59 protein-coding genes and 1 other RNA gene are annotated in these 54,315 nt (G+C 44.2%); 25 read left to right on the top strand and 35 right to left on the bottom strand.

What is annotated here, in order from left to right; translation table 11 throughout:
* The first annotated feature begins 184 nt into the window (after positions 1 to 184).
* From DK187_RS18690 to DK187_RS21270, 3 genes are all read left to right on the top strand, one after another.
* A complete protein-coding gene (locus DK187_RS18690) occupies positions 185 to 1,156 on the top strand; it encodes a YiiX/YebB-like N1pC/P60 family cysteine hydrolase (RefSeq protein ID WP_111608838.1) in 972 nt (323 codons plus the stop codon).
* 373 nt (positions 1,157 to 1,529) lie between these two features.
* Complete coding sequence (locus tag DK187_RS18685; RefSeq protein WP_188322891.1) at positions 1,530 to 2,204, top strand: hypothetical protein; 675 nt, start codon at positions 1,530 to 1,532, stop codon at positions 2,202 to 2,204.
* 130 nt (positions 2,205 to 2,334) lie between these two features.
* Entirely contained in the window at positions 2,335 to 2,544 is a 210-nt protein-coding gene (locus tag DK187_RS21270) for a hypothetical protein (protein ID WP_223232191.1), read from the top strand.
* Positions 2,545 to 2,800: 256 nt separating this feature from the next.
* Here the strand turns inward: DK187_RS21270 and DK187_RS21510 are convergent, their stop codons facing one another.
* The 3 genes from DK187_RS21510 to DK187_RS21155 form a co-directional block, all read right to left on the bottom strand.
* Complete coding sequence (locus DK187_RS21510; RefSeq protein WP_261599308.1) at positions 2,801 to 2,929, bottom strand: hypothetical protein; 129 nt, start codon at positions 2,927 to 2,929, stop codon at positions 2,801 to 2,803.
* Entirely contained in the window at positions 2,910 to 3,428 is a 519-nt protein-coding gene (locus tag DK187_RS18675; protein WP_111608837.1) for a hypothetical protein, read from the bottom strand. Before DK187_RS18675 ends, DK187_RS21510 begins: the two co-directional genes overlap by 20 nt.
* Before the next feature lie 116 nt (positions 3,429 to 3,544).
* Positions 3,545 to 3,793: a hypothetical protein gene (locus tag DK187_RS21155; RefSeq protein ID WP_162623559.1), complete on the bottom strand. Its 249-nt coding sequence runs from the start codon at positions 3,791 to 3,793 to the stop codon at positions 3,545 to 3,547.
* Between the two features lie 136 nt (positions 3,794 to 3,929).
* Here DK187_RS21155 and DK187_RS18665 point away from each other — a divergent pair, with 136 nt between their 5' ends.
* The 4 genes from DK187_RS18665 (at position 3,930) to DK187_RS18645 (ending at position 6,168) form a co-directional block, all read left to right on the top strand.
* Positions 3,930 to 4,688, top strand: coding sequence for a hypothetical protein (locus DK187_RS18665; protein WP_111608836.1), 759 nt, complete (start codon positions 3,930 to 3,932; stop codon positions 4,686 to 4,688).
* Positions 4,689 to 5,079: 391 nt separating this feature from the next.
* The gene (locus tag DK187_RS18655; protein ID WP_162623558.1) at positions 5,080 to 5,385 is read left to right on the top strand and encodes a type II toxin-antitoxin system TacA family antitoxin; all 306 of its coding nucleotides are present in this window, start codon (positions 5,080 to 5,082) and stop codon (positions 5,383 to 5,385) included.
* Positions 5,354 to 5,857 (top strand): GNAT family N-acetyltransferase, encoded by a 504-nt coding sequence (locus DK187_RS18650; protein WP_111608834.1) that lies wholly within the window; start codon positions 5,354 to 5,356, stop codon positions 5,855 to 5,857. The genes DK187_RS18655 and DK187_RS18650 overlap by 32 nt, the downstream gene beginning before the upstream one ends.
* Before the next feature lie 17 nt (positions 5,858 to 5,874).
* On the top strand, positions 5,875 to 6,168 hold the full coding sequence (locus DK187_RS18645) for a HigA family addiction module antitoxin (RefSeq protein ID WP_111608833.1): 294 nt from the start codon (positions 5,875 to 5,877) through the stop codon (positions 6,166 to 6,168).
* Between the two features lie 225 nt (positions 6,169 to 6,393).
* Here the strand turns inward: DK187_RS18645 and DK187_RS18640 are convergent, their stop codons facing one another.
* Both DK187_RS18640 and DK187_RS18635 read right to left on the bottom strand, forming a co-directional pair.
* Positions 6,394 to 6,792, bottom strand: coding sequence for a type II toxin-antitoxin system YafO family toxin (locus DK187_RS18640; protein ID WP_111608832.1), 399 nt, complete (start codon positions 6,790 to 6,792; stop codon positions 6,394 to 6,396).
* Positions 6,793 to 6,795: 3 nt separating this feature from the next.
* Positions 6,796 to 6,987, bottom strand: coding sequence for a hypothetical protein (locus tag DK187_RS18635; RefSeq protein WP_111608831.1), 192 nt, complete (start codon positions 6,985 to 6,987; stop codon positions 6,796 to 6,798).
* Between the two features lie 307 nt (positions 6,988 to 7,294).
* Between DK187_RS18635 and DK187_RS18630 the strand changes: the two genes are divergently transcribed.
* Entirely contained in the window at positions 7,295 to 8,191 is an 897-nt protein-coding gene (locus DK187_RS18630; RefSeq protein WP_111608830.1) for a DMT family transporter, read from the top strand.
* A 92-nt stretch (positions 8,192 to 8,283) separates the two neighbouring features.
* On the opposite strand, the gene DK187_RS18625 is transcribed toward DK187_RS18630, so the two are convergent.
* The gene (locus DK187_RS18625; protein WP_111608829.1) at positions 8,284 to 9,135 is read right to left on the bottom strand and encodes an endonuclease I family protein; all 852 of its coding nucleotides are present in this window, start codon (positions 9,133 to 9,135) and stop codon (positions 8,284 to 8,286) included.
* 293 nt (positions 9,136 to 9,428) lie between these two features.
* Here DK187_RS18625 and DK187_RS18620 point away from each other — a divergent pair, with 293 nt between their 5' ends.
* Positions 9,429 to 10,064, top strand: coding sequence for an SDR family oxidoreductase (locus DK187_RS18620; RefSeq protein ID WP_111608828.1), 636 nt, complete (start codon positions 9,429 to 9,431; stop codon positions 10,062 to 10,064).
* A gap of 98 nt (positions 10,065 to 10,162) precedes the next feature.
* On the opposite strand, the gene csrA is transcribed toward DK187_RS18620, so the two are convergent.
* Positions 10,163 to 10,375, bottom strand: a complete 213-nt coding sequence (gene csrA / locus DK187_RS18615) for a carbon storage regulator CsrA (protein ID WP_111608827.1) — start codon at positions 10,373 to 10,375, stop codon at positions 10,163 to 10,165.
* A gap of 136 nt (positions 10,376 to 10,511) precedes the next feature.
* On the bottom strand, positions 10,512 to 11,159 hold the full coding sequence (locus DK187_RS18610; RefSeq protein ID WP_111608826.1) for a LexA family protein: 648 nt from the start codon (positions 11,157 to 11,159) through the stop codon (positions 10,512 to 10,514).
* Positions 11,160 to 11,244: 85 nt separating this feature from the next.
* Here DK187_RS18610 and DK187_RS18605 point away from each other — a divergent pair, with 85 nt between their 5' ends.
* Positions 11,245 to 11,445: a helix-turn-helix domain-containing protein gene (locus tag DK187_RS18605; protein ID WP_111608825.1), complete on the top strand. Its 201-nt coding sequence runs from the start codon at positions 11,245 to 11,247 to the stop codon at positions 11,443 to 11,445.
* Between the two features lie 197 nt (positions 11,446 to 11,642).
* Here DK187_RS18605 and DK187_RS18600 read toward each other — a convergent pair whose 3' ends face one another.
* Entirely contained in the window at positions 11,643 to 11,858 is a 216-nt protein-coding gene (locus DK187_RS18600) for a DUF1127 domain-containing protein (RefSeq protein WP_111608824.1), read from the bottom strand.
* 469 nt (positions 11,859 to 12,327) lie between these two features.
* Here DK187_RS18600 and DK187_RS18595 point away from each other — a divergent pair, with 469 nt between their 5' ends.
* Positions 12,328 to 12,882: a YaeQ family protein gene (locus DK187_RS18595; protein WP_111608823.1), complete on the top strand. Its 555-nt coding sequence runs from the start codon at positions 12,328 to 12,330 to the stop codon at positions 12,880 to 12,882.
* Between the two features lie 41 nt (positions 12,883 to 12,923).
* Here the strand turns inward: DK187_RS18595 and DK187_RS18590 are convergent, their stop codons facing one another.
* Entirely contained in the window at positions 12,924 to 13,667 is a 744-nt protein-coding gene (locus DK187_RS18590; protein WP_111608822.1) for a dienelactone hydrolase family protein, read from the bottom strand.
* Positions 13,668 to 13,769: 102 nt separating this feature from the next.
* Between DK187_RS18590 and DK187_RS18585 the strand changes: the two genes are divergently transcribed.
* The 3 genes from DK187_RS18585 to DK187_RS18575 all read left to right on the top strand — a co-directional run bounded on the left by DK187_RS18585 (position 13,770) and on the right by DK187_RS18575 (position 17,402).
* A complete protein-coding gene (locus tag DK187_RS18585) occupies positions 13,770 to 14,879 on the top strand; it encodes a tRNA-queuosine alpha-mannosyltransferase domain-containing protein (RefSeq protein ID WP_111608821.1) in 1,110 nt (369 codons plus the stop codon).
* A 286-nt stretch (positions 14,880 to 15,165) separates the two neighbouring features.
* Positions 15,166 to 16,485: a YjiH family protein gene (locus tag DK187_RS18580; RefSeq protein WP_223232190.1), complete on the top strand. Its 1,320-nt coding sequence runs from the start codon at positions 15,166 to 15,168 to the stop codon at positions 16,483 to 16,485.
* A 152-nt stretch (positions 16,486 to 16,637) separates the two neighbouring features.
* Entirely contained in the window at positions 16,638 to 17,402 is a 765-nt protein-coding gene (locus DK187_RS18575; protein WP_204355658.1) for a hypothetical protein, read from the top strand.
* Between the two features lie 4 nt (positions 17,403 to 17,406).
* Here the strand turns inward: DK187_RS18575 and DK187_RS18570 are convergent, their stop codons facing one another.
* From DK187_RS18570 to DK187_RS18550, 5 genes are all read right to left on the bottom strand, one after another.
* On the bottom strand, positions 17,407 to 18,075 hold the full coding sequence (locus DK187_RS18570; RefSeq protein ID WP_111608819.1) for an NADPH-dependent FMN reductase: 669 nt from the start codon (positions 18,073 to 18,075) through the stop codon (positions 17,407 to 17,409).
* A gap of 76 nt (positions 18,076 to 18,151) precedes the next feature.
* Positions 18,152 to 18,580: an arsenate reductase family protein gene (locus DK187_RS18565; RefSeq protein WP_111608818.1), complete on the bottom strand. Its 429-nt coding sequence runs from the start codon at positions 18,578 to 18,580 to the stop codon at positions 18,152 to 18,154.
* A gap of 8 nt (positions 18,581 to 18,588) precedes the next feature.
* On the bottom strand, positions 18,589 to 19,302 hold the full coding sequence (gene arsH / locus DK187_RS18560) for an arsenical resistance protein ArsH (protein WP_111608817.1): 714 nt from the start codon (positions 19,300 to 19,302) through the stop codon (positions 18,589 to 18,591).
* Between the two features lie 158 nt (positions 19,303 to 19,460).
* Entirely contained in the window at positions 19,461 to 19,994 is a 534-nt protein-coding gene (locus DK187_RS18555) for a glutathione peroxidase (protein WP_111608816.1), read from the bottom strand.
* 96 nt (positions 19,995 to 20,090) lie between these two features.
* On the bottom strand, positions 20,091 to 21,422 hold the full coding sequence (locus DK187_RS18550; protein ID WP_111608815.1) for an alpha/beta fold hydrolase: 1,332 nt from the start codon (positions 21,420 to 21,422) through the stop codon (positions 20,091 to 20,093).
* A 278-nt stretch (positions 21,423 to 21,700) separates the two neighbouring features.
* Here DK187_RS18550 and DK187_RS18545 point away from each other — a divergent pair, with 278 nt between their 5' ends.
* The gene (locus DK187_RS18545; RefSeq protein WP_111608814.1) at positions 21,701 to 22,258 is read left to right on the top strand and encodes a CBS domain-containing protein; all 558 of its coding nucleotides are present in this window, start codon (positions 21,701 to 21,703) and stop codon (positions 22,256 to 22,258) included.
* A 96-nt stretch (positions 22,259 to 22,354) separates the two neighbouring features.
* Here DK187_RS18545 and DK187_RS18540 read toward each other — a convergent pair whose 3' ends face one another.
* The 7 genes from DK187_RS18540 to DK187_RS18510 all read right to left on the bottom strand — a co-directional run bounded on the left by DK187_RS18540 (position 22,355) and on the right by DK187_RS18510 (position 31,966).
* Positions 22,355 to 23,716, bottom strand: a complete 1,362-nt coding sequence (locus DK187_RS18540; RefSeq protein WP_111608813.1) for an NAD-dependent succinate-semialdehyde dehydrogenase — start codon at positions 23,714 to 23,716, stop codon at positions 22,355 to 22,357.
* Between the two features lie 12 nt (positions 23,717 to 23,728).
* Positions 23,729 to 25,009, bottom strand: coding sequence for an ectoine hydrolase (gene doeA, locus DK187_RS18535; RefSeq protein WP_111608812.1), 1,281 nt, complete (start codon positions 25,007 to 25,009; stop codon positions 23,729 to 23,731).
* Positions 25,006 to 26,265, bottom strand: coding sequence for an aspartate aminotransferase family protein (locus DK187_RS18530; protein WP_111608811.1), 1,260 nt, complete (start codon positions 26,263 to 26,265; stop codon positions 25,006 to 25,008). The genes doeA and DK187_RS18530 overlap by 4 nt, the downstream gene beginning before the upstream one ends.
* A gap of 57 nt (positions 26,266 to 26,322) precedes the next feature.
* Positions 26,323 to 27,507 carry a N(2)-acetyl-L-2,4-diaminobutanoate deacetylase DoeB2 gene (gene doeB2, locus DK187_RS18525; RefSeq protein ID WP_111608810.1) on the bottom strand — a complete coding sequence of 395 codons (1,185 nt, stop codon included), beginning with the start codon at positions 27,505 to 27,507 and terminating at the stop codon, positions 26,323 to 26,325.
* Positions 27,508 to 28,069: 562 nt separating this feature from the next.
* On the bottom strand, positions 28,070 to 29,515 hold the full coding sequence (locus DK187_RS18520) for an aldehyde dehydrogenase (protein WP_111608809.1): 1,446 nt from the start codon (positions 29,513 to 29,515) through the stop codon (positions 28,070 to 28,072).
* 15 nt (positions 29,516 to 29,530) lie between these two features.
* On the bottom strand, positions 29,531 to 30,316 hold the full coding sequence (locus DK187_RS18515) for a coniferyl-alcohol dehydrogenase (protein WP_111608808.1): 786 nt from the start codon (positions 30,314 to 30,316) through the stop codon (positions 29,531 to 29,533).
* 195 nt (positions 30,317 to 30,511) lie between these two features.
* A complete protein-coding gene (locus DK187_RS18510; RefSeq protein WP_204355659.1) occupies positions 30,512 to 31,966 on the bottom strand; it encodes an aldehyde dehydrogenase in 1,455 nt (484 codons plus the stop codon).
* A gap of 152 nt (positions 31,967 to 32,118) precedes the next feature.
* Here DK187_RS18510 and DK187_RS18505 point away from each other — a divergent pair, with 152 nt between their 5' ends.
* Entirely contained in the window at positions 32,119 to 33,006 is an 888-nt protein-coding gene (locus tag DK187_RS18505) for a helix-turn-helix domain-containing protein (RefSeq protein ID WP_111608807.1), read from the top strand.
* A gap of 116 nt (positions 33,007 to 33,122) precedes the next feature.
* Here the strand turns inward: DK187_RS18505 and DK187_RS18500 are convergent, their stop codons facing one another.
* The 9 genes from DK187_RS18500 to DK187_RS18460 form a co-directional block, all read right to left on the bottom strand.
* The gene (locus DK187_RS18500; RefSeq protein ID WP_111608806.1) at positions 33,123 to 33,500 is read right to left on the bottom strand and encodes a hypothetical protein; all 378 of its coding nucleotides are present in this window, start codon (positions 33,498 to 33,500) and stop codon (positions 33,123 to 33,125) included.
* A 46-nt stretch (positions 33,501 to 33,546) separates the two neighbouring features.
* Entirely contained in the window at positions 33,547 to 34,086 is a 540-nt protein-coding gene (locus DK187_RS18495) for a nucleotidyltransferase family protein (protein WP_188322890.1), read from the bottom strand.
* 8 nt (positions 34,087 to 34,094) lie between these two features.
* Entirely contained in the window at positions 34,095 to 34,448 is a 354-nt protein-coding gene (locus DK187_RS18490) for a hypothetical protein (RefSeq protein WP_111608805.1), read from the bottom strand.
* A 14-nt stretch (positions 34,449 to 34,462) separates the two neighbouring features.
* Positions 34,463 to 35,101, bottom strand: a complete 639-nt coding sequence (locus DK187_RS18485) for a glutathione S-transferase family protein (protein ID WP_111608804.1) — start codon at positions 35,099 to 35,101, stop codon at positions 34,463 to 34,465.
* 119 nt (positions 35,102 to 35,220) lie between these two features.
* Positions 35,221 to 35,673: a GNAT family N-acetyltransferase gene (locus tag DK187_RS18480; RefSeq protein ID WP_162623557.1), complete on the bottom strand. Its 453-nt coding sequence runs from the start codon at positions 35,671 to 35,673 to the stop codon at positions 35,221 to 35,223.
* Between the two features lie 36 nt (positions 35,674 to 35,709).
* Positions 35,710 to 36,168 (bottom strand): DUF2867 domain-containing protein, encoded by a 459-nt coding sequence (locus tag DK187_RS18475; protein ID WP_111608802.1) that lies wholly within the window; start codon positions 36,166 to 36,168, stop codon positions 35,710 to 35,712.
* 69 nt (positions 36,169 to 36,237) lie between these two features.
* Entirely contained in the window at positions 36,238 to 36,876 is a 639-nt protein-coding gene (locus DK187_RS18470) for an ATP-binding cassette domain-containing protein (RefSeq protein WP_111608801.1), read from the bottom strand.
* The gene (locus DK187_RS18465; RefSeq protein ID WP_111608800.1) at positions 36,864 to 38,609 is read right to left on the bottom strand and encodes an ABC transporter permease; all 1,746 of its coding nucleotides are present in this window, start codon (positions 38,607 to 38,609) and stop codon (positions 36,864 to 36,866) included. The genes DK187_RS18470 and DK187_RS18465 overlap by 13 nt, the downstream gene beginning before the upstream one ends.
* A gap of 20 nt (positions 38,610 to 38,629) precedes the next feature.
* Positions 38,630 to 39,841: an ABC transporter substrate-binding protein gene (locus tag DK187_RS18460; protein ID WP_111608799.1), complete on the bottom strand. Its 1,212-nt coding sequence runs from the start codon at positions 39,839 to 39,841 to the stop codon at positions 38,630 to 38,632.
* A 176-nt stretch (positions 39,842 to 40,017) separates the two neighbouring features.
* Between DK187_RS18460 and DK187_RS18455 the strand changes: the two genes are divergently transcribed.
* From DK187_RS18455 to DK187_RS18445, 3 genes are read left to right on the top strand one after another with little or no spacing between them, the layout of a single operon-like run.
* On the top strand, positions 40,018 to 41,160 hold the full coding sequence (locus DK187_RS18455; RefSeq protein ID WP_111608798.1) for a succinylglutamate desuccinylase/aspartoacylase family protein: 1,143 nt from the start codon (positions 40,018 to 40,020) through the stop codon (positions 41,158 to 41,160).
* A gap of 57 nt (positions 41,161 to 41,217) precedes the next feature.
* On the top strand, positions 41,218 to 43,524 hold the full coding sequence (locus tag DK187_RS18450; RefSeq protein ID WP_223232189.1) for an ATP-dependent helicase: 2,307 nt from the start codon (positions 41,218 to 41,220) through the stop codon (positions 43,522 to 43,524).
* Between the two features lie 10 nt (positions 43,525 to 43,534).
* On the top strand, positions 43,535 to 44,491 hold the full coding sequence (locus tag DK187_RS18445; protein WP_111608797.1) for an isopenicillin N synthase family dioxygenase: 957 nt from the start codon (positions 43,535 to 43,537) through the stop codon (positions 44,489 to 44,491).
* A gap of 74 nt (positions 44,492 to 44,565) precedes the next feature.
* On the opposite strand, the gene DK187_RS18440 is transcribed toward DK187_RS18445, so the two are convergent.
* From DK187_RS18440 to DK187_RS18425, 4 genes are all read right to left on the bottom strand, one after another.
* The gene (locus DK187_RS18440; protein ID WP_111608796.1) at positions 44,566 to 45,351 is read right to left on the bottom strand and encodes a class II glutamine amidotransferase; all 786 of its coding nucleotides are present in this window, start codon (positions 45,349 to 45,351) and stop codon (positions 44,566 to 44,568) included.
* 82 nt (positions 45,352 to 45,433) lie between these two features.
* On the bottom strand, positions 45,434 to 47,101 hold the full coding sequence (locus DK187_RS18435) for a methyl-accepting chemotaxis protein (protein ID WP_111608795.1): 1,668 nt from the start codon (positions 47,099 to 47,101) through the stop codon (positions 45,434 to 45,436).
* Between the two features lie 289 nt (positions 47,102 to 47,390).
* Entirely contained in the window at positions 47,391 to 47,798 is a 408-nt protein-coding gene (gene hisI, locus DK187_RS18430; RefSeq protein ID WP_111608794.1) for a phosphoribosyl-AMP cyclohydrolase, read from the bottom strand.
* Positions 47,799 to 47,856: 58 nt separating this feature from the next.
* Positions 47,857 to 48,735, bottom strand: a complete 879-nt coding sequence (locus DK187_RS18425) for a 6-carboxytetrahydropterin synthase (protein WP_111608793.1) — start codon at positions 48,733 to 48,735, stop codon at positions 47,857 to 47,859.
* A gap of 221 nt (positions 48,736 to 48,956) precedes the next feature.
* On the opposite strand from DK187_RS18425, the gene ffs reads away from it, so the two are divergent.
* The 6 genes from ffs (at position 48,957) to DK187_RS18395 (ending at position 54,235) form a co-directional block, all read left to right on the top strand.
* An RNA gene (ffs, locus tag DK187_RS18420) (signal recognition particle sRNA small type) lies at positions 48,957 to 49,053 on the top strand.
* A 135-nt stretch (positions 49,054 to 49,188) separates the two neighbouring features.
* A complete protein-coding gene (locus DK187_RS18415; RefSeq protein WP_111608792.1) occupies positions 49,189 to 49,812 on the top strand; it encodes a TnsA endonuclease N-terminal domain-containing protein in 624 nt (207 codons plus the stop codon).
* A 3-nt stretch (positions 49,813 to 49,815) separates the two neighbouring features.
* Positions 49,816 to 51,630 (top strand): Mu transposase C-terminal domain-containing protein, encoded by a 1,815-nt coding sequence (locus tag DK187_RS18410; RefSeq protein ID WP_111608791.1) that lies wholly within the window; start codon positions 49,816 to 49,818, stop codon positions 51,628 to 51,630.
* Positions 51,631 to 51,635: 5 nt separating this feature from the next.
* Positions 51,636 to 52,640 carry a TniB family NTP-binding protein gene (locus DK187_RS18405; protein WP_162623556.1) on the top strand — a complete coding sequence of 335 codons (1,005 nt, stop codon included), beginning with the start codon at positions 51,636 to 51,638 and terminating at the stop codon, positions 52,638 to 52,640.
* A 121-nt stretch (positions 52,641 to 52,761) separates the two neighbouring features.
* The gene (locus tag DK187_RS18400; protein ID WP_111608789.1) at positions 52,762 to 53,058 is read left to right on the top strand and encodes a helix-turn-helix domain-containing protein; all 297 of its coding nucleotides are present in this window, start codon (positions 52,762 to 52,764) and stop codon (positions 53,056 to 53,058) included.
* Between the two features lie 70 nt (positions 53,059 to 53,128).
* A complete protein-coding gene (locus tag DK187_RS18395) occupies positions 53,129 to 54,235 on the top strand; it encodes a P-loop NTPase family protein (protein ID WP_111608788.1) in 1,107 nt (368 codons plus the stop codon).
* Positions 54,236 to 54,315 lie beyond the last annotated feature (80 nt).

The following is a 54,315-nucleotide window of genomic DNA, read 5'->3' as shown; positions in this document are numbered from 1 at the left end:
GAAATGTCTATTTTACAACACGAATCGAGCAATGGCGTGGGTTTAAGGTATTTTTCTACAGCCTGAAAGCCCCGATGTGGGCTTTAGTTGTTTTTTAGACTGGTAGGAAACGAGAAAGTCTTTTAGTATCAATGAACATTTAAACGCATGCATGCTATTAAAATATTAGGTAGGTGTTAGCCAAGTGTATATATTTGAAATGGAGAAGTTACAGGCTGGCGACATAATTTTGACCGCTCAGACAGGATTTATAAGCAAAACTGTCCGGTTATCAACTCTAAGTAAATTTTCACATGCAATCCTGTATGTGGGCGGAGGAAGCTTTATTCATTCAGATATTCAGGGAGTTCATTCAAATAATATTCAAAGGTTACTTTTTGAAGAAAAAAATCATGTTGAGGTGCGCCGAATTGTTGATGCAAGTTATGTGGCTAATGCAATAATGTTTGCACGCTCTCAAATAGGAATATCATATTCGGTACAAGAAGCAGTAAGAACAAAATACCCTCTGTATAAGGGGAAAAAACTGAACAGACAATTTTGTTCTCGCTTAGTAGCGCAGTCTTTTGAGTATGCAGGAATCAAGCTAGTAAGTAATCCCGATTATTGTACGCCCAAGGAACTACAAAAATCACCTCTTGTAAATATGGTTGCTGGGTGCCTTAGGGTAGCAGAAGATCATGAAATAGAGTTTTCAAATAGTTATAGCCCTCTCCAAAGACAAACGGAGGTAACGAATGCGATTCTAGAAGCAGTAAGGGAATTGACGGGGCAGGATATTCAAAGCTTCGATGATCTAGACCAATTTGTAATAAAAAATCCAGTTTATGATCAGAGGATAACAGATATTGTTAAATCTTCCGGCTATTTGATTATGTTTGACTATGAGTTAACTCAGAACCCTTGGAGATACGATGGTGAAATATTCTTGGCTTTAAATTTTGAGAGTTCATACAAAAGAGAAAGAGCTCAATTAGAATTGGAGAGTGCCGTTAATCAAGTTAAGCGGTACAGCCATAACTACCAAATGTGTCAGAATATTCGTGGACGCTTCTCACTGAGGTATTTTGAAATGAAAATGGAGCTTTATAAAAAACTTATTATCCAAATGAATAAACGAATTGACGCTATGAGGTATGTGATTGCAAATACCTAAAAAAGCTGGGATTCAATGAGCTTAACAGGGCAACCACCTCTAAACCCCACTCATATCAGGGGTTCTGGTAATTGTCTTGCTCATTCCGATGGTTTCCAACCTCGAACTCGTCCGCATGATCAAAGCCATCCGATAACACCAAATCGCCCAACTTAGCCCTTTAATCTAAGTAAGCAGACTAGGTAAACGACAACATCACCCGCGTCAAAGATTTCGCCCAACGCAACTTTGTAGACTTCTAAGCGACAAGCAACTAAAGCCTACGAAAGTGGGCTTTAGTTGTTGTTTTTCATGGGGTAAAGGGATAGTTTTACGATTGATGAATTTAAGAGTTGAACACATTTTATACAAAATTTTCTATTTTGGAGATGTAATGGTTTCTTTAAAGGGAATCTTCCCTATGGATCTTCGATATCCGGGTACTGAGATTAAAGTTGAGTTAATTGTTTTACGTGCATATCTTTCTCAAATGGAAAAAGGCGTGAATTCAGTCTGTGAAAACTACATAATGGAAGAAGAAAAAACATTTAAAGATGCTGAGTACTATGAATATCAGCATGTTTATACTATAGCTGAAGATGAACTCCCACGAATTATTAGAATGCCATTCGTAGTTTCGATATATGCTCTTTTCGAAAATTCGGTTGAACGATTGTTGGATTATGCAAAGATAAAAGAAAATAAAGAGCTATCTCTTAAAGATATAAATGGAAGAAGCCCTTTATCTAAACAAAACAAATATATGAAGCATGTTTTAGGATATGACTATCAGTTTTCCAGTACGATCATGAATAAAATAAATAATATATCTAAAGTACGGAATTATGTAGCTCATGCTAATGGTAATATTAGTAATATTAGTAAAGAAAAAATTAAAGACTTAGAAAAGATTGCTGATGAAGTTGTCGGTCTTACAGTTGATCCAAAATTTATTGATATTTCTTATGATTACTTGATTCATTCTATGGAAACTATTGAATCATCTTTGAAGGATTTAATGAACTACATGGAATCTAAGTATGGTATTGGCCAAACAGTAAGAAATTAAAATTTAGCGTTACAGCAAACGTCAGATAACCCCCTGAACCTCGTTATAATCTCCAAACCAAACACCCCCAAGCCCATCCCTCGATGGGCTTTTTCGTTTCTGTCCTTCCATTTTTGTCTAAGGAGTATTCATGCGTCAGATGATGTCGCTCGGTGGTTTTGTGTTTTCGCTGAGCGAAGGCACGCCATATGAGGGTTTGCAGCGTACTAGCGACGGCGGTTGGGTCGCGGTGGCGCGTTACGGTCAAAAGCTCATAAGCCAAGACGACCTCATCAAAAGCCAACGCCAAGGCTCCAGCGTCACCCTCGACTCTCTTACTTTGTCGGTATGGGCAACCTAAACTCGTCGCAGAAGGCATCCTCACCCTAAACGACACCTTCCCACCCGAAATGAAAGGCAACTGGTCCATCGACAAAGCCGCCGCACGAGGTGATAGTAAAGCAGGGTATCGGTGTACTGTGGTGGCGAGTGAGGTTGCTTGATTTAAAAATGGTTTTCGGTGAAAAATGAAAGTGGCTGGGATCGTGCTTTAAGGGCAGGAAAGGGAAATTATAGGCATTAAAAAAGCCACCAAATGGCAGCTTTAATGAAATCGATTATTTTGCGGAAAGAGGCGTTTTGGGTTTTAATGTGCCTTCTTTTACTGCTTTGGCGTATGCCTCTCCTAAGCGCTTAAGGTTTTTTGCCTTTAATGCAGAAACCTGTTCAATGCGTTTTGATGACATAGCATATCTCCTCGTTGAGATTAATTTCTAACCAGTAGCCGTACTTTAACGTATTGCAATATCTTTTTGCAAGCTTATTGTAGAAGCGTACTAGGTGTGAGTGCGCCGCCGATGCAGTATAAAACTCGCCACCATATTGATTCTTATGAATATTTATTAATGAGCATAGCGCATGTCCTAAAATATTCAAATTTTGTGGAGATAATGGAGGCCCTACAGGTGCCTTGAATTGGGTCTCAACACCACCCTCAATGTTCGGCTCATAGTCAAACTTAACTTCAAATGAAGAGTGAGTCAGCTGATGGCCTATAAAGGCTTGAATGTCTTCTAAAAGGTCCATTTCATTATAAAAGTGGATTGATGGCGAAAAATACACAATATAATTAAGGCCATTGATGTTTATGTCGTAGGTGTCAACTTTGTACGTTCCGAGGTCCAGTTCTTTAAATACCAGGGGGAGTTTAGAGGTTACTTCTATACCTTTTAAAGTATCTGTCACGCTACCAATCGCGCAAATAGTTTAGGTGCTCAATACTTAATAAAGCCATATTAGAATTTTAAGGAAAATAAACAATAGTACTTAATTTCTATTGATCCTAAATAACTATGCCAAACCTACGACAGCGCAACCACCGCCCAAGACGACCTCATCAAAAGCCAACGCCAAGGCACCAGCGTCACCCTCGACTTACCAGGCAACCCCAAACTCGTCGCAGAAGGCATCCTCACCCTAAACGACACCTTCCCACCCGAAATGAAAGGCAACTGGTCCATCGACAAAGTCACCGCACGAGGCGACAGCAAAGCAGGGTATCGCTGTACCGTGGTGGCGAGTGAAGTGGTTTGAGGTTTTTTTGTTGGCATAAGGTGTGAAAGTGCTTAGTATCAAGGAATAAGGGTTTATAGCCTAGAAATAACAGGCTGTGATTTCCTAAAAGAAAGATCACATATGCGACTATTGAAATGTTAAATGCCGATATTGTCTAAATAGAGTATCTATATGAAAGAAAAATTTAAAGTCCCAGATAGTGTAATAATATTGGCCTGTACTCTATTCGGTTATATGGCGGTATATCTTTATGAACTAGGATATTGTAAAGCTTTTGGGATTCCAACGGAGCTAATTAATCCATCTATTTCAAATTACCTTAAGGTTGGTGGGATAAGTATTGCGGTACTGGTTTTTCTGTTTCAAGTTCTTAATTTATTTCATCTAATCATTAATGAAAGCTTACCAAACTCACCTTATAAAACTTTGCTATCTAAATATGGTCTTTTCGTTATTTTGGGGTTGCTAGTTGCAGTTCAATCGTATTTCTATTGGCATACAGTAATATTCTTTCTAGGATTCCCGTTATTAATGCTTTTGGTTGATGTTATTATTCCACTATTTGACCGAGAAGGTACTTATTCAAATCGCCTCGAATTATGGTTAAGTTTTAACGCAAAAGTACCTAATAAAGATTTAATAAACGAACATATAAATGAAAATAATTCAAAAATTATCTTATCTGTAGTTCTTTCAATTTATATATTAGGTGTTCTCACTAATTTTGGTTATGGTGAGGCTTTAAGAAAAGAAAAATTCTCTATTGTTGGAGAGTACGCATTATTAAAAGTTTATGGTGCTCAAGGTATCGTAATGAAGTTTAATAGTGAAACTAACGAGCTCTTGCCTGAATATAAAATAGTTGAAATGAAAAATATAGAATTTAAAGTAGTTGAGCTTGGAAAACTTAGGCAGAAAGATGAAAAATAGCGCTTAATTTTCATCGACTCCAACAAGCCTGCCAAGACGACCTCATCAAAAGCCAACGCCAAGGCACCAGCGTCATACTCGACGCTCTTATTGACTAGACACGGGCAACCAAGCTCGTCGCAGAAGGTATCCTCACCCTAAACGACACCTTCCCACCCGAAATGAAAGGCAACTGGTCCATCGACAAAGTCACCGCCCGAGGCGACAGCAAAGCAGGGTACAGGTGTTCTGTAGTGGCGAGTGAGGTGGTTTAAGTATTTATGGTGCCATTATGGCAACACATTGACATTGAATTATGGGTGGTGTCATAATGGCACCAAGCAGCATTTTTCTGCTTTACAGGGAAAATACAAAAATTTGACTGAATTATATGTTGGTCAAGGAGAAAGTTATGACGGTATCTCATGCTCAAGAAAATGTGCGGCTCGTTGCTAGAGCGCCAAAAGAGGTGCAAGAAATCATTATTAACGCGGCGGAATTATCTGGTGCTTCAATGTCGCAGTTTATGATTGATGCTGCCTTAGATAAAGCAAAAGAAGTGGTAGAGCGCAATAGGCTGCTAAAATTGTCGATGGAAGGGGCTGATCGATTTTTTGAAGCATTAGACAACCCACCGGAGATCCAACATCTTGACGATGCATATAAGGCGTTAAAGGATTACGAAAATGGCTCTGTCAGTTTTAAAAGAAAGCCATAATCGAAAACGCTTTGATTGTGGCAATGAGCGAATTAACAAATTTCTAAAAGAGTCTGCGAACAGTGCGGCAAAGCGAAACCTATCTAGGACGTTTGTTCTAGAAGGGAGTGATGAAACAGACATTGCAGGTTTTTACTCGCTCAGCAATATTGAGGTCAAAGTTCCTGTTCCTCATAAATTATATAAGAAATACCCCAACCCATTACCCGGCGTGACATTAGCCAGAATGGGCGTGGATAAAGGTTACCAAGGACAGGGCATCGCCAAAATCATGGTAATCGATGCTATGCGGCGAACCTTGCTAATAAACGAGAACATGGGAGTTGTTGGATTATTTGTCGATGCCAAAGACGATGATCTCGTTAAATTTTACAAGGATCGCGGCTTCATCTTCCTTCAACGGGAAGAACACACCTCCAAACTTTGGATGCCGATCGACTCCATTGTAAAATTCTTCAAAGATCGAATATAGCCGTATCGATTATCATAATGAATATGCACAACCCTCCGCACCCAGGCGAATTTATTTACGACGTTTATCTTGAGCCAGCGGGCTTGAGTTGCCGCTTTTTGGCTAAGCAATTGGATGTCGCCTCGTCCACGTTAAGTCGTGTCCTGAAAGGGCAGAGCGCGGTGTCGCCTGAAATGGCATTGCGTTTGTCTAAAGCGCTTGGTAGAACACCAGAAAGCTGGCTGGCCATGCAAGATGCCTACGATCTTTGGCAAGCCAAACAACATCTAAATTTAGCGAATGTTCATCCTGTTAACTTTGCAGTGGCTTAGGCCAAGCCGTCCGCATGTACCAAATCACCCAACGTAGCTTCACAGACTTCTAATTGATAGATCGTGTTTACTGGTAAAATTAACATCTCCTCATTTTTGAGGAGATGTTAATTGCCACCCTTTATTTGATTATTTAACGCCCTCAATTTTGAGCTGGTTGAATATGAAGACGGAAAAGGGGGAGTCACGCCCTTTTGATCGCATTATCGGCGGTATGTGCAGGGATTAGATTTCTCTTCTAAAGGCTTCGGCTTCGCGGCCAATCTGTTCCATCAAAGGCATGTCTTCTTGTTTCTCGTGGGCTGGCGGATCAAGAATAGCAATCAGTAGATAGTGATTTTCATCATAGTAGCCAGGGCAATAGATAAGACACTTATCGCTTGTACGTGCCTGCTGATTACGGATTTTTGGCCATTTAGTGAAGTGAATCGGTAGGTGGGCTAGGTGTATGTGCCATACATGCTCTTCTTTGCAAATGGTGGGGCGGTTATTGTCACCGTCTCTACCAAAATGAAGGGGAGGAATGCCTGTTTCTTTATACAGGGCAAAGTCTTTGGCTAAGTCGCTTATATCTGGGTGATCGTTAAGGAAAGAGCTAACACTGACTTGTATTTGAGAGGACATTTATTAGATAACGCGAACCCATCCAGACGTAGTTTTGTCTTTCATGGCAGCTTCAAGACCTTCGCGTGATGCTTTTTCAAGCCCAGCAATATCGTAATGCTTCATTTCTTTAGCATCTTTGTTATCTTGCTTAATCTTGTTGTGACGAGATAAAGACATCGGAGTGGATGACTTATACTCAGCTAGGGTATTCATAGTTTCACCTAAAAATGTAAAATGATATTACACCCGTATTTATAGCTAAGTTTGACGAGATCGTCAAACTTATGATGTGATCAAATGTTAACCAAATAATGATTTTCTGAGTGAATGCGTGTTTGTAAGGCTTTTCTTAACTCATCCTGAAGCTGCTCTAAACGCTCTGCAATAACGTGCTGATTGGCTTCTGGAATCGCTGATGCGGTTGGTAAAGTGAGCCAAAAACGGAAAGCTTAGTTTGCTGGCTGTTTCCAAATGTCGATGCCAGATATACTGCTTTTTTAAGTCACCAGATGGATGAAGTATGAAAGGGCGATGGCAGCACAGTAATAAACTAATAGTAAAAGGGTATGTGTTTGCTTTAACGTCGGTACTGGTTTGGACGGGTTTTATTTTGATATCGCGCGCTGGTGCGCTGGCTGCTTTGTCTTTGCCCGATATGATGATGGTGCGTTTTGGTACGGCATTTCTGGTGTTTTTTCCGTTCATTTGGATTCACCGTAAGGCGATTTTTCAAGTGCGAATGATGTTGCTAGGGTCTATTGGTGGCTTGGCTTATTCGCTTTCTGTTTTTAACGGTTTTCAATCAGCGCCTGCGACTCATGCGGCTTTGTTATTGCCTGGTTTAATGCCAATTATGATTGCCGTGCTTGCCTATTTTTGGGCTGGAGAGAGGCATTCTCGATTTGCTTGGATGGGGATTGGCATTAGTAGCCTGGGCATTTTTGCGTTATTACTAGAAACGCTATTATCTGGCGTGTCATATTGGGTTGGTGATGTTAGCTTTGTCGTTGCCTGCCTATTTTGGGGGATTTTTACTGTATTATTAAGGCGTTGGAAGTTTCCACCGTGGCACGCCACTTTGGGGGTGATCACTGCAACCACTTTACTGTTTACTCCTTATTATCTCACTCAGTTATCCCATGCTTTTAACGATGTGTCTCATAGCATGATTGCCTTGCAGGCTTTTTATCAGGCTATTATGGCGATTGCTGTGCAATTTGTTTGTTATGGAAAAGCGGTACATATTCTAGGTGCGACAAAAATGGGGGCGCTTATGGCGTTGGTTCCTTTGTTAGCTAGCGTGTTTGCTGTCCCATTATTTGGCGAGCCAGTGACAAGTGGTCTGCTTATCGCTTTGGTATGCATTTGTGTGGGAACGATAGTCGGGAACGTGTTGCCGCTTAGACGGCCATTTTAGAATTCAAAAGGGCAGAGTCGTTGATTTCAGCTTTTTAGTTCAATCAATCAAACTGGCTGGGTTACGTGCCAGCATCATCCATCACTAATATTTTATAAACACTGACTTGCCCAGATCTTATCCACAAACTCAGGGTGATCGATAAAGGGATTTCGGTTGCCTTGCAGCTTTTGTACTCGGTCGTTACGGCGTTTTTCGAAGTCGGTTACTGGGAATTCTTCGTTCCACCTAACCAGCGTACATAAGTCGCCAATGGTCGGCTCTCCGCTTTGCTTTTCGTTGCCTTTGACGATGCGTAGGTCTGGCATGTTTTCCGGTGAGGCGTTGTCGCCAGTTTCGTAGCGTGTCGCCATGTAGAAGATCATGCGGGCGATTTGGCCTTTGGCCCGGTCAGTGGGTTCGAAGGATTCATTGGTTTTGTCTACAAAGGTGCCGCTCAGTACTTTGCGACCATCGCCTAAGGTGTCGTAAAACGGTGTGCCACCCACGGCGTACCCATAGTTGCTGTGCGCGCCGTTTATGTTCCGGTCAGCGGGACGCAAGTGGTGCAGGTCGGTGTAACCGTCTTGGCTTTGTTTGGCAAAGCCACGTGACTTTGGCCAAACATGTTCTCTGTCCCATGAGTCGTCATTGCTTTTACCTCGGTTTGCTTGGTCAATGTGCCTTACGTCATCAAGGTATAGCATTTGCACAAGGCCGCATTTGGGTTGCTCGTCGGGGCAGGCTGAGTCGGTATAAACCAAGGCTTCCCAGACGTCTATATTTTTACCATCGTACCAATCGGTATTGCCGCTTTGGGTGTACTTAAGCGGCTGTTGACCATCTATTATGCTGTGTAATTTGGATTTCAATGCATCGCCGATAAGGCCTTGCGTTCCATCGTAGTAACTTGCTGATACACATACCGAGAACAACATAAGAAACACAAAAAAACAGCGACGCATAGCCCATTTCCTGAGGAGTAAATTCGGCTGGATTGTAGGGCTCTTCGCTGTCAGGAATGCGTCGAGATTTGCAGTGTTTTGTGAGTAAGTGTATGAGTTCTATGAGGGTTGTGTGATGGTTTGTTCGACGCTCTTTTTCTTTAAGAATAAACACCTAATGTCCAGTAAATATGCAAGCTGACTGTTTGGGGTGTTATCTGGTGGCTATGTCCTTATAGTTAAGAGTAAGACTTGATAAGGCGATGGCGGTGTTAAGTTAGGGTCATTTCCTTAGAACTTAAAGGAGGCAAGCTATGAACAAGACATTAGTTATTGGTGCAAGTGGCCAAATTGGTCAGTTAATCACAAAAGCATTGGTGGAAACGGGCGAGCCAGTTCGAGCTTTGGTACGAGACAAGAGTAAATTGGCGCACCTTAAAAGTGATGAACTCGAGGTCATGGAGGCGGATTTAGAAGGGGATTTCAGTCGCGCTTTTGCTGGTGTGAGTAATGTTATTTTTGTGGCTGGCTCAGGTGGTGCGACGGGTGCAGATAAAACGCTGTTAATTGATTTATGGGCCTCTAAAAAAGCGGTGGATTACGCTAAAAACAATCAAGTGAAGCAGTTTATTATGCTAAGCAGTATTGGTGCCGATAATCCTGATTCCATCGAGTCCGATATCAAGCCTTATTTAGTGGCGAAGCATATGGCAGATCAATATTTGATGGCATCCGGTGTTCCCTACACCATTGTTCGCCCCGGCCCCTTAACCAACATAGAAGGTCAAGGGAAAATTACCATAAAACGACCCAATACCCGAGATGAAATGGCGATTCCACGAGCGGATGTGGCGAAGTCCGTTTTATTTATTCTGAGTAAGGATAATTTAAATGGCAAAATCTTTGAACTGTTCAATGGCACGTACGATGTGGATAACGTACTTGTCTGAATAAATGACAGGTATTGTGCGGTGAAGTGCGCCCCAATCCAAGCGTTGCGCTCTGATTGGGGCTGCTACTTCAAATTATAGGCGTTTATCAACACAGATTAGGCGGGTTGTGATTTGCCGTTCTGATCTTGACTATTTCCCTGTGATTCAGCAGCTCGAATGCGCTGATAAATTTCTTCACGATGCACACTGATTTTTTTAGGTGCTTTGATACCAACCCGAACTTGGCTGCCTTGTATTCCTAGGATGGTGACTTCCGTGTCGTCCCCGATATGAATGGTTTCACCAGGGCGTCGAGTGAGAATTAACATAATTTCTATCCTTTGATTGTTATCGACACAGTCAAAATACAGTTTATATTGTCTGTTCGTCAACAGTTAATGTTGTTTTTATTTTTTAAAAAGGTATTTATTCAAGTTAGCGTGTCGTGTTTCTTTTGTAAATTGGTTAAAACAAGAGACGCGCTTGTGTTACGACACCAATGATAGCCAAGTCTTGAGAGACTTCAATGGCTCGATAGTCAGAGTTTAAAGGCTTTAGATAAGTCTGACCAACATCTACTACCCATTTTTTGAAGGTTACTTCGGTAGTGTTGGCTAGTTTTGCGACAACTAAATCACCGTTTTTAGCGGTTAAATTTGGCTCAACCAGAATGAAATAGCCCTCGGGGATGCTGATACCTGAGGTCGATGTCATGCTATCGCCAATGACCTTTAACCAAAATGCAGAGGGGGAGGTATCTGGCGGCGTGTCTAAATAAGCTTGCTGCTCAGCGTCCATTGAATAGTTGGGCCATTGTGCCGCTTGAAAGGCGCTAATAATAGGTCTTTGGTGTTGGCTCAGTGAGGTAGGTGGTGCGCTGTCGTTACTGTAATGTGAGCTGCTTTCTCTGACTTCTGTGGTGGTTCCAAGCTGTAACCATTCTGGGCTGCAGTTTAGCGCTTTGGCCAAATTCAGTAATTTGCGTGGGTTTTGTGTTCTGCCGTCTTCGATTTTTTGCAGGGATTGCTGCGTAATGCCGACACGCTTCGCTAACTCGGCTTGAGTCAGTCTATATAAGGCTCTTTTTTGTTTAACGCGATCTGCAATGCTCATGATGGGAATGATTACAACTTTATCTGTATTTGACAAACAATAAAAACTGTCATTAGATACAGTAAAGGTTGTTAAGGGAGGTTATATGTCAGCCATCGCTAAAGCGGTCGAAATTGTAGGGAGTCAAACGGCGCTCGCTAAAATGCTAGGAGTGAAACAAGCTCATGTTTGGAATTGGTTGCATGTTCATAAACGCTCTCCAGCAAAATACATCCGGCGCATCTCGCAAGCAACGAATGGTCAGGTCACAGAAAGTGATTTGCTGAAAGATCATGAGGGTAAATAGTCCGTCAGCGATCCGATTTCATCGCATCGTTCTGATGCCATGAGCCTCATGACGAAACGATAGGGCTAAAACAGAGGTTAGAAGGGGTCTTAAAGACCATAAAAAACGCCTTTTATTACAGTGTAGTAAAAGGCGTTTTGGCTATCCGGCCCAGTGGTTTACCGTCACCTTAGAGTCTTTCTAAGGTGACTCTCTCGTCACCCGTCGCTCGGTTGTTCACCCGGTGGTATTTGAACGTGGCCTTTTGTTTCATTGTCCAAATCTTTGTTGCCAGCCAATGGACGAATGTGGCCGTTGTCGCGGTAGAAGCCGATGTCTTTCAAGTAGTGGTCGTCAAGCTGACGAAAGGCTTGGTTGGTACGACGAGCTTCGAAATACTCTTTAGCGGCGTTGAATAGGGCGATGATGCTCATAAGTTTTCTCCAAAATTAACATTTAATAGTGAGTTTTGGCGGAACTTACGGGGTGTTTCTTACAGAGGTGACCGCGTAAATTCCGCGGTCAATGGTGTATTACACAGGCATTGAACGCGTGGACAAAGTTTTACGTACTCGATTATTCAGGCGAGTTGCGACGGAGGAAGTAGAATGATGTAGCGTGTAAATAGTCATTGTGCTTCTCCTTAACTTTGGGTTGTATTGATTGCGTAATGCATTGTGTAATTTTTGCTCATCAATGAGCTTTTTTATTGAGCCCGTTTTTAAGCCTTATGTCAATCACTTATATCGAAATAACAGTTCTTTTTTTGGGCTTAACAAATACGTTTATGACGAGAAAAAACAGTCTGTTTAGTGCGGTATTAGCGGCGTTTTTTGCTGTACAATTCGTCGCGATTTTCTGGTTCCTCTTTTTTCATCGTTAATAAACCTAGTAAGTGAGCGCATGGCAACGAAAGCAACAATTTATAAAGCATCGGTTCAAGTATCCGATATGGATCGAAACCATTACCAAAGTTATGAATTGACCTTGGCATTACACCCTTCTGAAACGGAAGAACGCATGATGGTGCGTTTGGCGGCGTTTGCTTTATTGGCTGATGAGAAAGAAGGCAGCGAGCAGTTGAGTTTCAGCAAAGGCATTAGCACCGAAGACGAGCCAGATCTTTGGCAGAAGAATTATTCCGATGAGATTTTGCTGTGGGTCGAATTGGGCCAGCCAGACGAGAAACGTTTGCGCAAGGCGTGCGGTCGAGCTCAGCAAGTCATTATTGTTAACTACAATGATAAATCGGACATCTGGTGGGAACAAAACAAAGGCAAAAACAGCCGCTTTGAGAACATGCGTGTGTTGCGTTTCCCTGAGGCGCAAGTGGAAGCCTTAGCGAAGATTTGCACTCGATCTATGCAATTGAATGTGACGATCCAAGATGGCGATATGTGGATTTCGGGTGAGCTAGGCGAATGCCAGATGACACCAATGTGGCGAGGCGAGCAATAAGCTCGCCTCGTTTCTTGTTGTTGGGTTTGAGTGTTGAGTGATCAAGCTTTATGCAAAGTGCGTTGAAATAACGCTACGGCTTTGTTGTAGCATTCTAAGGCGAGGGCAGGGTCGTAACGATCGCCTTCGTCACGCATAAAAGCGTGTTGGCCGTTGAATTCATGCCAAGTGAATAGGCGGTCCGTATCGATCAATTGTTGGTAAATCTTCTGACGTCCTACCGTGGAAACGTGCGGGTCTTGTTTGCCCCACACCATGACTAATTCCCCTTGAATCTCTTTGGTGCGAGTGAAAGAGTCATTGCCTTCGTTGCAAGGAATGGTGTTTGAATGAATGTCTGTCGCGTACAAACAAAAAGATGCCTGAATGCGTGGATGAAGCGCCGCACGGTAAGCCAAATTGCCGCCCAAGCAAACGCCCATGGAGCCGAATTGTCCTGTGCAGTAAGCTTGTTGTTCGAAGTGCGTTAGCATGGCCACCGTATCGCTATCATGAGCTTCTAACGTTTTGGTAAATTTGTCTGCGTTGCCTTTGTCCTTGCCTTCATCGTCATAGCCTAACACTGTACCGATGGGGTTAAGTTCGTGAAACACTTCTGGAACAATCACCACAAAGCCATGACCCGCCATAATGGCAGCGGAACGCGCAATGGGCGCGGTTTGTTGGAAAATCTCGGAATAGAAGAAAATACATGGAAAGCGGCCGTCTGCTTTAGGGCGATAAACGGTACAGCGCATCGTGCCTGTTGGCGTGTTAATATCTTCGTCGTGGCATTGAATGATCATGGTTTTCCTCAAAGAATGTGTTACTGGCTTACATGATATTCGACCCAACCCTGATGAGCCAGCCGCAAACGCAAAATTAAACAGATGAGTGGGAAAAGTACGGTGCGAATTTTATTGATAAGTGCTTATGAAGCCAACAGCCATAAAGCATGGGCACATACCTTAATGAAGGGGCTGAGTCAGCACAATTGGGAGTATTTGTCTTTGCCCGCTCGACACTTCGCATGGCGGATTCGCGGTAATGCCATGAGCTTTGCGTTTGATCCAAAATTTAAGCCCATTTTAGAAAAGTCCTACGATTTGGTCATTGCCACTTCGATGACGGATTGCGTTGGTTTAAAGGCGTTTTGCCCTGATTTGCAGAATGTTCCTTGGATACTGTATTTCCATGAAAACCAATTTGCTTACCCAGCCAGCGATAAGCAACAAGGCTTAATAGAAATGCAGATGGTGACCTTATACAGTGCTTTGGCGGCGGATTGCTGTGTGTTCAATAGCCAGTTTAATAAAGCGTCTTTTTTTGCCGGTGCCCGGGCCTTGTTGAAGAAGCTGCCGGATTATGTCTCACCAGATTGGCTCAATAACACCGAAGATAAAGCGCAGGTTTTGCCTGTGCCTTTGGATATTGCGCATTGTGCTGAATTGAAAGGGGCCACGGGACCTTCTGCTCGTGTCCGCTTGGTATGGTCGGCACGTTGGGAGTTTGACAAAGGGCCAGACCGGTTACTGGCGATTTTAGAAGAATTAGAGCGCCGCCAAATAGACTATGACATTGCCATTCTTGGTGAGCAATTTCGTTCTATTCCAAAAGAATTTGATCTCATCCAAGCCAAGTTCGCCCACCGAATAAGGCAATTTGGCTACGCGCCGAGTCGAGCGGATTACCTAGATTTTCTGGCGTCGTCTGACCTTGTGTTGTCTACCGCATTGCACGAGTTTCAAGGGCTTGCGGTATTGGAAGCGGTTGCGCTTGGTTGTGTGCCGGTATTGCCGAATAGGCAGGTTTACCCTGAATTGTTTGGCGATCAGCGCAATGATATGCCGCATCTTTATCAAAGTGATCTAAAAGACATTCATCATGAAGCGAAACGAGCCGTGGACTTGATTCAGTCTGTTGTCGCGAATGATGTTAAAGCCCCCGATGTGAGTCAGTATCAAGTCGAATATTTATTGGCGAAATATGAGGAGCTGATCAGACAAACCGTATCTTGAGTCTTTATGTATAGACAACTTAAAAATTTAGTCTTCATATAAAAAATCCTTCTTCTTTTTCGTGATGGTCTGCTTCAGGTGGTCGTGATTCAAATAAGCGCATAATTCTTTATTTTGCGCTTATTATGTGCGATTCTCTCAGCCTTGATGGTCAAAATAACAATAATCGAATATTAGTCCTAAGAGAAAATAAGCATTTTTAGCGTGTTTTTATATGTATATACATGTTGGTATGTTTGTTGCTTTTTATCTTGTGATTAATAACCTTCTCATAGGAAGTCTTCACATGAATGCTACTGATCCAAAGTCTGGAGCCGTGTCTCCACTGTCTCTTCTTAAACTCATTGCCTATAGCTGCATTGGTATTTTTGTCTTTTTCATTCCGATCAGCGTCGGTGGAAAAGAAACCATACCGCTGGATCATATTGTGTCCTGGTTACGCGGTGACTACGCTCAAATGACGGAAATCTACGCTATTTTAGTGGTGTTGGCTGGCGGTGCTTACCCCTTCATATCGGGTAGCTGGCGCGCCAGTAAAACCCAAACTGTGTTGTCTATTTTTAAAGTTTTGGGTGTGGTAACGGCTGCGATGGCATTTTTCTCTGTTGGGCCTGCTTTTTTATTCGAAAAAGATATGTTGCCGTTTTTGTTTAGCAAGCTGGTTGTTCCTGTTGGGCTGATTGTGCCGATTGGTGCGGTATTTTTGGCGTTTTTGATAGGTTACGGTTTGCTTGAGTTTGCTGGCGTGCTGTTGCAGCCAATTATGAAACCCTTGTTTAAAACGCCGGGTAAGTCTGCGACTGATGCGGTGGCGTCTTTTGTGGGCAGTTATTCTATTGGTTTGTTGATTACCAACCGAGTTTATAAATCTGGTCAATATTCGGCAAAAGAAGCCGCGATTATTGCGACTGGCTTTTCCACGGTGTCAGCCACCTTTATGGTGATTGTGGCAAAAACATTAGGCTTGATGGAGGTCTGGAACGTCTTTTTCTGGGCAACCTTATTGATTACCTTTGTGGTCACGGCCATCACAGTGAGATTATTCCCGCTGAGCAAAATGGATAACACCGCACAAAATCGTGAGCTAGAGGTGTTTGAGCATTCTCGTTTCAAACAAGCTGCGTTGGAAGGTCTGGAAGTAGCGAACAATGCCGCTCCCATCGCTCGTAACATTCTACAAAACATCAAAGAAGGCATGTTAATGGCAATGAGTATTTTGCCTTCTATTATGTCGGTTGGGTTGTGTGGTTTGTTATTGGCAAAATACACGCCGGTATTTGAATGGATTGGTTACTTGTTTTACCCATTCGCGTGGATCGCACAATTGCCCGATCCAATGATGGTGGCCACGGCGTCGGCGACAGGTTTGGCAGAAATGTTTTTGCCTGCGTTGATCGCTGCGAAAAGCGTCTTCGTGGTGAAGTTTGTGGTTGGTGTGGTGTCTATTTCATCGATTCTTTTCTTCTCTGCGTCGATTCCTTGTATTTTGTCGACCGAGATTCCGCTAAGCATTAAGCAAATGCTGATTGTTTGGTATCAACGTGTGGCTTTGACCATTTTGATCGCCTCACCAGTGGCGTTTTGGGCGGAGCAGTTTGTTCAATAAATTCTAGAGAGTTGTTGGTTCCTTGAATACACCGCTCGACTCCGCGTTTTTTAACTTCTGATGATGTGGGAATCGAGATGATAGGGGAGCAGGGATGCTGCCAGTGCCCTTTTTGAGTGTTAAGTCGTGTATTTCTAGTGGTGTCATTCGCCATGTTTCCTTATCATTCAAACATGACTTCAAAACTTCAATTTACCTCTATCTACCTTCTCGTGTTGCTTGTGTTATGGCTAGGGCTTTTTCTCGACAGTCAAACAGTGTCCGAGCAAGTTCAATACAATCAATGGGTCACCAATGGCTTGGTGCTGTTGTGTTTTGCGTGGGTGTATTCTCACGTTACGTCCAAAATCAAAAAATTGATGTTGTACGGTGTCGTACTGGCACTTCTTGGTGAAGTGGTTTTTTCTATGCTGTTGGGCATGTATGAATATCGGCTGGAAAACGTTCCGCTTTATGTTCCCCTTGGTCATAGCCTTATTTATGCGGCTGTATTTTCTCTGCAAAAAGAAAAAATTATCCAGCGCCACAAGACACGCGTTGTGTCGTTTCTGTACTGGGGAATGATGGTGTATTCCAGCTTATGGTTGGTGCTTGATAAGGACGTATTTGGCTTTCTCTGTATGTTGGGCATTCTCTTTTTTTTGAAAAAGACCCCTGGTAATGAATTGTTTTTTCTTATCATGTTTTACATGGTAGTGTATTTAGAATTACTGGGCACCTATTATCAGTGCTGGGTTTGGCCTGATATTTGGTTCAATCAGATCTCTTTTATTCCTAGCAGTAATCCACCGAGTGGGATCAGCGTGTTTTACTTCGGTTTCGATATTGGTTGTCTGTGGATTTATAAAAAGCTAAATGCCAAAACATGGCGCCGCATGAAAACACTGCGACGCCTATCTTTCCTCAAGCAAGCCTAAGCAGTCAGTTGGATTGGCTGTTTGGTGCATTGCGCTGTGAGGGATCTCGCTTCAAATCTTTTACCAATGTGCGTGGGTCAAGGATTTCACGCTGTTGTTTCGTCGCGGCTGTCCACCACCAGAGCTGATTAAAAGTGCGTCCCAAATACTCTTGCCAGTGTTCTTTGTCTTGCAGATAGTCGCCATCTTGCTGAAAAACCGTTTGAGCGTTGGGGATGTGTATCATGGCTGATACGGGCAAGCAGCCCAGTTCTGCTAAAAAAGTACGCATGTTCACAGCCGCGCGTGCGCCACCCCATTGCCCAGCAGAGTAGGTGACAATGGCGCTGGGTTTGTAAGAAAACAGCGACGCGCCAAAATGGTTAAGAAGATTCGCGAGTGCTGGACTCATAGAGTGGTTGTATTCTGGACTAACCATCACATAAGCATCGGCTTGGGCGATTTTTGTGGCGAGGGCATCCAATTGCTCTGGCACCTTGTTTTGATGGTAGGAAAAATGGGGCTTAAAAATCGTATCCAGTGGATAGTCCAGCGGGTCGATCAATTCAACCGACAGATCTGAAAAATGTTCTGCAAGATAGTGAACGCAGGCAAGAGCGACTCGTTCGCCCAGCCGGGCTGGAGAAGGCGGAGTGCTGTCTCGAACGCTTCCTAAAAATACCAGTACTTTCATGGTGTTCTCTTTATTGATAACGTGAGTGCCTGTTTTACTCTCTTCTATCAAGAGCAGCATGGTGCAATGGGAGTGCTTAGTCTGGCTTAATGACCTGCTTGCCATCCGCGTCTAAAATACATTCTCCGTCTTCCTTGTAGTAAGGGCCTGCTGGCCATTTGTCGAGCAATGACAGCACCGATTCACTTGGGCGGCATAATTTCACCCCTTTGCTCGTGCACACAATGGGACGATTTACCAAAATAGGGTGATTCAACATGGCTTGCAAAATGTCTTCATCCGATACGCCTTCGTTTAGTAAGCCTAACGCTTCGGCTGGGGATTTACTGACTCTTAGGGCGGTTTTGGGTGTTAAATCAGCGGCTGCAAATAACGCCAATAACTGCGCTTTCGTCCAGCCTTCCTTTTGGTAATCGATGACAATCGGCTGATAGCCCGCGTCGGTAATGATATCAAGTACGTTACGAGATGTGCCGCAGTCTGGGTTGTGATGAATAACGATCATGGTCACTCCTAGATTGAAGATTGATTGACGCGTTGGCTTAATTGTTCGGCAGATTCAACTCGTTCAGAGTAGCGGTCAACCAAGTATTCGGCGTTGTCTCTTAATAACAGCGTGAATTTCATTAGCTCTTCCATAACATCCACAATGCGATTGTAATAAGCCGAAGGTTTCATTCTGTCGTTGTCATCAAACTCTAAAAACGCTTTCGCAACAGAAGATTGGTTGGCAATGGTAAACATGCGCATCCAACGTCCCAAAATACGCAATTGATTTACGACGTTAAACGATTGCGAACCGCCACAGACTTGCATTACCGCAAGCGTTTTTCCTTGCGTGGGGCGCACACTGCCGATGCTTAAGGGAACCCAATCTATCTGACTTTTGAAAATGCTGGTCATCGACCCATGACGTTCTGGCGAACACCATACTTGTCCTTCTGACCACATCATTAGCTCACGTAGTTCGACCACTTTAGGGTGTTGGTCATCGCCACTGTCGGTTTGAGGCAAGCCTTCAGGGTTAAATATTTTTACATCAGCGCCAAAATGGGCAAGGATCCGAGCGCATTCTTCAATCACTAAACGACTGAAAGATCGTTCCCGTAAGGAGCCATATAACAATAAAATGCGTGGTTTATGGGTAGAAGGTGTGGAAGTAAAGCGATGAAAATCTGGTGTTTCTAGCTGTGTGAAGTCGATGTGGGTTAAGTCGTTTTGCGTCATTACAGTTCAGCCAAGTATTAAAATATATGGATAATCATATATTTGATTATCCATATATTCAACCTATTCTTAGAAGCCACTGTATAAAAAATGCCAGCCTACTTTTTAAAAACCAGGCTGGCATGATGGTGATGCGCAAAGAGCCTAAGGTTGATGGCCTATAAATCGGCTTCAATCTCCGCCACAAGCGCATCGTCTTTAGGTGTTACATCTGGCGAGAAGCGGTGAACTTTGCCTTCTTTAGTGATCAAGAATTTTTCAAAGTTCCACACCACTTCAGGCGCTTTGGTTGCTTCTATTTTATGACCGGCCAACATGGTGACCATAGCATCACGGTTTGGCGTAACAGGTGCTGCAGCAATCAAGCTTTTGTACAAAGGATGCTTGTTTTCACCAGTAACAACAATCTTGCTGAACATGGGGAAGGTGACGTCGTACGTTAGACTACAAAACTGCTGTATTTCTTCATCGCTGCCTGGCTCTTGTCCTGCGAAATCGTTCGCCGGGAACCCAAGAATTTCCAACCCTTGCTCATGGTATTTTTTGTACAAGGCTTCAAGGCCTTCGTACTGTGGCGTTAATCCGCACTTAGATGCAACGTTGACAATTAAAACCGTTTTGCCTTGATAAGTGGATAAATCAACGCTTTTGCCTTGAATGTCATTAACCGTTAGGTTTAGCGGGTGACTCATAACAACTCCTTATTAATTTGTGTGCAATGCTAACAGCTTAGCGGTTTGTTGCTGAATACAATGCGGAAAAAATGCATAACCTAAGACCAAGTGCGTTTAGGCGTTTAACGGACCACCTTGATCTAACAGTAATTCACGCAGTTTGCAGAACACCTCTGGCGATTGACGCACGCCATCGTGCTCATAACTGTTAGTAAGCCAAATTTGAGTATTGGCGACTTGCTTGGCGGTTTTTAATGACAGTTCACGCGGCACATACATGTCATTGTGATACACCGCTGCCACCACAGGTACTTTGTTTTTTGACAGCTTCTCTAGATCGTATAAGGGCGCATAATCTTTATAGTCGGCAAGGGCATTTGCTGCGCCAGCAAAAGGTCGTAACGATGCAATTTGCTCAAACATCCACGGGTAAATCATTTCGCCCGTCAACATCAAAGGCTCATGAGGTGTACTGAATTCACTCCATTGCCCGCGCAGTTGTTGCGCGGCCCAGTTGGTACTTTTATTAGGTTGACCATAAATGCTTTCATGAATTGTCGCAAACAGTGGGCCTTCGTGATAGCTGGTGAGGTTCATGACCTGTTCTAAAAACGCATCGCTAAGACGTGTTTTATCGCTGCCTGAAAACGCTTCATCCACTAACCAGTGTACTTGATCAATGCCTGGTCCCATTCCCAATAGGATGCCAATGCTTTGGAAGCGTTCTAGCGTGAGTTGATCGCCATCAGGCAAAAGCACTGTTTCGTTAGTTAGGCATTGTGCGATCTTCGCCATGACCTTGGCGTCTTCTGGATAGCGAGCATAATAATCTTGATTCTTCTCGATCACGCGCTGATAGGTGAGCTGATAAACCTCCTGTGCGGATTCTTCTAAACCAGCCAAGCCGCCCGTAACATAACACGCGGCTAAGCCCTCTGGTGCTTGGGATAAATACGTCAGCGTGATAAAACCACCGTAGCTTTGTCCCAAAGTTTCAAATAAATGCCCGCCATACACCGTTTTACGTAAGTGTTCGCAGTCGGCCACTATGCTGTCGGCACGGAATTTAAGCAGATAATCACGACCGTCTTCGGCGGACAATTGACTGATCAGATTGGTATCGATACGACTGCTGCGCCCCGTGCCACGCTGATCGATCAAGATAACACGATGGGTTTTTAACGCTTCCACCATCCAAGACGGTGAACCTGGCATAGGACGAGGGGACTTGCCGCCAGGGCCACCTTGTAAAAACAATAACAAGGGTAGCTCTTCGTCGACGCGGTTGACATCCACCACCTCACGAGCAAACAGCATAATGCTTGGGCTGTTATTAGGGTTGTTATTAAAGTTCTTGTTAAAGGGACGCCAATCCAACGGAACCTCCAACTCATACTCGGTAATAAGCATGCCTTTCATCTTGTATTGCTGCTGTGCTGTGTTCATATTGTCCCATTATTGTTAAATAGCGATATAGATTGCCTGCCACTTTAGCATTAGTAGACACGGGCGTTCGAATGTTTTTATCTATCAGTCTTGATTATTAAGGTGTTTTTGAGTCTGCTGAAAAACGACGCAGAATCTGTTGTGGCGTTGTTCTCTAGGCTTGAAATTGTTATTTTTAGTAGCAATCTATTACTCTAAGCAAAATGATTAGATATGCTTATGGATAGACACCATCCATATTCCATTTACGACACGACAGCGCTACGGAGTGCCTTTATATGAAGAAACTTGATTTTTACCCAACAACCAACGTTGATGAATTAGCGTGGCCTGAAGAAAACTACGATCTGACTATCGATTCTTCAGCATTGCTTTTTTTTACGGATTTTCAAAATAACAAACCTCTGGTGGTTGAGTCCACTTCACCCGTATTAAAAGTTAAAGAGCTAATGCAAAAAGAGCATGTGAGACTGAAATTTGTTGTTGACGAAAAAGAGCATTTTATTGGCGTTGTGAGCTCTGACGATATTATTGAACGCAAAATTGTTCAAAAAGTATCGGAAGGTTTAGAGCGAGCAGAAATTGTTGTCGCTGACTTGATGACGGCTAAAAAAAATCTAAAAGCGTTGGACTGGCAGGATATTTCTAAAGCCACTATTTCTGACGTGATCACCGCGCTTCAAAACAACGGTGAGCGTCACTGTCTGGTTCTTGACCGTGAAAATCACAAGATTCGCGGCATTTTCTCTGCCAGTGATATCTCTCGTAGACTTCGTTTAAATATCGACATTCAAGAAAAAACCAGTTTCTCTAAAGTATTTACCGCGACACTTTAAAGTCGACATAAGACAGCTAGTTGTTTTATGTATTGATATGAAAAAGAGCCTTATTTGACTTGAGGCTCTTTTTTTATGAGTAGGAAACGCTAGAGTTTAAGCAATCCAAATCTGTTGCACGTTGACAAATTCGCGTATGCCTTGCGGGCCAAGTTCACGACCATAGCCAGATTTACCAATCCCGCCCGATGGCAATCTAGGGTCGCTTTTTACGATGCCATTGACGGCAATTTGTCCTGATTCCAGTGTTTTAATCGCTCGATCTATGGTCGCTTGATTACTGGTCCAAATGCTGGCGCCTAAGCCATACTCCGTGTCGTTCGCCAGTTCCAGCGCTTGATCAATCGTCTCAATCGGCGTCACGCTGAGCACTGGCCCAAAGGTTTCCTCTTCAAACACCGTCATGCCGGGTTTGACGTCGACCAATAACGTTGGTGGATAAAAGAACCCCGAACGAGATGGCAAATCGCCTCCGGTTAAACAGCGCGCACCGGCGTCGATGCTTTGCGATACTTGGCGATGCAGCTGATCACGCAAATCTTCTCTTGCCAACGGACCAAGATTGTTAGTTTCGTCTCTTGGGTCGCCACATTTGAGTTTGCTAAAGCGTTCTCGTAGCGCTTCACAAACTTGGCTATAAATGGATTTTTCGACGAATAAGCGTTTTACTGCAATACAAGATTGCCCTGCGTTGATCATGCGCGACAGGGTAATTATGTCGAGAGCTTTTTCCAAATCCGCATCGGCCATTAATATACAAGGATCGGAACCGCCAAGTTCTAATACGGCGGGTTTTAATCCCGCTGCGGCTTGCGAGGCAATAAATTGTCCCGCTTTGCTAGAACCCGTAAACGACACGGCTTTTACTTTCGGGTGATCGATCATTTTACTGGCTACCGAGTTAGGTACTGCCAGATTGGCGACTGCGTTTTCAGGTACGCCAGCTTGATAAAAACATTCGACCAATTTGTTTGCTGTGGCCGGTACATTCGGGTCAGCTTTTAATACGCAAGTGTTGCCTGCCATTAAGGCTGGAGCCAGAAAACGCAATGCCAACCAAACTGGCGCGTTCCAAGGCAAGATGCCTAATACGGTACCAAGAGGCGGGTATTGCACATAACTGTGACTGGCGTCGGATTCAAGCGATTCGGGCGCTAAAAAATCGGCACCGTGTTCGGCATAGTAGTCGGCACACCAAGCGCTTTTCTCCACTTCGGCAAGGCCTTCCTTTATTGGTTTGCCCATTTCTAACGCCATTAAATTGGCCAGTTCGTTTTGGTTGTCCCGTAACGAAGCCGCCACGGCTTTTAACACAGCCGTTCGCTTAGCAAAGCTTTTGGTTTTCCACTCTGCGAAGCCGTTCGCCACTTTATCGATGGTGGCGTGTGCCTGTTCTAAGCTTAATGACGGGCTCGGTGGTAGGGCTTGGCCTGTGGTTGGATTGATGGTTTCTAACATAATCACCTCGTATCAACTGGCTGCTTTTTCGGCTTGCTTGGCATGTGATTTGGCTTTTTTACTCTCTTCTTGTGCTGGCCGTGTATTGGACAGATCAATAGCGAGTTTTGTCCTTTCTTGTTCGATGCTTAAGGGCTTAACGGTGAAATCTCGATCTAAGTTAAAGAAAGAGCGACAACCGTCTTCGGTGATTTCGATGGTGTCTGAAATGCCGCAGGTTTTATTGCCTTCAATACCCCACATCCATGGAATCATATGAAAGGTCATGCCCGGTTTGAGTACCGCAGAATTGCCCTGTTTTAAACTGATGATGTAGCCTTCGTCCCAGCTGGGTGGGAAGGCGATGCCTATGGAGTAACCGGATCGTGTGATTAAACTCGCACCCACTTGGTTGTCCATAATGATATTGCGCACCATGTTGTCTACGTCCGACACCGTCATACCTGGTTGCACCACTCGATGAATTTCATTGAGCGCGCGTTTCATGACTTCTTGCGACTGATACATGGCATCGGATAGTTCACCAAGAATCACGGTGCGCATCATGGCGGTGTGGTAACGACGATAACAACCACCCACTTCTAAAAAGACGTGCTCGTTGGGTTGTACCGTGCGGCCTTCAAAAGTGGCGTGACCAATCATGGTTCTTGGTCCAGAGGTGACATACGGCATAACGGCGGGCGTTTCACCGCCAGCACGGAACATGGCGGCCGCGATTTCAGCGCCGATTTCATTTTCGGTAATGCCGGGACGACAAATGTCAATGCCCGCTTTCATGCCCGCTTCGGTTGCCAACGCGGCGCGACGCATAATGGCGATTTCTTCTTGCGATTTGCAGATTCGGCCTTCTTCCACAATGCCGAAGCAATCCATCAGCTTAGCGTTCTTTAAGGTGGTATGAATGTAATCCTGCTGGTATGCAGGGAAAAAATAACTGTTGCGTTCATAGCCAATGCGTTTGTCGGCCAAACCAAATTCGCGTAGGGCGTCCACCAACATTTGAATGGCATCCCCCGTATCTGGGTAAGGACGCGTTAATTCGACCCAAGTGCGAGCAAAAATATTCGATTCTTCCAACGCCCGAGTGATCATAAAGGGCTCTTTTTCGAGGGGAATCACCAGCGCCTGAAAAAAGGAATAGCCTGTGGTTTGATAGTCGGTTAAATAGGTAATATTTTCTGGATCGGTGACCACGACGGCATCCAAACGGCGCTCGGCAATGCGAGCGCGCAGTTCACCCAAGCGGCGTTGATATTCTGCAAAAGTAAAGGTCATGTCATCGCGTTCAATCATGCGGCTTCCTCCATTACAAAACGTACGGCGTCTTTCAAAATATCCAACCCTTCTATTAAATCCGCGTCAGGAATCGTCAAAGGTGGAATGATCTTTAAGACTCGACCGCCGCTGCCACAGGCGCCCAGCATCAAGCCGTTTTTGAAGCAGCGTTGCACTACCTTGGCGGCCACGTCGCCGCTGCCCATGTCGAGACCAAGGATCAAACCTTTGCCACGCAGTTCTTTGGCGCTGTGTTCGCTCACCAAAGGTTCCAGCGCATGGCGGATGGTATTCACTTTTTCTGAGACTTCCGACATTAGCTTGTCGTCTTCAAAGTAACGTAGGGCGACTTCCCCCGCGACAAACGACAAGTTTTGTCCACGGAAGGTGCCCGTGTGTTCGCCTGGCGACCAATGCTTGTCCAAATCTGGATGAACCAAGTTCATCGCCATCGGCGTGCCTGCGCCGCCAATGCCTTTGGCCAAGGTAATGATATCGGGGTTGATGCCCATGTCATCAAAGCTGAAATAAGACCCGGTGCGACCGCAGCCCACTTGAATGTCGTCAACGATCAATACAGAACCGAACTCTTTGGCAAGCTTTTCTAACTTCTGCATCCACTCTTTACTGGCGACGTTGACACCGCCTTCTGCTTGGATGGTTTCGACCATAAAGGCCGCTGGTGGCTTGATACCACTGGATGGGTCACGGTACTGATGACCTAAGGCATCTAATGCTGTGAGAGCGGCTTCATGATCGTGCTCTTGGTCAAACAATTCATGACTGACATGCAATAAAGGCACGCCAGAGGCTTGACGGAAATACTCGTTGGCCGTTGCGGCTAATGCGCCCAATGTCATGCCGTGAAAACCCTGACTAAAGGCGACAATGTTATGGCGTCCCGTGGCATTACGAGCCAGTTTCATGGCGGCTTCGACCGCATTGGTGCCGGTTGGTCCCATAAACTGCATGCGATGGGGCATGTTTCTGGGTTTTAAAATCACGTCGGTAAATTTCTGCATAAACTGCGCTTTGGCTTGAGTTTGCATGTCCAAACTGTGCAATACGCCGTCCTTTTGCAAATAATCGATCATGGCTGCTTTCATATGTGGGTTGTTATGCCCAAAGTTAAGCACCCCAGCACCCGCGAAGAAATCAATGTATTCCTTACCGTCTTCGTCAATTTGACGGGCGTTTTTTGCCGTAACAAAAACCGTTGGGTACGTGCGAGCGTAAGCTCGAATATTGGATTCTCGTTGTTCGAAAATAGTCATAACGCCTCCTATCAACCTCTGTCTACAGCGGTTGCTGGTTCGTGTTTTTTTGGGTTGTTACTCTTCTAGTGAGTGCTTAGGTAGTGATTGATCGGCGAGGCCTGCGAGTTGGCAGAACCAACGGCAGACATCGGCAATTAATCGATCATTGAAATCGTAATGTGGACTGTGGCAAGCCACACTGTGCGCATCGCCATCATTGCTGCCAATTAAGGCAAAAGCACCGGGAACGGCTTGTAGATAATAGCTAAAATCTTCTGATGCCATGATTGGCAGAGCTTGCCCATGATGTAGTGCGGGTTCGCCGTACAACGACTGCCACTCTTTTCGAGCTCGGGAGGCTTGCTCTTTATGATTGATAGTCGCCTGATAACGCATGTCATGTTCAATCGTACACTTCACACCATAGGCGGCCGCGGTATAGGTGGCCACCTCGGAAATGTGTTGGTTGAGCTGTTGACGGGTATCCTCGTCAGGAACACGAATACTGCCGCTTAACGTCGCTGTTTCTGGAATCACCGTTGGCGCAGTGCCGCCGTGTATTTGCGTGACACTGATCACGGCGGTGGCTTGTGGGGCAAGACGACGGCTGACGATTTGTTGTAAGGCTACATTGACCGCGCTGGCGGCCAGAATGGGATCTGCACACAGTTCTGGTTGGCTAGCGTGACCACCGCGACCTTTGAATATCATATTGAAGGTGCCATTACCGCACATGACAATGTCGTCAGGGCACGCCATGGTGCCATAAGGCAGGGCAGGCCAGTTGTGCCAGCCATAAATCGCGCCGACGTTTTCTAACGCGCCGTCTTTGATCATTTCGCGAGCGCCATGCAAGCCTTCTTCGGCTGGCTGAAAAATCAGCACAACCGGTTGGGGGAGTTCTGTTTCAAAGTGTTTTAACCAACGTGCTGTTGCTAGCAAGGTGGCGGTGTGTCCATCGTGACCACAAGCGTGCATGCAGCCTTGATTGACGGATTGCCATGCTTTTCCAGTCTGCTCCTCAATGGGTAATGCATCCATATCGCCGCGCAAAGCAATCGCTGCGCCTTGAGCGTCTTTGTTGAGCCAAGCAATGGTGCCGGTGTCGGCGCAAGCGCGCCATGGGATATCTAATGCATCAAGCTGACGGCGTACTAAGGATGCCGTATTTTTTTCCTGCCAACCGAGCTCAGGATGAGCGTGCAACTGCTTGCGCAGTTTTTCAGCGAAGAGAATGTTTTCTTGCCATAAATTCTGCATAACGCCTCCCTGAAAAAAGACTACATACATAGCGAAATTTGAAAAACTTCATACAGTAGTAATTAAATAATGGTGAGGTTGCAAGTGTGAAAAATAATAATACTGTCAAGAAAATGTAGAAATGAAACTAAAATAAAAGAAAAGACACCAAAAAAAACGCTCAAAACAAACACATAGAAAAATATGTAAAAAATGAATAAATTTTAAAAAAAAATCTTTTCTATCAATAATAAAAGGCTTTTTTATCTGCTCTAAAAATGCGCTCCAATGCCCTAAAAATAGGCATTTGTCATAATGTTCGTATAAAAAATAAATGTCATGTCAAATTGTTAGTCTTGTAAGTATTAATTCATTAAGAGTTTATATGTCTAAATATAGTAGGCATTTTATTTAAGAAAGTGAAAGATAAACACAGTGACCGTAGCGGTTTTATTAAGTAACAGAGTAGAAGGCTATTTTGGCCAAAAAAATGCCAATCTATTTAATAATAGACTGGCATTAAATCCTCTATTTACAGCGTCTTTTATGACTTAACTGTCATGGTTCGCTAGTTTCTGAGCGTTTAGAAAGGGTAGTGTTGGTTTGGATCTTCAATGGTAATCCAGCGTAAGTCGCTAAATTCTGCGATCCCTGCTTTACCGCCAAAACGACCGTATCCAGAGTCTCCCACACCCCCAAAAGGCATTTGAGGTTCGTCTGCGACGGTGGGTCCATTGATATGGCAAATACCACTTTCTATTGCGTTAGCGCAGGCCAACGCTCGGTTGATGTTCTGTGAGAAAACCGCGGAAGATAAGCCGTACTCAGTGTCGTTGGCGACTCGAATGGCCTCTTCATCATCCTTCACTCGAATAATGGACTTCACCGGGCCGAAGCTTTCTTCCTTGTAAATACGCATATCTGCACTGACGTTATCGAGCAAGGTGGCAGAGAACATTGAGCCGTTGCTATCCCCACCACACACTAATTTCGCTCCTTTGCTGACGGCATCGTCGATTAAGTCGTGCATTTTTTTCGAGACGTCTGGGTTGACCAGTGAACCAAGTACGACCTGATCGCGCGGGTTCCCCCAAGGTAATTTAGACGCACGTTCGGCCATTTTAGAGACAAATTCGTCGGCAATGGCATCGGCTACGATTAATCGTTCTGTCGACATACAGATTTGGCCTTGGTTCATAAAAGCCCCAAAAAGAGCCGCATTCACTGCGCCGTCCATATCCGCATCGTCAAGTATAATAAGTGGTGCTTTACCGCCTAATTCAAGCAATGCGGGTTTTAGGTTTTCCCCTGCAAGACGTCCGATAATTCGGCCAACGGCGCTAGATCCGGTGAAGTTAACGTGGCGTACTTCAGGGGCCTCTATTAACGCTTTCACAATCTCGGCCGCATCTTCGGGGGCATTGGACACAAAGTTGATGACACCTTTGGGTAATCCTGCCTCAATAAAACAATCAACGATTAAACGGTGAGTTTGTGGACACAGTTCAGAACTTTTGAAAATTACTGTGTTGCCGCAAGCGATAGGCGTTGCCACAGAGCGGGCGCCCAGAATAATCGGCGCGTTCCATGGTGAAATTGCCAAACATACGCCTTTGGGTTTTTGCACCGCCATGGCAAAGGTACCGGGCTTATTGGCAGGTATGACTTCGCCACCCATTTGGCTGGTTAATGCGGCCGCTTCACGAATATGGCCCGCCGCCAACATGACGTTGAACCCTGCCCATGGCCCTGTCGCACCCGTTTCTGCGATCATAGCTTGGATGAAAGCGTCTTGCTTCGTTTCCATAATGTCAGCCGCTTTGTTTAATAGAGCGCGACGTTCACTCGGGCCTGTTTTTGACCAGCCTTTGAAGGCATCGTTTGCTGATTGAACGGCAGCTTTTACGTCATCAAGCGTGGCACGAGCAGACACTGAGGCCACTTCACCGGTAACTGGGTCTAAACGTGAGAACGTGCTTTGGTTGCTGGCTGAAAGATCTTGTCCGCCGATACTAAGTAAGACTGTCATGGTATTCTCCTCTGATTAAAGCGCTAATTCTTCAATGGTAACGGAGGCTTCTAAGCCACCATCTGTTGCAATATTATTGCCGTTTACCCAGCGTGCTGCGTCTGAGCATAGAAATAAAATAACGGGAGCAATGTCTGCTGCTGTGCCTGCACGGCCAACGCGATTGACGTCTGAATTCACTCGTTCATCGCCTAGAACATGGCGAAATTGAGTCAAAATAGGGGTTTCAACCGGACCCGGTGAGACCGCATTGACTCGAATATTACGTGACTTGAATCTGTCTTGATGTGCTGCCAACATGGTCCAAACCAAGAGGATTTCTTTGGAAATCGGATAGCCCAGTTCATTGGGAATAGCAAAATCGCCCATTACCTTTTCAATGTTGGGGAAGCCATCCATTTTAGCGATAGCAGAAGCGCGTTGGGTATTTTGACGCCAACCAAACCCCGCCATCGATGCGACATTCACGATACTGCCGCTGGTGCGGATTTTTCCGGCCAAGCCTTCAGACAGTGCTTTTAGTCCAAAAAAGTTAATCGCTAACGTAATGGCTGCACCACCAGTACCAGATACCCCTGCTACATTACAGAGTGCATCTATTTCATTTGGAAGGGCGTCGATAATACTATCTACTCCGTCTTGAGTAGACAGGTCACCTTCTAAAAAAGTACCCACATTGTGTTTAGGTTTGACGACATCGATACCAATAACGTTAGCGCCCATTTGTGCCGCAAGTTCAGCCGTTCGCTGGCCAATACCACTTGAAACACCTGTTACTACTATTGTTTTACCAAATAACATATGGTTCTCCTTTTTATTTTTCGAGTGCGTATTTGATGGATGACCTAGGGTCGTTCATCAAGGCTTAATCAGTGTTAACAGGGGGGGCTTGTAAAGCTCTACATTCGCCAAATTGGATGCGAGTGACGCTAATAGACGTGCTTTCATAAGAACCTCCTTTCCATTTTTGTGGTAGTTGACAGTAGTGAATGCGAGCTAGGGTGGGGCGACCGTGATCCACCGCACTTCGGTAAATTCATCTACGCAAGCTTCGCTACCAAAACGTCCGTAACCACTGGACTTAAGTCCGCCAAAAGGCATTGATGGGTCGTCTTTTATGGTTGCGGAGTTGATGTGGCACATGCCAGATTCGAGTTGATTTGCCATGTTTCGTGCCAACGTCAGGTCGCGAGTGAAAATGGCGGCTGCAAGCCCATATTCACAATTATTGGCAACGGTTATCGCTTCTTCGGGGGAATCGACTCGATAAATGCCAGCAATGGGCCCAAAGCATTCTTCTGAGTAGATCCGCATCATGGGCGTGATATGGTCGAGTAAGGTGGCGTCGATAAATTGGCCGCGACGAGCAGCCCCAGCGATTTGTGTTGCTCCTTTATCGAGCGCGTCTTCAATCAGTGCCGACAATCGAGCGGCGATCGATGCGCTGGCAACTGGCCCGAGCTTGACGTGTTTGTGGCGAGGATTGCCCGACACCAGATCGGCAACCATGCTTTTTAAAGTCTTGATAAAGTCATCCGCAATGGCTTGCTCCACAATGATTCGATCTGTGGCCATGCAGATTTGCCCTTGATTCAAAAAAGCCCCATAGACGGCGGCTTTTGCCGCTAACTCTAAATTGGCGTCTTTTAATACGATCAGTGGCGATTTACCACCTAACTCTAGCAGGCAGCGTTTCAGGTGTTGCGCGGAAATACTGGCGATGATTTTGCCAATGCGAGTTGACCCCGTAAAGTTAATACGTCTGACGGCGGGATTGGCTATAAAACTGGTAATGACTTCTTCTGCGTGCTCAGGTGCATTGGTCATCACAGAAATAACCCCTTTTGGGACGCCTGCCTCGTCAAGCACTTCGGCAATGAGTGAATGTGTTGCAGGAGACAATTCAGAAGCTTTTAGAATAACGCTGTTCCCGAAGGCTAATGGAAACACGACGGCACGCATGGCCAAGACAATGGGCGCATTCCAAGGGGCGATTGCAAGACATACTCCCGCCGGTTGGCGTATGGTGTAGGAATCTGATGTTTCATCTGTGTGTAATGTCGATGGATATTTGAGTGCTAGAGTCACTGCCGCTTCGATGGCATTTGCGGCCACTTGGACATTGAAATCCACCCAATCATCAACAGCGCCGATTTCACTCAACATTAATTGAGCAAATCGATCTCGATATTTAGGAATAAGTGCTTTTGCACGGCGAAGAACGGCAGCGCGTTCGAGCACATCTGTGGTGGCCCACTTTGCAAAATTAGCCGCCGCAACAGCGACCATGTGTTCGGCATCTTCTGATCGACCACAGGCAGCACGAGAGGCCACCAAGTTTGTACTTGGGTCCAATCTTTCAAAATACCCTCCAGCCATAGCGGGAGAGGGTTGACCACCAATGAATAAGTTCACCTTAGGCGCTGTAGATACGTCTGTATCGCTATACATGATGCTCAAAATTTCACCTTATCGCTATTATATTTTTTATCTGTCGATGAGCCTGTTTTCAATATTAACAGGTATATTGCTTATAAATATGTTAATTTATGGGTTATTGTTGTTGATTTCTGGTTTATTTGGCCGATTTTTGGGGAAAGTCTATGTTGGCAAATATCATAGGCACTATGGTGCGGTTTGAATTTATTCAACCGAGTTTGCAATCTCGGGTCTTTAGTACAGGAAATGACAATTTTACGGATTTCAATTTAATGGGGCTGGTACAACTTGGCGATGCAACGGTGACTATGGAAGAAACGCACCATATTGCAGAGATGTCTATTTTTTGCATTCCGCATAAAAAACTGGCTAAGGTATCGGTGCCAGCAGGCAGTCAAATTTGGCTGTTAGGTTATCGTAATGAGCTCAGTTCGCTGGTTACTGGCTCCGATTCGGACAGTATGAAATTAGAAACACTGATGCGGCAATTCACCATTACATCTTGCTCAAAAACAGACATTCAAGAAGAAATTTTGCCGCTGTTAAAGCTGTTAAGTGCAGAAATATCTTCCCTTAACAAGCGCTCTCGCTCGGTCATTTGTTCTATCATGCGGATTTTACTAATCAGTATTTATCGACTGAGCAATATCGAATCCATTCGTCTTACTCATTCTCCGGATGAACTGGCGCTGCAACAGTTTCGTCAGCTGGTTGAGATTGAGTATAAAAATAGGCGTACAGTCGCCTATTATTGTGACGAACTCATCATGACATATGACCGGTTACACGCCATTTGCCAGCGCAATCTGAAAAAGTCGCCTTTGCAGCTGATTAACAATCGAGTGTTAATTGAGGCCACCACAAAGCTGAAGCGCTCAACGGAATCAATACAGGCTATCGCCAATGACCTTGGCTATGGCGACGCCAGTCAATTTAGTCATTTTTTTAAAAAAGAGATGGGGATTTCGCCAAGTCAGTTTAAGCGTCAATACAATGAAAAAAACGTTCCTGACCGCGATGAACACACACCAGACTTTTCAGATTGGCCATAGGTCGGATTGGCTGTGTTTCACCGCTTGGGTTTTGAGAAATGCATTCAACTCTTCTTCACCACAATCGAAAGAATCGCGACTTTGGTTTGGTTTGTGGCTTAAAATTTCTTAAACCACTATCTTTTCACTAAAGCTCTACGCCATCGCCATTCTAAATAGGCGAGTGTACCGACAAATATCGCTTCACCAAGTAAGTGTAATAATCCAAATATGCTCGCAATATCTGCGTAGTTATAAGCTAATCTCAAGCAGTTAATGGACCAGATAGAGTTCGCTATGATTAAGGCAATGATCAATATCGTTGGTCGATTTTTAAGTATTGAGAGGCTGAGAGAATAGGCCGCGTAAAATAAATTGATTAAGGCGATCGATACGAGCAACTCTTTGGGTAACTTATGCAAATCTTGTAGCCAGCTTATGTACGAAAGGGTGATGACTCCAGCACAAGATGCCGCTATACCATCAAGGAATAGAATATTACGACGACAGTCCATATCTTTGAAGGCTCCGATTTTAGTCACTCAAATGGTTGTTAATTCACTATGATTCTAGAGTTAGCTTAGGCCATTGCTTCAGCCACTTTTTTGATGAAAGACGATGTTCAAATATGGCTTTCTTACGTTTTGGATTATGACTTAGCTTTAAGTCAAATAGTGAATCAAAGCCGAAGGCTGATACGCATTCATAGCCTTGATTGTCGAGTTGGCGAATCGCGACAGCTGTTTCTTTTTCAGGCCAATAACTCATTGCATCGATCAAGTTTAGATAGGGTTTATCGCCATTTCTTAAATGCATTTTGGCTTGGTTGCGAACTTGCCAATTTAGCTCTGGCAGCAAGGCTGACAAGCGAGATTCATATTCTAGATGCGCGGTCTCGTTGCTTTCGTTGGTGTCATAATAAATCACGTCAACATCATTTAACGACGTTGGTATTTGTTTGTTATGTAATGAATCCCAGACTAAATTTCTTACGAATCCCGCGGCAATATAGCACTGAGGTAAATCCAGAGAAGCGACACACTCAAGCGCTCTTATTCGAACCTGGTCTTTTTCAATTAACTGAATGATTTTATTTATCATGTAGTATTTTATCGAACAGTTGACTCATTGATATACCAAGTATCATCTTTATGGTGAATACCAATAGTGATAAGCGCTTCACGTTTTTCATAAATGCCTTTCCACACAAACCGATAGTAGGCGTCACGTTTACCGTCGTGATAGCCTTGTAAAAAAGCCCAAAAATACTCGTAACCCACGTTTCGACCATTTCTGGCTTGCATCTGTTTGATGTCTTGCTCAAAACGCTCGGGAGAGAAATTGATCAGATCCTCCTCTTCGTAATGCTTCACAAACAAATCATAGTTGCCCGTGTCATCGGCTCTCAGCATTTCCTTGAGGAATGTTTCTGCGATGGCTCTTTCTGCTTTGAGTTCAGGCATGTTGGCTTCCTTCTTTAGTGATAGTCAGCAAGGTTTAGGCCTTCTTTTTGACAGACTGTAATGATCGCTTTATGTTGAGCCAATTGGCGTAGATATTGAGAAAGATTCTTGAAGGATAGAGGTGGTTTTTTTAGTTCGTCTGCCCACACGGCCAACATAAAAAGAAAGTAATCACAGACACTGATTGTTTCTCCTACCAGGAAGCTTTTGCTTTCCAATTCATGGTCAAGCAGCGTTAGTATTTCAGTGATTCTTGTGTCTTGTGCGGCGAGAATACCGCTGACGCTATTAATCTCTGTTGTGTATTTCTCTGGGTAGCAATAGATCATCAGCTCTGCTTGTAAGGTGTTGGTTAAATACATCAGCCATTGAAAAAATAATGCCCTGTTTTTATCGCCTATTGGCGGCATCAAATTAGATGTTGGGTGTGATTCAGCTAAGTGTATGCAGATTGCTGCACTTTCAAAAATGGCGAAGCCATCATCTATTAAGGTAGGAATGCGTCCAGCGGGGTTTAGTGCTAAATAACTAGGAGACTTTTGGGCTTTGCTGTTTCTATCAACAAGGGTCAACTCGAAATCAACTTGTAAGGCTTCAAGTATGAAATGAGGAGCCATACTGGCGTTTAACGGGTAATAATATAACTGGTACAAGTGCGTCGATCCTTCTGAAATAGTTTATTCTTTTGCATCCGCTACTAATGTCATTTTTTTATTTCTACTAAGCACACTTTATAGTCGAGCCTTTCTATAATTGGGTTTTCTAGGTGGTGCTACTCTATGGCCGAAAAATGTCGAGTCAAAACATAGAAATCACTTTCTACATTGGTAATGTCATAGCCCAACTTTTTATAAAACTTTACGGCTTTTTCATTGCGAATGAAACTAGACAGTGTGATTGATTTTCGTTGCTCAGCTTGGGCTAATTGATGTACATAATCCATAGTCATATAACCTAATCCCTGATTTTGAAAATCTGGAAACACAATTAATAGGTGCACATGATAGGAATTGTCATATGGTTTATAGCAAAGCATACCGATTCTATGATCGTTGTTGTAAATCCAGTAAAACCAAGTCGGGTCATATTCATCAATCAGTCTTTTACGTTGAAAGTCATCGTCCCAGCCGAAAACGGCATCAACATGCTCATAGATGGCTTCCTTAACGATAGAAAACCTTAGCTCATACTCTTGCTGCAAAATTGGTTTTAACGTGATTTCCATTGGCTTTATTTACCACACTAGACGGTCTATTTTTCTCTAGTTGCTCATTGTGTGAACGCGAACCAACGCGTTCCGAACAATTAAAATATGAAAGGGAAGAATGGTTTTAAGGTAAATTTTTCCACCAATATTATGTGGATGCACCCATGTTGATAAAAATACTCGTCCATCTTGAGAGATGACAGACACCCTAAAGTCCAAGTGTTTATCGTCAAATCCCGCAATCAATTCATGATCATTTTCTGATTCAACAGGGAAAAAGCCAACCTTATCGGAGGCTTCTGGCCCATCGCTTGATAAGCCAAATTTAGAAACCACAGAATTGCGTATTTTAACCAATAGACGCGCCCAATCAGGGAAATCGGTAACAATGTCGGTTGCTTGGCGAGGTGATAGATTGGACGGAACTGAGTAGCAATCGACAAAATCGGATGGTTGGATACGATGACGAAGCAGACTGTCTTGAGGCAACTCCGTTTTTATTACCTTGTTCATAGCAAATCATCCTGTTGATTGTCGGTGTCTTCTAATAGTCTAGCTGTTTTTTTGGCTGAATCTAAAGCGCTATTTGCGCACAACTCCCAATTCCAAACATTCTCCTTCCATGGCTTTGGCATCCTCAGTATCGTGGGTGACGAGCAGTGCGGGTATGTTCGCTTGGCGTATTTCGTTGAGAACAAAAGCTCGTACATCGCGTCTGAGGGCTGGGTCGAGTTTGCTGAAGGGTTCGTCGAGCAGTAGGTAGTCTGGTTTGGAAAGCAAGGTGCGGAGCAGGGCGACGCGGGCTTGTTGGCCGCCTGAAAGTTCTTTCGGTAGGGCGTTGGCTTTGTCGGGAATACCGAGTTTTGCCAAGGCGTGTTGTGCCATGTCGATGCGTTCGATTTTATTGATGTTGGCTGGGATGGCAAAGAGCAGATTTTCGATGATGCTCATGTGCGGGAAGAGTAAGGGCATTTGTTGCAACAGGCCGACCTTTCTATCTTGAATGGATTTAGTGTGCAATGCCTCGTTGTTTAAAAAGGCTTCACCTGTGGTCGTTAAGTTAGGCGATAAAGAGCCACTGAGAAAATGCAGTAGGCTGGATTTACCAATGCCGCTTGGCCCCATGATAGACAATATTTGCCCAGCGGCAATCTCAAAGTTCAAGTCTTGAATGAGTGTCTTGCCGTCCAATGACAATGAAAACGCTTTTACACTGAGCACTTTTGATTCCTTTTACTGTTTTTGCTAAAGAGCGTTTTGAGCGCCAAGCGCCATTTTGTCCAACGGGGTGGAATGGCTAACGCCAGCCAAAATACCAAAATAGGAAAAACGGCTTGCAGGAGCGCCATGCTGCCCACCTGTTTCCTATCGCCCGATGCTGCTTGTGCTACCGCTTCGGTGGTTAATGTACTGTAGCGGCCTTCACCCGCTATAAGCGTGGGTAAATATTGGGCGATGCTGACGGAAAAACCAATGGCGAAAGCCGTAAATAGGGCAGGCTTTAACATGGCGATTTTCACTAAGACATAATTGCGCCAAGGGCGGTGGTTGAGTCGATTGGCTTGTTGCAAGTATTCCTCTTGGTACGCCAAATAAGGACCTTTTAGGGTCAGATACACGTAAGGCAACACATACATCAGATGCAGGGCGATGATGGCACACAGATCGCCATTGAGGTTCAGATAAATCAGCAATATATGCAAACCAAATAAGAAGCCAATTTGGGGCAATAAAATTGGCACATAAATCAGCCAATCAAACACATGAGGCCTGTTGAGTGCGGTGGCTGTTGTGGTGGCGTGGCGCTTGGTTTCCAGCATCACTAAGCTAATCCCGCAGGCAATCAATGTTGCAACGATTGCAACGATCAAGGTATTGCGGCTAAGTTCCATCAGCAGCGGCATGGCGCGGTCAATGTTGTCCCACGTCCATTGGCTTGGTAAGGCATCGGGAAAACGCCAGCGTCTAGCAAGCGACCAAATTGGCAGCAAAGCCAGTGCTACAAAGGCATTCAGCAATGTGAATAGCCCCAAGACAACACCCAGTCTCAGTATGTTATCGGTCAAGCCAAAGCGCTTGCCATTGCTGCGTTCGGCTCGAGTCAACTGGCGAAAAAGTAAATGCGCCACTTCCCAGCTTGCTAACACCAGTACAATCACCAACATGAGAGAAATGGCGCCAGCACTGGCCATTAATCTCATGGATAAATCCGGATCGTTAAACCAGCGCAATAGCGTAACCGCTAGCGTAGACGGAGTATTGGGGCCAATCACTAAAGCCAAATCCACTACGGTAAGACTAAAAGCGATGACGATAAAAATGGGCAAACGAATAATTGGATACAACTGAGGGATTAACACTTTACGCCATAAGGTAAAACGACTGTAACCAAGGGCTTGGCCGACTTGCAGGCTTTCTCGTGCCTTAATGCTTTTCATGGTAGCAAGCATGACATACAAGAGGTAAGGCATTTCTTTTATCACTAGGGCAAGAATCAGTGAAACACCATAAGGATCTTGTACGGTAATCCAGTTAGGCGGTCGATCAAATCCCGTTAGCCACGGGCTAAATAAGCGCACCAACCAACCGGACGGACTCAATAAAAACAACAAGCCAATAGCAATGGCCGCGTGAGGAATCGCCAAAATCGGTGAGAGCAAGGCCTCTATTTTACGGAAAAACGGCCGTTGATACCCCCACGCCAAGAGGGACAGCGCCAACCAAAGTGATAGTATGGGAGCGCCAATGCCTGTGATCAGCGTGAGTTTTAAACTGGCGTAGAATTCCCCTTGATCAAACAACTGACGCCAAGGCGCTAAGGAAATCGTGTGTTCGCCAAGGGGTGGGAAATACGCAAACGCGGGGAGCAAGGTGCCGACCAAGCCAATGACAATGGGGAATATCAGTAGTAGGGTGATAATTCCAGTGATCCATTTCGCGTGTTTTAACGGCATCTTGCTTCTTATTTAGCTCATTATTGGGCGTAACGCTTACGCCATTCCGTTTCTAATGCGCCTACCCAGCTACTGTGCGGCTCTGGTAAGGTTTGCCCCAATTCTTCAATGCTGAGTGTGGCGATACCACGAGGTATCGCATTAAACTGAGCTTGCTCGGCGGGTGACAATTTGGCATAAGATAAAACACTTAAATCGCCCCAAATGGTTGGCGTTTGCTTTTTGATTTGTGCTTCTGGCGACAACAAAAAGTTGGCAACTACTTGTGCGCCTGCTGTTGCGCTGCTGTTATAGGGAATGGCAAGGAAATGTGTGTTACCAATGGTGCCATTTGTGAAAACATAAGAACGTACCGTATCTGGCAAGTTTCCTTGATCGATTTGAACGGAAGCCGCAGAAATATCAAAGCTTAAGGCCACGTCAATTTCTTGGTCATCAAGTAAACGCATCATTTCTTCCGCACTGGATGGGAATGTTTGTCCATCGCGCCATGCGACCTTATGCAGTTTGTCTAAGTAAGCCCACAAAGGCGCCGTTACGGTATCGAAATTCACACTGTCTGCAGGTTGTGAAAGCGCTTGGCGATACGCGGTTAATTCGTACAGCGCCTGTTTTAAAAAAGTCGAACCGAGGAACTGTGGTGGCTCAGGGTAAGTTATTCGTCCTGGGTGCGCTTTAGCAAAATTGAGCAGTTCGGCCATGGATTTAGGGGGGCTGCTTAACGTCGCGGTGTCATACATAAAGATAACCTGTGCCATTCCCCATGGGGATTCCATGCCATCCACCGGTGTGCCAAAATCTTGAGTTAGGCTCTGACGAGAATTTTCGTCCACATAAGTCACGTAGTTAGGCAGCGACTGGCTGAACGGGCCAAATAGAAGATTATTGTCTTTCATGGCGCGGAAGTTTTCGCCATTGAGCCAGATCAGATCGATTGAACCATTGCTGTCCTTGCCTGCGGCTTTTTCGGCCAATACTCGGTTTACGGCGTCGGAAGTGTCTGTCAATTTCACTTGTTTTAGCGTGACGTCGTATTCTTCTTTAATACGGTCTGCCGCCCATTGAATATAATCGTTAATGTTATCGGCACCGCCCCACGCATTGAAATACACGGTTTGGCCTTTGGCTTGATCCAAGGTGTCTTGCCATAGATAACTGGTTTCGGCTTGCGCGGTTAGACTGGTCAGCGCGAGCGAGGCCATAATGGAGGCCGCGATTAACGATTTTTTCATTCCTTTCTCCTGAGGTTCTTTCGTTGTTGTCATCTTTACGAGTTGTTAGACGTAAATAGAGTGTTGTTTATTACAGCTTTTATTTAAGGAATTGGTTTTTATTAAAAATGGGTTTTAGCGTACCATGTTGCAGGCTCAATTTGGGCGAATGTTTCACGGCTTTTTTACGAGGTGTTATGTCTTATCAAATTTACTCTCATATATTACCGAGCGCGACACCGGGTACCCAGCGAATTTTAAAAGCCCATCATTTTGGTGAAACCGGCGCGCGCCCTAAAGTCTATTTTCAAGCGGGTTTGCACGCTGATGAATGGCCCGGTTTTTTGGTACTGAATACCTTGCTAAGAAAGCTGAAAGCAGCCGACGATAAGGGACTGATTCAGGGGGAAATTATCATTGTCCCCGTGGCGAACCCGATTGGCTTGGCGCAAAATTTTCATGGTTATATTCCAGGGCGCTTTGCGTTCTCTGATGGTGGCGGCAATTTTAATCGTAACTGGCCGCAGTTGGGGGCAAAAGTCGAAAAGCGCATCAAAGGCGACGTGACTGGTGATATTGAACGTAACATTGACCTGGTTCGCCAAGCGATTCATGAAGAATTGGCCTTGTTGCCAGAGACCACCGAGTTGCAAGGCATGAAGAAAAATTTGCTGGCCTTGTCGATGGGTGCGGATGAAATTATTGATTTACACTGCTCCGGTGAAGCCAGCATGCACGCCTACGTGGCGCAAGAGTTTGAAAGTCACTTTAAGCCGCTGTTGGCGTTATTGGGTGCAAAAGTGGGCTTGTCTGAACTGGAAACAGGGGCCGCTTCGTTTGATGAAACCAATGTCAGCGTATGGCGAGATTTAAAGGCCCACTATGCGCATTTGATTCCTTGGGGAAGTCGTTCTTTAACGGTAGAATTGCGTGGTGAAAATGACATTTCTAATGCGTTTGCCGAACAAGATGCGCAAGCCTTATTTGATTATCTTGTGTTGCGAGACGTAATCGCTGGCAAAGCGCCATCGATTGATGACAGCGACGTCGAATATTACCCGCTGGACGCCATGGACTTAGTCAAAGCGCCCTGTGCAGGTATTGTGTGTTACCACAAGGCGATTGGCGAAGAAGTGGAAGCAGGCGAGGTGATTGGTGAAGTGGTCAATCTAATGGACGATGACGTGGAAACGTCGAGCTATCCTTTAATAGCGCGTACAAATGGCGTATTTTTCGCTCGCGTGCAGCGTCGCTTAGTGGTGTGTGGTGAATCGATTGCAAAAATCGCTGGCAAAGAACACCTCGCCTTTCGTGAAATTGGTAAACTCTTTGAAGATTAAAATAGGTTCGATGTTCGTCATCCATTTCCCCATTGTACAAGACTAGGCAAGATTATTTTGACACAGGTTCAGCCCAATACAGAGGTGATTACCTCGTTAACCGATGAGCAAACGCTTGTTGTAAATCATGATCTCGCCACACCCGCGAAAGTGATTGCCGTCGCGGGTGCGGGCAAAACCACGACTTTAATTTCTCGCATTGAGCATTTGTTGGCTCAGGGTGTGGAACCGTCTCATATCGGCGTGTTTATGTTCAACAAAAGCGCGCAGGAAGAGTTTTCTGAGCGTTTAAGTAAGCGACTCATGGCAGCTGGGCATTTCCGCTCTCCCAGTGTGATGACTTTTCATGCGTTTGGCATGAAATTTTGTCGTCGCTTGGAACAGCAAGGTTGGCTGGCTTCTGCAAAGCTTGTTATCGACGATTTCAGCTTAGTGAAAATGTTACGTGAGGCCCTGCAGCGTCTGATTCGCAATGGCGAAAAAATTGCCATTTTAGATGAAAAAGATTGGTTAGAAGACGTGCTGTTATTTGTCGATCAAGTGAAAGCGTCACATCAACCCGCGCAGATTGTGTTTGAAGCCTTAGGTTGGTCAAACGAACGTAAGTTTTTCCCCGCGCTCTACAACGAGTTAGAAAAGCTGCGTAAGCGTAATAACATACGTTTTTTTGCCGATTTGCTCAGTGATCCCTATGAGCTAACCAGCGAATTAGGAGAGCCTGAGCGAGTGAGAGTTCGTGGCTTGGTGCCGGATTTTCGCTACTTATTAATTGACGAGTTTCAAGACATCAACCCTTGCCAATATGAGCTACTAAAATTGCTTTATCCTATGCCTTGTCAATGGATGATTGTGGGCGATGTACAGCAATGTATTTACGAATGGCGTGGCGCTAGTCCAGAGATTATGGCGAGCCAGTTTGATCGGGATTTTGGCAATGTGGCGACCTATCCATTGAGCACCAGTTTTCGTTTTGGTCATGCGGTCGGTTTAATGGCGTCGAGCGTGATCAGTGAAAATGATCCAGACGCCTTGGTGATTGGTGCTGGTGCGCGTACGCGCGTGTCTTTTGCCCGCGCACCGAAAACGGGCAAGGCGTTACTGGGTGAGCTAAAAGCGTGGGTCGATGAAGGACGGGCATTGAGCGATACCGCGGTATTGGTGCGTTTATATAGCGACATGGTGCCAGTACAGTTGGCTCTGATGCACAAAGGCGTGCCGTATCAATTACACGGTGACTCACCACTGTTGGAAAATCGCCAGATTCGTATGCTGATGGCGTATCTTGCCGTTATTGCAGGTGGTTTGGAAAGTCCAAGCACGTTTTTTCACCCCGATGATATTGAGTACCTATTAACGGTGCCAAGTCTTGGTGGCGCCATGGCGCAACGCAAAACCTTGATCCAACAAGCCAAGCAATCACCGCAATTGTTGCCACAAATTATTGAATCGGTGGCGGATGCAACGGACGGTTGGCGTGCGAAAAAACTCTATGAGCGTGCTGACTGGTTGCGCAGTTTAAGCATTTATCGTACTGATCCAGCGCAAGGCTTGGCGCACACTTTGGAGAAGTTGGGCATTTATCGCTACTTTGAAAGTACCAGTAGCAAAGACATTCAGACCCAAGAAAAGATAGCCACTTGCGATGCCTTTATGGCCTATGTGCGCGGGGTGGGTGGCGATGCCAAATCGATTTTAGAGCAGCTTGCTACGTTGAACGAAAAACAAACCGATGACAGTCACGGTGTGCACTTGATGACGATTCATAAGTCAAAAGGTTTGGAGTTTGATCAGGTGTTACTGTCCGGCTTACAAGAAGGGCGCTTTCCTTACTATGATGAAGATTTGAGCGCCATAGATAAGCAAGCTGCCAGTGATTTGGCGTCTGAGCGTCGTCTCTTTTACGTGGCCATCACGCGCGCCAAACAGAAGCTTGTTTTGCTAGAAACGCCCAGTGCCGACGAGCATAAACGCATGAAGCAGGGCGACATTCCCCGCGTGGCATTAAAAAATTTATCCTTATCGCGTTTTGTATTCGAGGCCCAGCCCTATGCTGTGAGTCGGATTTGTGAGGCGTGGTATGAAGATAAGACTGGCACGCAAATTGATACAGAAAAAGGTTCGGTGTTTCAGCGTTATTTAAACGCGGTTGATCCTTCCCCATCGCTGACTTTTCGTCATCGGATTGAAGGCCAAAATCTCTTACAACCCGGCGACAAGGTCCGCCATGACCAATTTGGTCAGGGCGTTGTCGTAAGACAAGAGCGAGACGCCAAGCAAATGATTTTTGTGGATTTTGGCGAAATGGGTTTAAAACGCTTTAATCCCAAGCACACACAACTTATTAAACTGTCTTCCAGAGCCTAAGGAACACTGAATGTCCATTCCATTGATTGATTTATCCAAGCTGACCCACGAGAGTGAATCTGTTCGTCAAACTGAAATAAACGCCCTAGACAAAGCGTGTCGAGAAATTGGTTTCTTTTATCTGATCAATACAGGCATTCCGACAGAATTGATGTCGGCGCTAATGCGTGAAGCCAAGCGATTTTTTAATCAGCCACAGGAGGTTAAAAATCGCATCGATATTAAAAACAGCATTAACCATCGCGGTTATGGCAATATCGGTGAAGAGCAACTGGACGAAATTGGTCATGCCGACTGGAAAGAAACCTTTGATATGGCATTGGATTTTCCTAAGGAGCATCCTTTGGTGGCAAAATACCCCACCATGTATGGGCCAAATCAAAATCCAAGCGACCCGACAACCGTTGAAGTATTACAAGAATACTATGTACAAGCGTTCCAAGTGGCACAAACGTTACTAACGGCCATGGCACAAGCGTTGTCGTTGGACGATGATTTCTTCACTCGTTGTTTTAAAGACCATGTTACCGTTTTACGAATGATTCATTATCCACCACGTCCAGCCAGCGACCATGACAATGGCGCAGGAGCTCACACAGACTACGGTTGCGTAACTTTACTGCTGCAAGATCAGGTTGGTGGCTTGCAGGTGAAAAACCGCAAGGGAGAGTGGGTAGATGCCACGCCTATCGCCGATGCGCTGGTGGTGAATATTGGCGATTTGATGCAACGTTGGACCAATGATGAATACGTTTCGACAGCTCACCGCGTGCGCGCGTCTTTGCCAGATGCGCATCGTTACTCCTTCCCATTTTTTGTGGAGCCAGATTACGAAACCGTGGTTGCGTGTGTGCCGAGTTGCGCCACCACCGAAAGCCCTGCGAAATACGCTGCTATTTTGAGCGGAGACTGGATTCAGTCACGCTTTGATGCGACTTACGCTTATCGAGAAAAAGAGAGTGCGTAAGCTCTCAGCAAACAGGCGTTTAATAAAACTGCGGTCCTGGCCTAAAAAAATACCTATACGATGAAAAATGACCGCTAGGCGGTCATTTTTAGTAATTCGGCTAACGGTTGGATTTGGTAGTGTCGCCCTTTGATTTTGGCAATGTGTCCCGCTGGGACTTGTGTCCAACTGTCACTGGAATGATCTAATGGTTCTGAGCCAATCACAATGTGATGGGAGAATTCTTTGCAGTAAAGGCTGGGGGCACGATCATCGCTGGAAAAGCGCACTGCAATGATTTCTTCACCATCAGAAAAAACCGACGTAAAGCGTAAAGGGTCGGTGATTTTTTTGTCTTTCATGATGTCGAGAATTTGTTTTAAAGTCATTGTAATGGCTTGCTCAGGATGAGTTTGCAATCCATTAGCGATCATGAGCAAAAAGATCAGTTCAGAGTCTGTGGCGCCTTGGCGTTCGTTGTATAAATACTCAGGAATGAGCCGATCCAATTGCCAACGCAAAGATTCATAACCGCCAATTTGACCATTGTGCATAAAAAGCCAGTTTTTATAACTAAAAGGGTGGCAGTTTGAACGGCTGGTTTCTGTGCCTGTGGAGGCGCGAACATGAGCGAAAAACAAGCCGCTTTTGATGTGCTTTGCCAAGCTTTTTAAATTGCTGTCACTCCAAGCAGGTAAGACTTCATGGTAGAGGCCCGGTTCTTCTCGTTCATCGTACCAGCCCAACCCAAAACCATCGGCGTTTACGGTAACCTCCGACTTTCTGGCGCTTAGACTTTGATGAATTAAAGAATGCTCTTGTTTAAAAAGCAACGACTCAAGATAAACAGGTTCACCTTGATACGCCATCCAACGACACATGATTTTCTCCTAGGAATGAAAGCAAAAGGAAGCAACGAGTTGCTTCCTTCATGGTAATCTAATCTTCTCTTTTCCAGTAGATCTAGACTTTGAAATAGCTGATTTTCGCGGACAATTGTGTTGCCAATGTTGCCAATTGATCCGCAGAGTTACTAATAGCATGAATGGATTTGGTAGTGCGTGATGCAATGTCGTTGATATTGGCAACATTGCGACTGACTTCTGCTGTCACCGATGCTTGCTCTTCAGCGGTGGCTGAAATGCGATCATTCATATCACGGATCTTAGACACAGATTGGTTAATGTTTCTGAGAGATTCTTCTTCATGCTTCACTTGGTTTACCGCATCGGTAGAGCGCTGGTGGCTAGACGTCATGGCTTTTACCGCCGAGGCTGTTCCTGTTTGTAAGAGGCTGATCATTTTTTCAATCTCTTGTGTGGCATTCTGAGTGTTCTGGGCTAAATGACGCACTTCATCGGCCACGACAGCAAAGCCTCGACCTTGCTCACCGGCACGGGCCGCTTCAATGGCCGCATTAAGCGCAAGTAGGTTCGTTTGCTCTGCAATGCCAAGAATCACGTTAAGGATATTGCTGATTTCTTTGGTGTTGGTTTGCAGTTCATTAATGGTGCTTGCCGACGTGGATATTTCAGCCGCCAACTCTTGGATGCTTTGAATGGTTTTCGTAACGATGACCGTACCCTCGTTAGCGGCGGTTTCAGCGGTATGAGCCGCTTGACTGGCGTCATTAGTGGATTCGGAAACATGCACAGCAGTGGCTTGTATTTCTTGTACGGCTTGTGAAATAAAGTTGGTTTCTTCCTGCTGACGATCCACCATTTCGGAGGACTCATCCGTGATGCGGTTTAAGTCATTTGCCGCCGTGGTCAGCATGGAACTTGATTCTGCGACATCATGTAAAATACTGCGCAACTGAACCACCAGTTTATCCATAGCGATTTCTAATAGGCCAATTTCGTCAGTGCGTTTGCTGGTGAATTTAGGTTCAACCAACTCGCCAGAGGCGATTTCTTCTGCGCGACGTACAGCTCGAATCAAGGGTCTACAAATACCGTTCACTATGATAATACTGATGAGAATACCCGCCACAATTAACACCGCTGCTAAGACGCCACTGGCATAAATCGTTTGGTCTAATTTGCGGTTTTGGTTTTCAGCAACGAGGGTATTGTATTCATTAATAGACGTGATGATTTCTTCCATTTGTTGATTGACTGCGATTAGGCTGTCGTCGGCGGCACGACGAGACTTACCGGCTTTCATGGTATTAAGTTTCACCCACCAGCTGTAGGTTTCCGTGCTGGCTTCAAGAAACACCGCTTGCTGTTCTTCTAAGGCGGATATTTGCGCTAACAGGTTATTTAAACCGTCATTTACTGGCATGGTGGCAAGAATGCCTTTTACGTTTTCGATGCTCGACAAAAGCTCATTGGTATACGTTTTGAATTTCTCTTCTGATTCGGCAATTTGCTCCGTACCATAACCGCCAATGGATTTAGCAATGGACACTTGGAAAAAACCACGCTCAAACTCTACTGATTGTTGCAGTAGTAATTGGCGGCTTTTTTCTAGGTTTCTCATCAGCTCCAAGCTTTGCGAAGAAAGGTCTTGTAGTTTTGCTGAAACGGATTTGCTTGATAAGGCTGAGCTGACGCTAATGCCAACGATGACCAATGAGAAGAGGGCGATGAGAGCGAGTATTTTAGTGCGTACAGACAGGTTTAGCATACTTAATCCAATGAGTTAATCGTGTTGGTCGGTATCTCTTGTCCAGCAATACTTATGCCAATCAAGTTGCAATATTGTGCGTGTTTTGCGCCGTTTCGCGAAAAAAATGGCAAACTGTCTACAGGATTTGAGAATATTTGATAAAGCGTGTTGCATTACTAATCTGTTCTAATCACGACATTATATGAAATGTGCAAAAAAAACTACATCGCACTAAGATAACGCAAAGTTAAGTAGGAAGCATAGTGATATTTTATCATTATGCCCCATTGTTGTGCGTCTCTTGTTTTTAACAAAGAGGGGCTGAGTCGATAACCACATTTTTGCCATCGACAGTGAAGAAAAAGCAGTCACGACGGTTGGTGTGGCAAGCTGGACCTTGTTGATCCACTTTGACCAAAATAGCATCACCGTCGCAGTCAAAGGACATAGAAACCAGTGTCTGGCGATGACCCGAGCTTTCGCCTTTGCGCCAGTAGGTTTGGCGAGAACGAGACCAATAACACACTTGGCCTGTTTCCAAGGTTTCTCGAATGGACTTCTCATTCATGTAGGCCAACATGAGCACTTCGCCCGTATCATGTTGCTGTGCAATGGCCGCGATCAAGCCATGCTCGTCTGTTTTTAAATTGGCTAACACTGTATCTAAAGAGAGTGTTTCGCCTTTGGCGAGATGTTCGTAGTCTTTTAAACTCATACCGTTACCTATTCTAATGAAGGCGATTGATGTCATGCTCACATCTGGGGCGTACTGGCTAAGCGGGTACCTGATGCTCTGAAATAGCGCCTTTGCCGATGCCTTCGAAGCCGTAAGCCTCAATGTGCGTTCCTGGGTTTTCCTTCGCGAGCACATCGGCAATATGTGCTGAAAGCGACTCCACCGTAGTGTCACAATCGAGCATGTAAACTTGATTGCTGTCGATTTTTAGCTCAAACAATCCCTGCTGACTGGTGTAACGGAAACAGTGATAATTCACGCCGTTTTCTGTGATCTCTCTGTCTAAGTCTTCTTGGGTGCCTAGGTAGATATCTTCCCAACGCTTGGCCCAATCGTGTTCCATGGCGGCGTTACGTGCGCCATCGGCGTAAATCTCAACAGTAGAGCGATGCCCGTGAGCAATACGCTGACAATTGCCAGCGTGCTTTTTCAAGCCATGGCTATATTGGTACTGCGCGCCAGTGATGTGCTCTGGGGTAAAACGCACGCTAACCGCTTCTAACTCAGCAGGAAGTAGATTCAATATTTGTGCTTCAACCCACTTGGCAACGGCGTCTGGTGTGACTTCTGTCATTGGCAAGACGCAAATGGCTTGAGTTGGCGCGTCACACTGAAACACACGTTTGTCGTCAGCGGCTTCTTTACTGTGATCAAAGAGAAAAGCAACACGATCATTCGCTAATGGCGTGAGCATAGAACCATCATGCTCGGCAGGAATCGCCAACATATGATCAATATTGTCATCCAGCCATTTCTTGATTTGTTTTTTCACGATACTGAAATCACAAATCATGCTCTCATCGTTTAACTTACCCGTCAGCACAATGTCTGTCTGCCAGCTTTCGCCCAACAAACCACGCTTGGCATCAAAATAGGAAAAATCCACGTGGGTTAGGTTTTTAACAAATAGCTTCAACTCGCTACTCCTATGATTCTTAATGGCGCGTATCTTACCGTAAATAGAAGCCGCGTTATAGCTCGATGCTAAAAAGCAACAGAGTAGAGAAGGTGTAAGGAAGGGCGACAATAGGCGCCAATCGATAAGTATATGAAAATACATAAGAAAGGCGGTTGATATTTCGAATTGGCTGCGTATAATTGCGCCCCAAGGTCAACAAGCCTCCTTTATGGTGTCTCTGCTGGTCCCCTCGCAACGATAAACCGTTAATCTGGTCAGGTCCGGAAGGAAGCAGCCACAGCGGTGGACTTGTGTGCCGAGGTGCGGCTGGTAGAGATGCCACCTTAATCTCCCCAATATTGATTGAACCATAAGTTGACAAATTTGCAGTTTACTGTGACAAATTTGCACTTTACCTTGACATAGCCTACTTTTAAGTTGTTATTTTGTTACAACTTACAGGATTGAGCTATGTACAATCGTAACCTTCGTAAGCCAAGCCCCAATAAAAATATCTTTAAGTTTGCTAGCAAAAAAAATCATCACATTATTTTGTGTGAAAGTGCATTAGAATTTGACGCGTGCTTTCATTTAGAGTTTTCCCCATCAATAGTTACGTTTGAATCTCAGCCTACCGGCATTGAATACCAAATGAACAATAAAGTTCATCGTTACACGCCAGACTTTAAAGTTGTTAAGATAAGTGGCGAAATTGAATACATCGAAGTCAAACCTGCTAAAATCATTAACTCTATAGAGTTTCGAGAAGAGTTTATTTTGAAGCGTAATGCTTATAATAATTTAGGTTATAAGCTGCTATTGATTTCTGAAAAGCAAATACGCCATTCAGTACTTCTTGCCAACCTCAAAATTCTTCACCGCTATACTGGTTCAATGCTCACAGATATACATGACTCAGCGTTAAAATATATTAAGTCAAATAATATGGTGTCTATTAGTCAGCTTTCACTCAATTTGGGATTAGCGACTGGTGATTGTATTGCTGCATGTGCATTTTTAATCTCCAATGGTTTAGTTAAAGCAGATTTAGAAACAGAACCTCTATCTAAGTATTCCACGTTAATCGAGGTTTAAGATATGTTTGCTGATGAGTTTGATGAGCAACCAGATTCTTTATTTGAATCTCCTGATAGTTCTCAAAAAGTTAAATCTTTATATTTATCATCAGATTTAGATTCTTTTCCTGAAAAAATTAGGCAAGAGGCTATAAGTAAGTATAAAATCATTAGTTTTGTACGTCAGAATCTGAATCGAGGTTGGACACAATACAATCTTGAGCCTCTCATAGAAAAATATTGTGCTGATCACCCTGAACTATCTCAACCAAATTGGCGTACAGTAGTTCGGTGGAACAAAAGCCTTGAAAATAATGATACCCCCACTTCTTTGGTACCAAAGCACCATAAAAAAGGAAATTTAAGACTCAAGACAGATAGTGCAAGTGAGGTTTTTTTTGAAGAGGCTCTTGAAAGTTTTTTTAAAGCAGAATGTCCTAATGTTGCAATAGCCTTTAATTCCTATAGTGATAAATGTCTACTAAGTGCTTCTAATGTTAAGCCAATGTCTAAGCGAGCATTTTATAATAGAATTGATAAGCTAAGTTCTTATGATGTAGTTTTAAGGCGTTTTGGTAAGCGTAAAGCTGATATGAAGTTTGGTCATAAAGCCTCTATTATCAAGCCAGAGCGCTTAATGCAGCTTGTTGAAATTGATCATACCCCCCTTGATATTATTTTATTGGATGATGTAAATGGTACTCCAATAGGTAGGCCATATTTGACTCTTCTTAAGGATGTCTATAGCGGTTGTTTAATCGGCTACCACCTAACATTTAAATCTCCAAGTTATGCATCGGTAGCTAAAGCGCTCAGTCATTCCATTCTCCCAAAAGACCGTTCGAAAGAGTTATGGGGAATAGACTGGCCTTGTCATGGAAAAATGGAGGTGCTAGTTGCTGATAACGGAGCTGAGCTATGGGCATCATCATTAGATCAAGTGTGTCTAGAGCTCGGTATTAACCTTCAATACAACAAAGTAGGCACACCGTGGCATAAACCTCATATTGAGCGATCCTTCAGAACTATAAATGATTTATTTTTAAATGATTTATCTGGTAAAACTTTTCGCAGTATTGATGAGAGAGGCGAGTATAACTCGATAAAAAATGCATCGATAAGATTTCATAATTTTGTACATGCCTTTGAAAAATGGCTGGCAGAAGTTTATAACCGTTCAACAGATAGTCGAGGAATGAATAACCCATTATTGAAGTGGAATGAAGGTTTTAAAAAATTTCCACCTGCATCTCTTTCTAAGCAAGAGATTAAAGATTTACCAAAAATTATAGGTTTAAAAAAAACTAGTAGGCTTCAGCCATCTGGAATAACATTTAAAGGCCTTCGTTATGATTCAACAGAATTAGCAGATTATCGTAAGAGAAAACTATATGGTGATGAAAATAGAGATGAAATGTATAAAATTGATATCGATGACCTTAGTCAAATCTATGTCTTTTTAACAGATACTCAGGAATACTTGACTGTCCCATGCACTGAAAAAAATTACACAGAAAATCTTAGCTTGGATCAGCATTTGGTAAATAGAGCATTCACCAAAACAAAGAATAAGCTCAATGGTACCTCAGATAAAGATCTAGCTGCTTCGAGAAAGGAGATACGAGAAATTCTTGCCGGGCATGAAGATAAGGTTAAGTCATCAACTAAAACATCAACCAGTAAAAAAGTAGCTCAGCATAAAGGAATCAATAGCGAGACAGTCAGGAATGCAGGTAATGCTGATAAAGTATCACCTAACCATGAGGCTAAAGCGCCAGACTCTAGTGACGATATTTCTGAGTTAGAGGCCTTATGGCAGTCGTTTAATAAGGACTGACTCCCTTGAGCCTTACCGATGCAAATAAGTCCAAGATTCGAGAGTTTAAAGACTCTTTTTGTCTTTATGCCCCCGTTCGTGAAGTGTTAGCTGATCTTGAGTCGCTTTATCAAAGTGCCGAGATTGGTGGGGATCAGCTTTCAATGCTTCTATGTGGTGATACTGGAACAGGGAAATCTGCTCTCATTCGTTACTTCAGCGAAACAAAAAATCAAAATCAATCTGAAAGCCTTCCCATTTTGCTATCGCGTGTACCAAGTAAACTGACTGTCGAAGATACAACGAGACAGCTTTTATGTGACCTAGGAGTATTTGGTGCAAGCACCCACAGACATAAAAATACCCAAAGTGATGCTCATCTTACTGGCAGACTGCTTGACGCTTTAAGAGTTAAGAATACAAAGTTGATTATAATCAATGAGTTCCAAGAGCTGATTGAGTTTAAGGGGGCTCGTGATCGTCAAGCCATTGGTAACCGTTTAAAACTTATAAGTGAAGAGGCTGGTGTACCGATAGTTCTGGCTGGAATGCCTTGGATTGATGAAATACTTAATGACTCTCAGTGGGCCTCTCGACTTGCAACCAGAAGGCACACGTTGAACTATTTGAGCTTGTCAAAACGGCCAAAAGAATACAATGAGCTTCTAAAGCTGTTAGAACAATCAATCCCATGTGAAGTTGAAAATAGCCTAACAGAATTTGAAATTAGCCTTTCACTTTTTGCGGCATCATGTGGTGAGATCCGTCAGCTCAAAGCACTGCTGACGGAGGCAATTAAACTATGCCTTATTAGTAGTAAGCCTCTTACCAAGCAATCTCTGAGTGATTCATTTAAAAACCTTTATCCTGGCAATGAAAACCCTTTTGATCTGCCAAAAGAAAAAATCAAAATCCGTGAAGTTGAAATGCACTCCCAGTACATTCGTGGAGATAGCTCTCATCGCGCTTCAATAGAGCCTAGAAGGCTTTCCGAAGTGATGACATTGACCCAGATTTTATCCAAGAAATAGCTACGCTGATTAAAAAGCGGTCTAAATTAGCCCAAACACTTCATTTTCTAAGGATTCCTTAATATACTTTTGGTCTCTATGCTAAGAAAATCTTAGATTACGTTTTTAAGTAGCTAGGATTATGCAAAGCCCATTACCTCAAAGACTAAAGAGTGCTCGCAAGTTGGCCAAGCTCACACAGGAAAAACTCAGTAATAAACTAGGGTTTGATGATCGATCCCATGGGACTGCAAGAATCAGTCAATATGAGACCGGAAAGCATGCCCCAGATTTTGCTATGGCGAAGAAAATGGCTGATGCGCTGGGAGTACCGGTGGCTTATTTATATTGTGACGATGAGAAACTAGCAGAACTACTTTTGGTTGCTTCTAAACTGTCTGAGCAACAGCTTGATGAACTAGTGAAAAGCCTTTCCTAACGATTTGTAAACAGAGAAATTCGGCCCCATATATACCATTAAAGAATTAATATAGAAGAGCATTATTGATATGGAATTTAGAGTTGTTAGTCGTGATGCAAGACTAAGTGGCAATCACCAAAACCTAACGTTTCTTATTATTGATCGATGGAATGATTTTTCTTTTGTTACTCAATTTCAAATGACTGTATTTGATCATCGTGGAGAACGGCATGACATTGGTTATGTGAAAATTGGTTTCGTCGGACAAACGACAGAAGTTACAACTCATGAGAAATTAGAGGAGACCTTTTCGGAGTTAGATAGTTCTTTCTTTTCTCTAGGTAACTCCATAAATTTCTATAAAAACATTGCTGACCTTGGTGATGTAGGTCGTGAATTATTGGAAAAATTAAACGACTTAGCTTGTAACCCTTCTTTAATCGAAAGTATTCGAGAAGAAGAGGTCTTTGCTGTGTCACTTCTACGTGATACTAGTTTGTCGGTTATAAAAGGACAGTACCATCGGGTTCTTAATGGTGGAAAAGAGCTAACAAACTATCAATTTTCATATGTTAGAGAGGGTTCAGAATCTTATAGCGATATAGAACTAGAGTTCGATGTTACCGTTGAATCAAAGCCTAGTACAAATATACATGCCATCATCGGTCGTAATGGCGTTGGAAAAACGACATTGTTAAACGATATGATCAAAGTTGTAACTCGTTCCCCTGACTCTAATGGAGCATTTGTAGATCGCTCAGGGGCTAGGGATAGAGAGATAGATGAAGAGTACTTTAGCAGTCTGATATCTGTATCTTTTAGTGCTTTTGATCCCTTTACGCCACCAGAAGATCAACCAGACCCTTCTAAAGGAACATGCTATTACTATATAGGCCTTAAGGATGTAGCTAAAGAAGGCTTCCATCATGATATTAGCGCATTAAATGAGGATTGCTGCCGAGCATTAAGATCATGTTTTAACGATGATGCTAAAGATAAACTTTGGTCTAATGCTATAGAATGTCTTGGTTATGATGAAAACTTTTCTTCGGCAAATTTAATGGATTTAAGGGGGCGCTTTAATGAAACAAAACAAAGTTTACGTGATAAACAATATGATTCTGCTGAGTTCGAAGAGCGGTTTTTAGAAGTAATAACTCCAACTTTAGATAGCTTGAGTTGTAAGCGTCACTAAATCAGCCTCTAGCTTTCGTGCTTAGTCCCTTCCACACTGTGCTTCGTCCCTATCAATGACGGAGCTATCAACATGAGTAC

Origin of the sequence: Marinomonas arctica, from assembly GCF_003259225.1 — a bacterium.
Classification (GTDB): Bacteria; Pseudomonadota; Gammaproteobacteria; order Pseudomonadales; family Marinomonadaceae; genus Marinomonas; species Marinomonas arctica.
The sequence above is the reverse complement of the archived record's forward strand: the minus strand, read 5'-3'. Positions and strand labels throughout refer to the sequence as shown.

Coding starts and splice junctions, on each gene's coding strand:
- DK187_RS18685 (WP_188322891.1), top strand. CDS start 1,530: ATGGTTTCTTTAAAGGGAATCTTCCCTATGGATCTTCGATATCCGGGT.
- DK187_RS21270 (WP_223232191.1), top strand. CDS start 2,335: ATGCGTCAGATGATGTCGCTCGGTGGTTTTGTGTTTTCGCTGAGCGAA.
- DK187_RS21510 (WP_261599308.1), bottom strand. CDS start 2,929: ATGTCATCAAAACGCATTGAACAGGTTTCTGCATTAAAGGCAAAAAAC.
- DK187_RS21155 (WP_162623559.1), bottom strand. CDS start 3,793: ATGCCAACAAAAAAACCTCAAACCACTTCACTCGCCACCACGGTACAG.
- DK187_RS18665 (WP_111608836.1), top strand. CDS start 3,930: ATGAAAGAAAAATTTAAAGTCCCAGATAGTGTAATAATATTGGCCTGT.
- DK187_RS18655 (WP_162623558.1), top strand. CDS start 5,080: ATGACGGTATCTCATGCTCAAGAAAATGTGCGGCTCGTTGCTAGAGCG.
- DK187_RS18650 (WP_111608834.1), top strand. CDS start 5,354: ATGGCTCTGTCAGTTTTAAAAGAAAGCCATAATCGAAAACGCTTTGAT.
- DK187_RS18645 (WP_111608833.1), top strand. CDS start 5,875: ATGAATATGCACAACCCTCCGCACCCAGGCGAATTTATTTACGACGTT.
- DK187_RS18640 (WP_111608832.1), bottom strand. CDS start 6,792: ATGTCCTCTCAAATACAAGTCAGTGTTAGCTCTTTCCTTAACGATCAC.
- DK187_RS18635 (WP_111608831.1), bottom strand. CDS start 6,987: ATGAATACCCTAGCTGAGTATAAGTCATCCACTCCGATGTCTTTATCT.
- DK187_RS18630 (WP_111608830.1), top strand. CDS start 7,295: ATGAAAGGGCGATGGCAGCACAGTAATAAACTAATAGTAAAAGGGTAT.
- DK187_RS18625 (WP_111608829.1), bottom strand. CDS start 9,135: ATGCGTCGCTGTTTTTTTGTGTTTCTTATGTTGTTCTCGGTATGTGTA.
- DK187_RS18620 (WP_111608828.1), top strand. CDS start 9,429: ATGAACAAGACATTAGTTATTGGTGCAAGTGGCCAAATTGGTCAGTTA.
- csrA (WP_111608827.1), bottom strand. CDS start 10,375: ATGTTAATTCTCACTCGACGCCCTGGTGAAACCATTCATATCGGGGAC.
- DK187_RS18610 (WP_111608826.1), bottom strand. CDS start 11,159: ATGAGCATTGCAGATCGCGTTAAACAAAAAAGAGCCTTATATAGACTG.
- DK187_RS18605 (WP_111608825.1), top strand. CDS start 11,245: ATGTCAGCCATCGCTAAAGCGGTCGAAATTGTAGGGAGTCAAACGGCG.
- DK187_RS18600 (WP_111608824.1), bottom strand. CDS start 11,858: ATGAGCATCATCGCCCTATTCAACGCCGCTAAAGAGTATTTCGAAGCT.
- DK187_RS18595 (WP_111608823.1), top strand. CDS start 12,328: ATGGCAACGAAAGCAACAATTTATAAAGCATCGGTTCAAGTATCCGAT.
- DK187_RS18590 (WP_111608822.1), bottom strand. CDS start 13,667: ATGATCATTCAATGCCACGACGAAGATATTAACACGCCAACAGGCACG.
- DK187_RS18580 (WP_223232190.1), top strand. CDS start 15,166: ATGAATGCTACTGATCCAAAGTCTGGAGCCGTGTCTCCACTGTCTCTT.
- DK187_RS18575 (WP_204355658.1), top strand. CDS start 16,638: ATGTTTCCTTATCATTCAAACATGACTTCAAAACTTCAATTTACCTCT.
- DK187_RS18570 (WP_111608819.1), bottom strand. CDS start 18,075: ATGAAAGTACTGGTATTTTTAGGAAGCGTTCGAGACAGCACTCCGCCT.
- DK187_RS18565 (WP_111608818.1), bottom strand. CDS start 18,580: ATGATCGTTATTCATCACAACCCAGACTGCGGCACATCTCGTAACGTA.
- arsH (WP_111608817.1), bottom strand. CDS start 19,302: ATGACGCAAAACGACTTAACCCACATCGACTTCACACAGCTAGAAACA.
- DK187_RS18555 (WP_111608816.1), bottom strand. CDS start 19,994: ATGAGTCACCCGCTAAACCTAACGGTTAATGACATTCAAGGCAAAAGC.
- DK187_RS18550 (WP_111608815.1), bottom strand. CDS start 21,422: ATGAACACAGCACAGCAGCAATACAAGATGAAAGGCATGCTTATTACC.
- DK187_RS18545 (WP_111608814.1), top strand. CDS start 21,701: ATGAAGAAACTTGATTTTTACCCAACAACCAACGTTGATGAATTAGCG.
- DK187_RS18540 (WP_111608813.1), bottom strand. CDS start 23,716: ATGTTAGAAACCATCAATCCAACCACAGGCCAAGCCCTACCACCGAGC.
- doeA (WP_111608812.1), bottom strand. CDS start 25,009: ATGATTGAACGCGATGACATGACCTTTACTTTTGCAGAATATCAACGC.
- DK187_RS18530 (WP_111608811.1), bottom strand. CDS start 26,265: ATGACTATTTTCGAACAACGAGAATCCAATATTCGAGCTTACGCTCGC.
- doeB2 (WP_111608810.1), bottom strand. CDS start 27,507: ATGCAGAATTTATGGCAAGAAAACATTCTCTTCGCTGAAAAACTGCGC.
- DK187_RS18520 (WP_111608809.1), bottom strand. CDS start 29,515: ATGACAGTCTTACTTAGTATCGGCGGACAAGATCTTTCAGCCAGCAAC.
- DK187_RS18515 (WP_111608808.1), bottom strand. CDS start 30,316: ATGTTATTTGGTAAAACAATAGTAGTAACAGGTGTTTCAAGTGGTATT.
- DK187_RS18510 (WP_204355659.1), bottom strand. CDS start 31,966: ATGTATAGCGATACAGACGTATCTACAGCGCCTAAGGTGAACTTATTC.
- DK187_RS18505 (WP_111608807.1), top strand. CDS start 32,119: ATGTTGGCAAATATCATAGGCACTATGGTGCGGTTTGAATTTATTCAA.
- DK187_RS18500 (WP_111608806.1), bottom strand. CDS start 33,500: ATGGACTGTCGTCGTAATATTCTATTCCTTGATGGTATAGCGGCATCT.
- DK187_RS18495 (WP_188322890.1), bottom strand. CDS start 34,086: ATGATAAATAAAATCATTCAGTTAATTGAAAAAGACCAGGTTCGAATA.
- DK187_RS18490 (WP_111608805.1), bottom strand. CDS start 34,448: ATGCCTGAACTCAAAGCAGAAAGAGCCATCGCAGAAACATTCCTCAAG.
- DK187_RS18480 (WP_162623557.1), bottom strand. CDS start 35,673: ATGGAAATCACGTTAAAACCAATTTTGCAGCAAGAGTATGAGCTAAGG.
- DK187_RS18475 (WP_111608802.1), bottom strand. CDS start 36,168: ATGAACAAGGTAATAAAAACGGAGTTGCCTCAAGACAGTCTGCTTCGT.
- DK187_RS18465 (WP_111608800.1), bottom strand. CDS start 38,609: ATGCCGTTAAAACACGCGAAATGGATCACTGGAATTATCACCCTACTA.
- DK187_RS18460 (WP_111608799.1), bottom strand. CDS start 39,841: ATGAAAAAATCGTTAATCGCGGCCTCCATTATGGCCTCGCTCGCGCTG.
- DK187_RS18455 (WP_111608798.1), top strand. CDS start 40,018: ATGTCTTATCAAATTTACTCTCATATATTACCGAGCGCGACACCGGGT.
- DK187_RS18445 (WP_111608797.1), top strand. CDS start 43,535: ATGTCCATTCCATTGATTGATTTATCCAAGCTGACCCACGAGAGTGAA.
- DK187_RS18440 (WP_111608796.1), bottom strand. CDS start 45,351: ATGTGTCGTTGGATGGCGTATCAAGGTGAACCTGTTTATCTTGAGTCG.
- DK187_RS18435 (WP_111608795.1), bottom strand. CDS start 47,101: ATGCTAAACCTGTCTGTACGCACTAAAATACTCGCTCTCATCGCCCTC.
- hisI (WP_111608794.1), bottom strand. CDS start 47,798: ATGAGTTTAAAAGACTACGAACATCTCGCCAAAGGCGAAACACTCTCT.
- DK187_RS18415 (WP_111608792.1), top strand. CDS start 49,189: ATGTACAATCGTAACCTTCGTAAGCCAAGCCCCAATAAAAATATCTTT.
- DK187_RS18410 (WP_111608791.1), top strand. CDS start 49,816: ATGTTTGCTGATGAGTTTGATGAGCAACCAGATTCTTTATTTGAATCT.
- DK187_RS18400 (WP_111608789.1), top strand. CDS start 52,762: ATGCAAAGCCCATTACCTCAAAGACTAAAGAGTGCTCGCAAGTTGGCC.
- DK187_RS18395 (WP_111608788.1), top strand. CDS start 53,129: ATGGAATTTAGAGTTGTTAGTCGTGATGCAAGACTAAGTGGCAATCAC.